This is a genomic window from Paenibacillus sp. FSL M8-0212, assembly GCF_038004645.1.
Taxonomy (GTDB): domain Bacteria; phylum Bacillota; class Bacilli; order Paenibacillales; family Paenibacillaceae; genus Paenibacillus.
This window is the reverse complement of record NZ_JBBORP010000001.1, coordinates 576715-634385: the sequence shown is the minus strand read 5'-3', so window position 1 is coordinate 634385 and position 57671 is coordinate 576715. Positions and strand designations below refer to the sequence as shown.

General features: G+C 45.9%; 64 protein-coding genes and 1 riboswitch (2 of these 65 only partly in view). Of the genes, 60 read left to right on the top strand and 4 right to left on the bottom strand.

All coding sequences use genetic code 11. The annotated features are described in order from the left end of the window. The 21 genes from MKX68_RS02840 to MKX68_RS02740 all read left to right on the top strand — a co-directional run. A protein-coding gene (locus MKX68_RS02840; RefSeq protein WP_091033118.1) for a nucleoside deaminase crosses the window boundary here: on the top strand, positions 1–195 show its 3' portion. It extends 321 nt beyond the left edge of the window; 195 of the gene's 516 nt are visible here — the last part of the coding sequence; its start codon lies beyond the left edge, outside the window; its stop codon occupies positions 193–195. Positions 196–222: 27 nt separating this feature from the next. After that, positions 223–765, top strand: a complete 543-nt coding sequence (locus MKX68_RS02835; protein WP_340908908.1) for a GNAT family N-acetyltransferase — start codon at positions 223–225, stop codon at positions 763–765. A gap of 20 nt (positions 766–785) precedes the next feature. Then, positions 786–1451: a Type 1 glutamine amidotransferase-like domain-containing protein gene (locus tag MKX68_RS02830; RefSeq protein ID WP_340908905.1), complete on the top strand. Its 666-nt coding sequence runs from the start codon at positions 786–788 to the stop codon at positions 1449–1451. After that, a complete protein-coding gene (locus tag MKX68_RS02825) occupies positions 1444–2337 on the top strand; it encodes a PhzF family phenazine biosynthesis protein (protein WP_340908904.1) in 894 nt (297 codons plus the stop codon). The genes MKX68_RS02830 and MKX68_RS02825 overlap by 8 nt, the downstream gene beginning before the upstream one ends. A gap of 174 nt (positions 2338–2511) precedes the next feature. Next, a complete protein-coding gene (locus MKX68_RS02820) occupies positions 2512–3351 on the top strand; it encodes a GNAT family N-acetyltransferase (protein ID WP_340908902.1) in 840 nt (279 codons plus the stop codon). 30 nt (positions 3352–3381) lie between these two features. Continuing rightward, the gene (locus tag MKX68_RS02815; RefSeq protein WP_340908900.1) at positions 3382–3972 is read left to right on the top strand and encodes an HD domain-containing protein; all 591 of its coding nucleotides are present in this window, start codon (positions 3382–3384) and stop codon (positions 3970–3972) included. 57 nt (positions 3973–4029) lie between these two features. Beyond that, positions 4030–4470, top strand: coding sequence for an NUDIX hydrolase (locus MKX68_RS02810; protein WP_340908898.1), 441 nt, complete (start codon positions 4030–4032; stop codon positions 4468–4470). 20 nt (positions 4471–4490) lie between these two features. Beyond that, positions 4491–4820, top strand: a complete 330-nt coding sequence (locus MKX68_RS02805; RefSeq protein WP_340908896.1) for an HIT domain-containing protein — start codon at positions 4491–4493, stop codon at positions 4818–4820. A 178-nt stretch (positions 4821–4998) separates the two neighbouring features. Next, on the top strand, positions 4999–5157 hold the full coding sequence (locus MKX68_RS02800; protein ID WP_162158967.1) for a hypothetical protein: 159 nt from the start codon (positions 4999–5001) through the stop codon (positions 5155–5157). A 107-nt stretch (positions 5158–5264) separates the two neighbouring features. Then, positions 5265–6044, top strand: a complete 780-nt coding sequence (locus tag MKX68_RS02795) for a hypothetical protein (RefSeq protein WP_340908894.1) — start codon at positions 5265–5267, stop codon at positions 6042–6044. A gap of 134 nt (positions 6045–6178) precedes the next feature. Further along, positions 6179–6868, top strand: a complete 690-nt coding sequence (locus tag MKX68_RS02790) for a zinc dependent phospholipase C family protein (protein ID WP_340908892.1) — start codon at positions 6179–6181, stop codon at positions 6866–6868. An 89-nt stretch (positions 6869–6957) separates the two neighbouring features. Next, positions 6958–7380, top strand: a complete 423-nt coding sequence (locus MKX68_RS02785; RefSeq protein ID WP_340908889.1) for a hypothetical protein — start codon at positions 6958–6960, stop codon at positions 7378–7380. 27 nt (positions 7381–7407) lie between these two features. Next, on the top strand, positions 7408–7968 hold the full coding sequence (locus MKX68_RS02780; RefSeq protein ID WP_340908887.1) for a GNAT family N-acetyltransferase: 561 nt from the start codon (positions 7408–7410) through the stop codon (positions 7966–7968). Positions 7969–8100: 132 nt separating this feature from the next. Beyond that, complete coding sequence (locus MKX68_RS02775; protein WP_340908885.1) at positions 8101–8598, top strand: PH domain-containing protein; 498 nt, start codon at positions 8101–8103, stop codon at positions 8596–8598. Continuing rightward, on the top strand, positions 8595–10157 hold the full coding sequence (locus MKX68_RS02770; protein WP_338592653.1) for a PH domain-containing protein: 1563 nt from the start codon (positions 8595–8597) through the stop codon (positions 10155–10157). Before MKX68_RS02775 ends, MKX68_RS02770 begins: the two co-directional genes overlap by 4 nt. An 82-nt stretch (positions 10158–10239) precedes the next feature. Beyond that, positions 10240–11016 (top strand): Cof-type HAD-IIB family hydrolase, encoded by a 777-nt coding sequence (locus MKX68_RS02765; protein ID WP_338592656.1) that lies wholly within the window; start codon positions 10240–10242, stop codon positions 11014–11016. 109 nt (positions 11017–11125) lie between these two features. Continuing rightward, positions 11126–11296: a YHYH domain-containing protein gene (locus tag MKX68_RS02760; RefSeq protein WP_094030640.1), complete on the top strand. Its 171-nt coding sequence runs from the start codon at positions 11126–11128 to the stop codon at positions 11294–11296. A gap of 95 nt (positions 11297–11391) precedes the next feature. Then, positions 11392–11853: a GNAT family N-acetyltransferase gene (locus tag MKX68_RS02755; protein WP_338592666.1), complete on the top strand. Its 462-nt coding sequence runs from the start codon at positions 11392–11394 to the stop codon at positions 11851–11853. Further along, on the top strand, positions 11840–12502 hold the full coding sequence (locus MKX68_RS02750) for an HAD family hydrolase (RefSeq protein ID WP_340908882.1): 663 nt from the start codon (positions 11840–11842) through the stop codon (positions 12500–12502). The genes MKX68_RS02755 and MKX68_RS02750 overlap by 14 nt, the downstream gene beginning before the upstream one ends. A gap of 295 nt (positions 12503–12797) precedes the next feature. Next, a complete protein-coding gene (locus MKX68_RS02745) occupies positions 12798–13310 on the top strand; it encodes an NUDIX domain-containing protein (RefSeq protein WP_340908881.1) in 513 nt (170 codons plus the stop codon). After that, complete coding sequence (locus MKX68_RS02740) at positions 13310–13981, top strand: DUF3298 and DUF4163 domain-containing protein (RefSeq protein WP_340908879.1); 672 nt, start codon at positions 13310–13312, stop codon at positions 13979–13981. The genes MKX68_RS02745 and MKX68_RS02740 overlap by 1 nt, the downstream gene beginning before the upstream one ends. A gap of 278 nt (positions 13982–14259) precedes the next feature. On the opposite strand, the gene MKX68_RS02735 is transcribed toward MKX68_RS02740, so the two are convergent. Beyond that, a complete protein-coding gene (locus MKX68_RS02735; RefSeq protein ID WP_340908876.1) occupies positions 14260–15417 on the bottom strand; it encodes a glycosyltransferase family 4 protein in 1158 nt (385 codons plus the stop codon). Between the two features lie 213 nt (positions 15418–15630). Here MKX68_RS02735 and MKX68_RS02730 point away from each other — a divergent pair, with 213 nt between their 5' ends. The 7 genes from MKX68_RS02730 (at position 15631) to MKX68_RS02700 (ending at position 23644) form a co-directional block, all read left to right on the top strand. Beyond that, positions 15631–16200 (top strand): DMP19 family protein, encoded by a 570-nt coding sequence (locus tag MKX68_RS02730; RefSeq protein ID WP_338592678.1) that lies wholly within the window; start codon positions 15631–15633, stop codon positions 16198–16200. 63 nt (positions 16201–16263) lie between these two features. Next, a complete protein-coding gene (locus tag MKX68_RS02725) occupies positions 16264–16548 on the top strand; it encodes a hypothetical protein (protein ID WP_315936843.1) in 285 nt (94 codons plus the stop codon). 227 nt (positions 16549–16775) lie between these two features. Continuing rightward, a complete protein-coding gene (locus MKX68_RS02720; protein WP_076209284.1) occupies positions 16776–17231 on the top strand; it encodes a PTS sugar transporter subunit IIA in 456 nt (151 codons plus the stop codon). Beyond that, a complete protein-coding gene (locus MKX68_RS02715; protein ID WP_017689749.1) occupies positions 17231–17548 on the top strand; it encodes a PTS fructose transporter subunit IIB in 318 nt (105 codons plus the stop codon). The genes MKX68_RS02720 and MKX68_RS02715 overlap by 1 nt, the downstream gene beginning before the upstream one ends. A gap of 29 nt (positions 17549–17577) precedes the next feature. Continuing rightward, positions 17578–18696: a PTS fructose transporter subunit IIC gene (locus MKX68_RS02710; RefSeq protein ID WP_036610325.1), complete on the top strand. Its 1119-nt coding sequence runs from the start codon at positions 17578–17580 to the stop codon at positions 18694–18696. A gap of 249 nt (positions 18697–18945) precedes the next feature. Further along, the gene (gene mngB / locus MKX68_RS02705) at positions 18946–21624 is read left to right on the top strand and encodes a mannosylglycerate hydrolase (protein ID WP_338592688.1); all 2679 of its coding nucleotides are present in this window, start codon (positions 18946–18948) and stop codon (positions 21622–21624) included. A 52-nt stretch (positions 21625–21676) separates the two neighbouring features. After that, entirely contained in the window at positions 21677–23644 is a 1968-nt protein-coding gene (locus MKX68_RS02700; RefSeq protein ID WP_340908870.1) for a BglG family transcription antiterminator, read from the top strand. Between the two features lie 159 nt (positions 23645–23803). Here MKX68_RS02700 and MKX68_RS02695 read toward each other — a convergent pair whose 3' ends face one another. After that, positions 23804–24577 (bottom strand): sporulation protein, encoded by a 774-nt coding sequence (locus tag MKX68_RS02695; RefSeq protein ID WP_338592693.1) that lies wholly within the window; start codon positions 24575–24577, stop codon positions 23804–23806. 185 nt (positions 24578–24762) lie between these two features. On the opposite strand from MKX68_RS02695, the gene MKX68_RS02690 reads away from it, so the two are divergent. From MKX68_RS02690 to MKX68_RS02595, 20 genes are all read left to right on the top strand, one after another. Next, on the top strand, positions 24763–25203 hold the full coding sequence (locus MKX68_RS02690; RefSeq protein ID WP_338592695.1) for a hypothetical protein: 441 nt from the start codon (positions 24763–24765) through the stop codon (positions 25201–25203). Positions 25204–25224: 21 nt separating this feature from the next. Then, a complete protein-coding gene (locus MKX68_RS02685) occupies positions 25225–25764 on the top strand; it encodes a hypothetical protein (RefSeq protein WP_338592697.1) in 540 nt (179 codons plus the stop codon). Positions 25765–25772: 8 nt separating this feature from the next. Beyond that, entirely contained in the window at positions 25773–26312 is a 540-nt protein-coding gene (locus tag MKX68_RS02680; RefSeq protein WP_340915255.1) for a GNAT family N-acetyltransferase, read from the top strand. Between the two features lie 48 nt (positions 26313–26360). Further along, on the top strand, positions 26361–26885 hold the full coding sequence (locus tag MKX68_RS02675; protein WP_340908866.1) for a YfiT family bacillithiol transferase: 525 nt from the start codon (positions 26361–26363) through the stop codon (positions 26883–26885). Positions 26886–26919: 34 nt separating this feature from the next. Continuing rightward, positions 26920–27435: a GNAT family N-acetyltransferase gene (locus tag MKX68_RS02670; RefSeq protein WP_338592702.1), complete on the top strand. Its 516-nt coding sequence runs from the start codon at positions 26920–26922 to the stop codon at positions 27433–27435. A 53-nt stretch (positions 27436–27488) separates the two neighbouring features. Beyond that, positions 27489–27570: riboswitch (ZMP/ZTP riboswitch) on the top strand. 340 nt (positions 27571–27910) lie between these two features. Continuing rightward, on the top strand, positions 27911–28384 hold the full coding sequence (locus MKX68_RS02665) for a GNAT family N-acetyltransferase (protein WP_338592705.1): 474 nt from the start codon (positions 27911–27913) through the stop codon (positions 28382–28384). 175 nt (positions 28385–28559) lie between these two features. Next, on the top strand, positions 28560–28943 hold the full coding sequence (locus MKX68_RS02660) for a VOC family protein (RefSeq protein WP_315936834.1): 384 nt from the start codon (positions 28560–28562) through the stop codon (positions 28941–28943). A gap of 259 nt (positions 28944–29202) precedes the next feature. After that, entirely contained in the window at positions 29203–29883 is a 681-nt protein-coding gene (locus MKX68_RS02655) for a class I SAM-dependent methyltransferase (RefSeq protein ID WP_445259533.1), read from the top strand. 49 nt (positions 29884–29932) lie between these two features. Further along, the gene (locus MKX68_RS02650) at positions 29933–30697 is read left to right on the top strand and encodes an SDR family NAD(P)-dependent oxidoreductase (protein WP_338592710.1); all 765 of its coding nucleotides are present in this window, start codon (positions 29933–29935) and stop codon (positions 30695–30697) included. A gap of 185 nt (positions 30698–30882) precedes the next feature. After that, positions 30883–31572: a response regulator transcription factor gene (locus tag MKX68_RS02645; RefSeq protein WP_036610298.1), complete on the top strand. Its 690-nt coding sequence runs from the start codon at positions 30883–30885 to the stop codon at positions 31570–31572. After that, positions 31569–32573: a sensor histidine kinase gene (locus MKX68_RS02640; RefSeq protein ID WP_338592713.1), complete on the top strand. Its 1005-nt coding sequence runs from the start codon at positions 31569–31571 to the stop codon at positions 32571–32573. The genes MKX68_RS02645 and MKX68_RS02640 overlap by 4 nt, the downstream gene beginning before the upstream one ends. Before the next feature lie 116 nt (positions 32574–32689). After that, positions 32690–33445: an ABC transporter ATP-binding protein gene (locus tag MKX68_RS02635; RefSeq protein WP_338592716.1), complete on the top strand. Its 756-nt coding sequence runs from the start codon at positions 32690–32692 to the stop codon at positions 33443–33445. After that, positions 33442–35367: an ABC transporter permease gene (locus MKX68_RS02630; protein WP_340908861.1), complete on the top strand. Its 1926-nt coding sequence runs from the start codon at positions 33442–33444 to the stop codon at positions 35365–35367. The genes MKX68_RS02635 and MKX68_RS02630 overlap by 4 nt, the downstream gene beginning before the upstream one ends. Before the next feature lie 198 nt (positions 35368–35565). Next, entirely contained in the window at positions 35566–36111 is a 546-nt protein-coding gene (locus MKX68_RS02625; RefSeq protein ID WP_340908859.1) for a ClbS/DfsB family four-helix bundle protein, read from the top strand. Then, a complete protein-coding gene (pgsA, locus tag MKX68_RS02620; RefSeq protein WP_340908857.1) occupies positions 36111–36641 on the top strand; it encodes a CDP-diacylglycerol--glycerol-3-phosphate 3-phosphatidyltransferase in 531 nt (176 codons plus the stop codon). The genes MKX68_RS02625 and pgsA overlap by 1 nt, the downstream gene beginning before the upstream one ends. A gap of 16 nt (positions 36642–36657) precedes the next feature. Beyond that, positions 36658–37083: a GNAT family N-acetyltransferase gene (locus MKX68_RS02615; RefSeq protein ID WP_340908854.1), complete on the top strand. Its 426-nt coding sequence runs from the start codon at positions 36658–36660 to the stop codon at positions 37081–37083. A gap of 39 nt (positions 37084–37122) precedes the next feature. Then, the gene (locus tag MKX68_RS02610) at positions 37123–37557 is read left to right on the top strand and encodes a GNAT family N-acetyltransferase (protein ID WP_340908851.1); all 435 of its coding nucleotides are present in this window, start codon (positions 37123–37125) and stop codon (positions 37555–37557) included. Between the two features lie 108 nt (positions 37558–37665). Next, positions 37666–38088, top strand: a complete 423-nt coding sequence (locus MKX68_RS02605) for a hypothetical protein (RefSeq protein ID WP_264930265.1) — start codon at positions 37666–37668, stop codon at positions 38086–38088. A 177-nt stretch (positions 38089–38265) separates the two neighbouring features. After that, a complete protein-coding gene (locus MKX68_RS02600; RefSeq protein WP_340908847.1) occupies positions 38266–39486 on the top strand; it encodes an RtcB family protein in 1221 nt (406 codons plus the stop codon). Between the two features lie 23 nt (positions 39487–39509). Beyond that, complete coding sequence (locus MKX68_RS02595) at positions 39510–40688, top strand: DUF4272 domain-containing protein (protein WP_340908844.1); 1179 nt, start codon at positions 39510–39512, stop codon at positions 40686–40688. A 162-nt stretch (positions 40689–40850) separates the two neighbouring features. On the opposite strand, the gene MKX68_RS02590 is transcribed toward MKX68_RS02595, so the two are convergent. Then, positions 40851–41888, bottom strand: coding sequence for a LacI family DNA-binding transcriptional regulator (locus tag MKX68_RS02590; RefSeq protein WP_340908842.1), 1038 nt, complete (start codon positions 41886–41888; stop codon positions 40851–40853). Positions 41889–42416: 528 nt separating this feature from the next. Here MKX68_RS02590 and MKX68_RS02585 point away from each other — a divergent pair. The 10 genes from MKX68_RS02585 (at position 42417) to MKX68_RS02540 (ending at position 56307) form a co-directional block, all read left to right on the top strand. Then, a complete protein-coding gene (locus MKX68_RS02585) occupies positions 42417–43799 on the top strand; it encodes an ABC transporter substrate-binding protein (RefSeq protein WP_445671060.1) in 1383 nt (460 codons plus the stop codon). A 122-nt stretch (positions 43800–43921) separates the two neighbouring features. Next, positions 43922–46849, top strand: a complete 2928-nt coding sequence (locus MKX68_RS02580; RefSeq protein ID WP_340908841.1) for an extracellular solute-binding protein — start codon at positions 43922–43924, stop codon at positions 46847–46849. A 75-nt stretch (positions 46850–46924) separates the two neighbouring features. Then, positions 46925–47836, top strand: coding sequence for a carbohydrate ABC transporter permease (locus tag MKX68_RS02575; protein WP_133385912.1), 912 nt, complete (start codon positions 46925–46927; stop codon positions 47834–47836). A gap of 2 nt (positions 47837–47838) precedes the next feature. Beyond that, positions 47839–48702 carry a carbohydrate ABC transporter permease gene (locus MKX68_RS02570; protein WP_017689719.1) on the top strand — a complete coding sequence of 288 codons (864 nt, stop codon included), beginning with the start codon at positions 47839–47841 and terminating at the stop codon, positions 48700–48702. Between the two features lie 11 nt (positions 48703–48713). Further along, complete coding sequence (locus MKX68_RS02565) at positions 48714–50180, top strand: NHL repeat-containing protein (protein WP_289391781.1); 1467 nt, start codon at positions 48714–48716, stop codon at positions 50178–50180. Continuing rightward, the gene (locus tag MKX68_RS02560; RefSeq protein WP_289391783.1) at positions 50161–50781 is read left to right on the top strand and encodes a YIP1 family protein; all 621 of its coding nucleotides are present in this window, start codon (positions 50161–50163) and stop codon (positions 50779–50781) included. The genes MKX68_RS02565 and MKX68_RS02560 overlap by 20 nt, the downstream gene beginning before the upstream one ends. A 14-nt stretch (positions 50782–50795) precedes the next feature. Continuing rightward, complete coding sequence (locus tag MKX68_RS02555) at positions 50796–53381, top strand: DUF5696 domain-containing protein (RefSeq protein ID WP_340908838.1); 2586 nt, start codon at positions 50796–50798, stop codon at positions 53379–53381. Then, entirely contained in the window at positions 53378–54277 is a 900-nt protein-coding gene (locus MKX68_RS02550) for a carbohydrate ABC transporter permease (protein ID WP_091032970.1), read from the top strand. The genes MKX68_RS02555 and MKX68_RS02550 overlap by 4 nt, the downstream gene beginning before the upstream one ends. Before the next feature lie 28 nt (positions 54278–54305). Further along, entirely contained in the window at positions 54306–55316 is a 1011-nt protein-coding gene (locus MKX68_RS02545) for a carbohydrate ABC transporter permease (RefSeq protein WP_190945116.1), read from the top strand. Between the two features lie 28 nt (positions 55317–55344). Beyond that, positions 55345–56307 (top strand): glycosyl hydrolase, encoded by a 963-nt coding sequence (locus MKX68_RS02540; RefSeq protein WP_445671059.1) that lies wholly within the window; start codon positions 55345–55347, stop codon positions 56305–56307. 147 nt (positions 56308–56454) lie between these two features. On the opposite strand, the gene MKX68_RS02535 is transcribed toward MKX68_RS02540, so the two are convergent. Beyond that, a complete protein-coding gene (locus MKX68_RS02535; RefSeq protein ID WP_340908831.1) occupies positions 56455–56721 on the bottom strand; it encodes a SunI/YnzG family protein in 267 nt (88 codons plus the stop codon). A gap of 157 nt (positions 56722–56878) precedes the next feature. Between MKX68_RS02535 and MKX68_RS02530 the strand changes: the two genes are divergently transcribed. Both MKX68_RS02530 and MKX68_RS02525 read left to right on the top strand, forming a co-directional pair. Further along, on the top strand, positions 56879–57421 hold the full coding sequence (locus tag MKX68_RS02530) for a hypothetical protein (protein WP_340908828.1): 543 nt from the start codon (positions 56879–56881) through the stop codon (positions 57419–57421). 177 nt (positions 57422–57598) lie between these two features. Continuing rightward, on the top strand, positions 57599–57671 hold the start of the coding sequence (locus tag MKX68_RS02525; protein ID WP_340908826.1) for a DUF1349 domain-containing protein. 536 nt of this gene lie beyond the right edge of the window; 73 of the gene's 609 nt are visible here — the first part of the coding sequence; the start codon lies at positions 57599–57601; the stop codon falls past the right edge of the window.

The following is a 57671-nucleotide window of genomic DNA, read 5'->3' as shown; positions in this document are numbered from 1 at the left end:
TGGGCAGCAGATGATGAAGAATATGGCGGGCTTCGACGTTTCAAGGAAGGGCCTCATTTTATCCATATGTTCGACACGCTATCCTGTGTTGCAGCACCATACCTTGATCTGGAAAATAAACAGAGAGCATTGCTCGCCAAATGGAATATTGGTAGAGGTTTGCTTAATACAGAGTGGGAGATTCCGAAGCAATGATCTTTTTTATAAAGGGGATGAATACACATGGAATTCGTGGGAGAGAAGGTAAGAATAACAACGGTCACAGAGCAGGACCTCGACTTCATATGTCAACTTGAATGTGACGCAAACATATGGAGCTTTGAGGAAACTGTTGAAACGGATGATGAAAAGGTCCGTGAGAAATATCGAAGTCATTTTGCTGTCGCAGATGATAAACCGTATGCCTATGATTTTGTTATACGCCGCTTGAATGATCCGGAAGATACACCCATTGGTATCGTTCAGATGTGGAGTTATGTGGATTACCGAAAAAGCTGGGAGCTTGGATACGGTGTGCTTTCAGAATACGCAGGCAACGGATATGGGAGCGAGGCTACACGTCTTTTGTTACAATTTGCGTTTCAAGAGTTACAAGCTCATAAGGTCGTCGGCATGTGTAATTCACAAAACGTTCGCTCAGCAGCACTGATGCAGCATTTGGGTATGACACGGGAGGCCGTCTACCAGGAAGAACTATGGTGGAACAATCAGTGGACAGACCAGTATTTTTTCTCGATTTTGGATAGAGAGTTTAAGCAAGTCTAATAGGTACGGGAGGAAGTCAGATGACTACGTTGGTTCTGTTAAGTGATTTGCTCTTCGAGTCTAATGATAAATTGAATCAGAGAATACGAAGCTTATTCAACAGTGAACAGCCTTCCATCGGATATATCCCTTCGTGCTCTGACCCGGAGCGGAAATATTATGAACATACTAAACGTTATTATAATCAAATAGGAATAGATAACCTGCAATATTATGATCTTGATCTGGAGTATGAGGAGAGCACATTTGGCTCTATTTTCGAATGTGATGCGATTCATCTATCCGGCGGAAATACGTTTTATTTTCTAAGTTTATTACAGAAGAGAAATGTGCTTGGTTTGCTGCGTTCCTATGTGAAGAGTGGCGGCATTCTGATCGGGGTCAGCGCAGGAAGTATTCTGACTACACCTACCATAGATATAGCGGGATATGGGGAAGATGCTGATGAAAACAATGTAGATCTGAAAGATATGCAAGCACTGGGACTCGTTGATTTTGAGTTTGCACCGCATTGGGACGGTTCGGAAGATACCCTGAATTCATTAAGAGAGTATACCCGTGTTAATCGTACGGCTGTTTATGTGTGCCAAGATGGTGGCGGGCTTGTAATTGATGGTGAAAGCGTAGAGTTATATGGAAATGTGAGTCTCGTAGATTACAGAGAGAGTGGGTCTGTTGATGAGTAATATTACGGTCTATCATTATGATGCTTTCTCTACCGTTCCCGGTCAAGGTAACCCGGCGGGAGTGGTTTTTGATGCTGATCATTTCAGTGAGACGGAGATGCAGCAGATCGCTTATAAGGTTGGTTTTAATGAGACAGTATTTGTGTTGAATTCTGAAGTAGCTGACGTCAGATTACGTTATTTTACGCCGGGCCATGAGATTAATCTGTGTGGTCATGCCACAATGGCATCACTGTATGGTTTGAAGACGCGTGGGATGTTGAGTGACAAAGAGCTAATCACGATTGAAACCAATGTAGGTACATTACCCATACGATTTGAGTGCAATGCCGACACCATTTACATGGAAATGAAACAGGATCAGCCGCAGTTTATACCATTCCAGGGGGATATCGAGAAGCTGGTAAGCGCCATAAACCTAACTCTGGATGATGTCGACCTTTCTACGCCAATCGTTTATGGAAGTACAGGAGCCTGGACGTTATTAATCCCGATTCGTGAACTGAACTCCTTTATGAAAATGAAACCGGATTCTTCCCTGTTCCCAGGAATTTTAATTGAGAATCCCAAAGCTTCCCTGCATCCCTTTTGTTTCGAAACCCGTGATTTCGATGCGATGATGCATGTCAGACATTTTTCATCACCATACTCTGGTACGACGGAAGATCCAGTGACTGGAACAGCCTCCGGGGTGATGGGTGCTTATTATTTAACTTATGTGAAACCGGAGATCGATGAGGTACAGTTTGTGATAGAACAAGGGCATGAGATGGGAAGAGATGGAAAGGTTCAAGTGAGTGTGATTCGGGATGGTGAGGATATGGATGTCAGAATCAAGGGAACAGCTGTTTTTGTGCGTGAACTGAACGTTGAATTGGACAGCTGAACATATACGAAAGCAAAAAGCGTGAAGGGAGATTAACATGTTGCAAATTTTTGATATTCGGCAGAAGCTGGACGTGCTGTAAGAGGCAGTAAAATATTTCTGGAAACAATGGGGTTCGGAATCAAGCTTCCACACACTTTAGAGCTTTGTTTTGAATTCGGGAGGAATGAACCTATGATTACCGAGATTAATAAGCATGATTTCCACAAAGTAAAACATCTCACGGACTCGTGTCAGAATATTGAAGTCAAGGCGGTGGCGTCTGGCTTGAATCCGGGACGGATCTATGTCGATGATGAAGAGAATATCACTGCAGCACTAATTTGGATACATGGACAATCTGGTTTTCAGTTGATCGGAGACGCTCGAAGTGAACCCTTTCTGCATGAATTGAAAGAGTTCATGCGGGAAAGTATTGAACCTGAGTTATTGAACTTACATATGCATGCCGTTGAAATTGGTGTGGTGGACGAGTCCTGGGAAGATATTCTTCAGCACATCTCAGGGAAAAGAGAGATATCCAGTGACATTCAGCATGTACTCAAATTGAATCCAGATCCGATAAGTCATCAAGTTCCTATCGACAGATGTGCTTCTCAGGACGAGGAAGTCAGAATTCTCAGGATAGATGAAGTACTATCAGGAGAGAAAAGATATAACAATTTTCCTTTTCTGAAGGAAAAAATCACACATTTCTGGACAACAATAGATGATTTTTTACAGCATGGCTTTGGCTATATTGCAGTGCAAAACGATGATATCGCGAGTGTTTGCTTGTCGGCATTTATTGCGAATCAGACACATGCGGTTGATATTGAAACGGTTGAACTCTACCGAAGAAGAAATTATGGTGCGATGGTGGCAAAAGCTTTTGTAGAAGAATGCGGTCGTGTAGGTATACATCCGTATTGGGATTGTTCACCGGACAATGCGGGCTCAATTCGTCTGGCACAGGGTGTTGGCATGTCACTGGATTTTAACTATAGAGTTTACTGGTATGATCTATCCACGTAGATAGGTATGGGATATGAAGGAGGATGTGCAGTGAGCGAATCATTAGAGGATCAGATTCAATTTCTCATTGAGATTGATAAACTCAAAACGATTGAACGAAAGACGAGAATTATGCACGGTGAGAGACTTGAAAATGATGCGGAGCATTCTTGGCATCTGGCGATGATGGCCTTGGTTTTGCAGAGTCATGCCAACAAGAATGTGGATATCCTCAAAGTCATTAAGATGCTTCTCGTTCATGATCTGGTCGAGATTGATGCCGGAGATACGTTCGCTTATGATACGGTGGGACACACGGATAAATATGATCGTGAACTCAAAGCAGCTTATCGACTGTTTGGTATATTGCCTAAGGAACAGGCGGAAGAACTACTCCAGTTATGGTTAGAGTTTGAAGCAAAGCAGACGCCTGAAGCACAATTTGCCTCATCTCTCGATCGGTTGCAGCCTCTTATCCACAATCATCAGAATGAGGGAGATACGTGGCAGAAATATAACATTACAAGTGAACAGGTGTTAAACAGAAACCGTGAAATTGCAAACGGTTCCGAAACATTGTGGGAGTATGCGCAGCAGCTTATTCAGAAATCCGTGGATCAGGGAATCTTGACCAAATCATAAGGGTACGTTTCACGTATGCACTTTGAAGATGGGGGAGAAGCATGGATGGGATATATCATGGAGCTAAGAAAACTGGTGGGCCCGCGTCCTCTAATTATGGCGGGCTCATGTGTACTCGTTTTCAACGAGGAAGGTCACCTGTTGCTACAAAAACGTACAGATAGCTTGGATTGGGGGACACTTGGGGGATCAATGGAACCCGGGGAGTCTTTGGAGGAAACAGCTGCGCGGGAATTGTATGAAGAGGCCGGACTGAGAGCGGAATCGTATAAACTCATTAGCATTTTTTCAGGTGAGGACATGTACTATCAGTATCCACATGGTGATGAAGTTTACAACGTCATGGCTGTTTATGAAGCTGCAGGTATCAAGGGCAGCCCAACCATTATGGATGATGAAGGGCTGGAACTCCAATATTTTGATCTGAATCAGCCGATCCCTGAGATCAATCCGTTTACGGAATATGTGTTGAAGAAGGCAGGATATATCAGAACTTAATAGTAAGAAGGAGGAGTATTATGACACAGGACTTCTATTGTGATGAGGTACTGAGTGGTAAAACGCAAGTCAAAGTTGTCATGGAAACAAATAACGTTATGGCTTATCATCACACTCGGCCATACTACAAGCATCACATTGTTGTAATTCCCAAGATTCATATTCAATCCTTCATTTCAGAAGAGGAAGAGAATAATGATGAGCTGCTCTTAGAAATGATGCAGGTCATTAAAAAAGTAGTTGCTGACTTGTTAGCTCAGACAGGCTCATCGAAGATTGTAACTAACTTGGGCAGTTATCAAGACTCGAAGCATCAGCATTGGCATATAGTCAGTGGTGAACGAACTTAGGAAACTGTATACCGGATTAACAAACTTCCACCGTTCACATACGGATGTGGAAGTTTTTTTGTTTTGAACCACTAAGCACACCGAATGACTTTTACATCCACCAAAAAAGTTAACTAAGGGAAAATATGCTAGAATAGGGAGTGATATTTTAATAGGTTCATTAGGAGGAAGAATAATAATGATGGTTGGTTCTATAGTTACGATATTTGCAATGTTAATTAATGTGCTGTTATACGGACTGGGTGTGTATGCACTGATCCTGTTTATTAAGCTGGCCCGGCGTGGGATTCAGGCACTGGATATCTACCTGTATGAGAAACGCGGAGAGCGGTTCTAACGTTCACCAGATCACATTCGAACAGGATTATCATTTTTCTCTCAGTGTTTTATCTTTACTAATCTAGTATGATTAACGCATCATTCCAGTAAAGAGAGGTTCATGACATGGATGCTTTTTTAGAGCAAATTAACGAGTTAAACGAGCTTCAGAAAGACTTGGTCAGCCTACATCCTTTGTTTGCAGAACATTATCCAGTGGTTGTAGCCTATGAAGCTTTATTATATATCTATGATTATTCGTCCAAAACGCGGCAATATGAGTGGGTGAAAACGGTTCCGGACGATTTATATATTCCAGATGAATGCCTTGCCGCTATGCCGGTGCATCATATGAACGGACGAATGTGTGCGATCGTAACGGATACAGCGTTCAAAGATCTGGAGCAGAAAGTTTATCTGTTCCACGAATATGTTCATTGTTATGTATATGAGAAATATGATGAACGGATCGTCAACCGTCTCAAGATTAAGCATAAAATGGACGAACTGAAGCGCGTGACATGGGAACTGGATTATGAATTTCCGTATGAAGATGAAATTGTTGTGGAGCGGATTAACTCATTGTTGACTGCTTTGAAGAGTAAAGACCTGACACTAGTACACACGGCTAGAAAGGCGTTGTTCACTTCATTAAATGAAGAGCAAGCCGAGTACTGGAGCTGGTTGGAGTGGAACGAGGGTTACGCGCGTTATATTGAGAATCTGATTCGGGCAAAATTTGGACAGGAAAGCAATCATTTTGGAGATACAGCTCCGTTTAATCGTCTGGTATTCTATGAGTGTGGGTCGGAATACATTAGTCTGCTTGTGAAGGAGCACCCGGAGTACCATATGGATCTGGAGCAGCTGTTTGACCGAATGCAATTGGAGAGAACACAGGGTTAATTACGCAATTACGATGAAAAAGGACTAGCATAACGGAGTCTCACTATTTAAGCGATCTGTACGTTGCAGCAGTAGGTTATATCATTTTTTCTAAGTATGGTAGAATACTTGCCGACAAAAAGGAGATCAACTCTATGCCGTTACCTATGGTTCATCTCAATATCGCTAATCGAATTGCAGACTCGCTGCAAATGCAGGCTGCACAAGGTTCATTCTATCTGGGGAACATCGCCCCGGATTCCATACATATGCGTGAAGGCACAACTAGAGAGGATAAGGAATACACCCATTTTAACCCAAAAGATAATGGAGATTACGTTGGTGAACTGAAGGATCTTTATTCATTCTATATGCAACAACTTACCGATGAAGGATGGAAGTGGTTTGTGCGAGGATACTTTATGCATGTGCTGACAGACTATTACTGGTTCCGGAGTGTGCATCCTGAATTCGTCGAACGGGTCAACAAGGTAGATCAACATACAGGCATTAGTAGATCGAAGGATGAACTGTCGCGTTTATATTACCAGGAGACGGACCAGATCGATTTTAATCTCTATCAAGGCTCAAGTTGGAGTGAAGAAGTGTGGCAGGTGCTTAACGGTTCATCAGGCTATGACATGGCGGATCGTTTAACTGCGGATGAGATTGTTCGCTGGCGGGATCACACGTTTTCTTTTCTTAATGGGGAAGAACCGGGAATTACTCCTGAGTTCATTACGGGTGAGAGAGTTCAGTTATTTGTGGAAGAGACCGTAGAGCGACTGATCGCTTTGTTGTCTTCATGGGATCCGGAGTTAGTAACTGGATATGACTACAGATAGTTTAGTGCAGTTGAGTCATTAGAAACTGTATCTATTACTTCTCTGTTCATTACTTGTCTATTTAACACGAAGTCAGGGGGGCACGCAGTATGGTGAGATATGCAGGAGTGTTGTTAATAGTCGTCATTGCCACGTTCATTGCAGGGTGCAACAAACCGAATGAATCGAACGCGAAAGAAGGGCTTCCTGTACTGATCACCTTAACGTGTAATCCAAACCTCACTTTGGAACCATGCCAAGATGTTAAGTTTGATCGATCTGACGAGATTCGGATCATGATGGAGGCCATACATAAGGCTGTGCGTTTGCCGGGCATTCTTGATTATGGTACAGAGTACGTCATGAGCATAACAAATGCGGACAGCTCGATAACACGGTATGATTTTTCATTAGGAATGGATCCCAAGATGCAAGGCCTGTTGGTAAACCAGGAAGACTCGCATACTGGATATAGCATTCCTCTTGAGGATTCGAATCAACTAAGAAGACTGATTCAGCGACGTACAGATTAAGAAGGTATATGGAACGGAGAAGAACCTGTGGATGACAAAATTACCATTGAACCTTTGACATGGTCAGATGTAGATGGAGTGTATCAGGTGTTCGAAACAACCATTCCCGCAGCATTTGATCAGGAGGGAATAGGCTCGCTTCTGGATGATATTCAGGATGAAATAACACACAAAGAAGCGATGATTCACAAGGCATTGCAAGCAAAAAACAACATCAAAGCAAGTGTATTTTTCCTTGTCGCCAAAATGGGAGATGTTATTGTAGGCACAATCTCGTATGGACCGTGTGGTGAGGAGATTCGAGAATGTACAGAGGGCCGGCTGAACGATATCGGAGAACTGGGTAGCCTTTACGTGTTGCCCGATGCTCAAGGTCAGGGGATTGGTTCGGCGCTCATTCTTGCACTGGTTACTGAACTGCAACGGCTGGGAATTCAGCAATTCTGCCTGGATAGCGGTTACCAGATCGCACAGAAGAAGTGGCAACGCAAATTCGGTGAACCCTATGTCGTGGCAAAGAACTACTGGGGCGAAGGAACTGACCATATGGTTTGGCTGTGTGAAGTACAGGATTTTATAGTAAAATGAAACGTACAAAAGAGATGACGACCTGTATTGTATAGGGGTCATCTCTTTATCTTTTTGCATCGATCGTGAACGATTGTTCGTACAGTGTACCATGTGTGTTTTTATGTACCCGAGGAAAAAAGGAGTGAACATATGTCAATCCAGTGGAATACACCCGAGCAACGGCTGTCCCCTCATGCGGTAAACTTGTGGAGAATTAGCGCCATCATATGGAATGTGATAGGCTTTCTAATTCTTGCCGTACTGTTAATACTCGACTCCATCTATGGATGGAAGACGTGGATTGGTTGGATTTTGTGGGGCGTCACGGCCATATCTGTACTATATGCGGTGTGGGATATTTTCATCCAGCCGTCATGGTTATACAAGCATTGGTACTATGATGTGAATGAGGAGTTCCTGCAATTGAAGCGTGGGGCGCTAACCAAGGTACACCAGATCATCCCCATGGCGAAAGTGCAATCGGTTACAACAAATCAGGGACCTTTGATGCGAAAATATGGACTCTATTCCGTATCGGTTGGCACGATGGGTTCATCACATGAAATCGCCGCCTTGCCAGAGGAAGTTGCGCTTGCACTTCGTCATCAGATTGCGTCCTATGCGCGGATTAATGAGGTGGATGAATGATCGATATGAAGCGACATCATCCATTAACCATGCTGTGGAGTCTGTGGAAACTGGTGAAGAATTCGTTCGCCATCATCCTGTTTTTGTTTGTCTTCCGTCAGGGCTCAGAGTCCCAATGGCTCTTCTATGGAAGAATCGCCTTTTATGCAGGGATTTCCATCGGCATCGTGTCGATCATCTGGAAGTGGTTCACTTCTCGTTATACAGCAGACGATAAGGCCTTTCACATCTACAGTGGTGTGTTCAACCGTACTCGAAGAACGATACCGTATACCAAGGTCCAGAACGTGAACCGACATACGACGCTGTTTCATCGGTTGTTCCGCGTGACGTCGATTCGATTCGAGACCGGAATCAAGGGAGAAGATGCTACCTTCCAGTTACACGTTGTTTCATTTTCCGAAGCGGAGCAGTTGGAGAAGATTGTAGCGGGTTATCTGGCAGAAGATGCAGAAACAGTAGGAGCAACAGAGGAACGTGATACGTTGGATGCAGTTCAGGATATGGAAGAGGGAGAGACGCAATCCGCCCCTGTTATAACTGATGAAGCCATGTCTCTACCTGCAAAAGAAAAACAGGAACGGATTGTTCATTATCATTCTACCCGCAAGGACATATTCAAAGCATCCTTTACCTCGCTTAGTTTTCTCGTACTGATTCCGGTCCTGGCTACGCTCTATTCCTGGGTGAAGGATTTCTTCCCCGATGAAGAAGTAACGGAAAGTATATTATTAACCTGGCTTGATTCCTGGTGGATTGCCAGTTTGATGATTTTGGTTTTGTTGATCATATCTATTGCTCTGGGCATAGTCAGAACCTTCGTAAAGTATGGCAATTTCCAGATCACCTCGGATGCCAAGCGGATCTATATCTCGAAGGGCATGATGGAGCAAACGTCATTTTCAATCCTGAAAGAGCGCGTTCAGGCCGTGAAAATCACTCAGTCACCGATGAAAAGGCTGCTTGGACTGGCGGAAGTAGAACTGACCACTGCAGGTAGTCTGGGAGAATCCGAGCAGGAGGTGAACTCGCTCTATCCCTTCTTGCCTGTGAAGCAAGCCTATACCCTGATTGAGGAGATCCTGCCATCCTATCGGGTTACGCAAGAGATGGAAAAACTTCCACGAATATCACTATGGCTGCGCCTGCTCAAACCAAGCTGGGGATGGATCATGATCACGGGTTTATTGTGGTATTTCAAACCAGTGGTGTTTGGGCAGAAACATGCCTGGTTGATGATTTCCGCGATTCTGCTTGTGTGGATTGCAACATGCAGAGTGATGGACTTTTTCCATACCCGATACATTCTGCATCAGAATTTCATCCAACTTCGAACCGGTGCACTTACTTCAACACTCTTCATCTCCAAACGTGAGAAAGTCATCGAAGTGCAGATCACTCGTAATGTGTTACAACGTTGGTTCGGTGTGGCTTCCATTCATACCGTAAACCGCGCCAAACCAGTACTGCATCATTGGGCACATGACATTTCCCTGGATACGGCGAAATCATTTCAATTATGGTACATGGGACGTACCCAAGATGTTCAGACCCGTTAATTGTAAGAGCAAGTGCAGGAAGACCAAACAAGGTTATTCTGTACTTGCTCTTTTTAATTGAAGACAGAGGAGGAAGAATAATTTGATTAAAGCTGTGTTCTTTGATGTGGACGGTACATTGCTGAGCGAAATAGATCGGAGTTTATCACCGCGTACAGCTGAGTCGATCCGGGAGTTGATTCGTAAAGGCGTTCAAGTCGTACTCGTCACAGGCAGGCCCTATAATTTATGCGAAGAATTCAGAAATCTCGGAATCGATACGATCATTTGGGCTAATGGGGCATTGATCAAAGCAGGTGATGAAGTGATACATAAGTCTGTACTTTCAGCACAGATGGTTAGAGCATTCAGTGAGTTTGCCGAGTTGCATGGGCACAGTATTTCATATTTTACAGAGTCATTTGAGACGAACGGGTTGTGTACAGCAGATGGTCGTGTTACTGAAGCCTTAAGTGATACGCTTGGACTCATGGATTTCCCGCAGAAAATCAGCACGTTGGAACAGGACGTATATTGCATTTGTTTATATGCGGATGAGGCGGAAACGGAGAAGTTCCAATCCAGATTTCCTTCTTTACGATTCGTGAGATTCCATCCGTATGTAGTAAATGTGCTGGAAGCGAGCGAAGTCAGCAAATCCATAGTCGCAGAGAGAGTTCTCGACTACCTGAAGATATCCAGAGAGGATACAATGGCCTTTGGTGATGGGGAGAATGATGTGGATCTGCTAGAGTATGCGGGAATCGGAATTGCGATGGGAAATGGCGGAGAACGAATTAAAAAAAGCGCCGATTATGTCACCCTGCGGGCAAGTGAAGATGGAGTCACCCATGCATTGAAGCAATTTAAGATTTTATGAGGATGGATCGGCTAAAAAGATGAATTATATCCAAATTGTGGATTTTCGTGTAGAATGAGATAGCACGTATTAAGCCCTAAAGCATAGGGTGTTGATCGAAGGGTGACTTATGAAAAAGGTTGTTATCGTAATCCTGTCTCTTGTTGTACTTGTTGGTGTATCCTCTTCCGCTTATGCTCATCCAGGCAGACTGGACAAGAACGGTGGACATAACTGTTCAGCCAAATCCAAGCAAAAGGGTCTGTGCACGGGTTATCACTATCACAAAAAGAAAAAATGAGAATGAGCTTTTACAAGATAAACCCAGCCAACGTTCAATGTATGGTTGGGTTTGCATGTGTACCATTGATTTAACATGTTGGAGGCGGTTACACCATGCGGATTCAGGAGATATCGGTATGGAATCATGACGAATTAGTGCCGATGCTGGCTGAAAGCTCCAGTGAGGGGTTCAGACATATCGAGCGATTAATCCATGAATATGAGAGAGGAATCAATACATTTGAGCAAGAAGGTGAAGCGCTTTTTGAATGCAGAATGCACGATAAGGTTGTTGGGATCTGCGGTCTGAACAGAGATCCTTATTCTAAAATGACGGATACCGGAAGAATTCGCAGGCTTTATGTGATGAGAGAATTTCGAAGACATGGGGTTGGGCGCAGGCTGATGGATGCGGTTATTCAAAAAGCGGAAAATCATTACGCTCGACTGGTTCTGTACACGGATCAACCGGTTGCTGGATCTTTTTATCACAACTTGGGATTTAGAGAAGTGACGAGTATGGAAAAGATAACGCATGTACTGGAATTGGGGGAGAAGGAAGATGGATCATATTAAAGCGGTTATTTTTGATTTGGATAATACGATTCTGAACAGAACGATGACCTTTGACGGCTTCACGCAGCGTTTAATCAAGACCTATTTTGGTCACCTTGAGTCAACTGAAGATATAAGTAAACGAATTATTGAACTCGACCAGGATGGTTATAAGGACAAACCCTTTCTGTTCAACGAGTTGCTGCATGAACTGCCTTGGGCAGAGCATCCGCCACATGCAGAACTGATGGAGTTCTATGGCAGAGAGTATGTGCGAAGTTCAGTTCTGATGGAACAGGCGCGAGAAGTGGTTCAGCATCTGCGGGGGAAATATCGAACCGGGTTAATTACCAATGGACAGACCGATATTCAGTATGGGAAAATCGATCAACTCGGTATCCGGGAGGATTACGACCATATTATTGTTTCAGAAGAGGCTGGAGTCAAAAAGCCCGACCCACGCATATTTCAGCTTGCGCTTGATCATTTCGGTCTAAGCCCAGAGCAATGCATCTACATTGGCGATCATCCCGTGAACGATATTGAAGGAGCAGCAAGCGTAGGCATGAGCACCATCTGGATGAAGGTCAACCAGCCGTGGCAAGACAGCATTACGTCGGGTCCTTTACATACGATTAAACATCTAAGTGAGCTAAAGGAATTGCTGTAGAAGGCAGTTATATAAATTGAATATAACATTTACACAAAACGTAGAGGACAGAAATAACCTAAAGAAGCGGAGCTAAAAGCTTTCTGAAAGAAAGCTACTTCGGAAGCATACACCTCGCCTTTATCCCCGGATTTTTCCCCTTAGGAAAGGAATCAAAAAATCTGGGGATAACAGCGATCGGAAGGTTGTTCTGTCAACGGAGTGGCTAGTGTAAATATTCTTTAGTTCAGTTTAAATAGATAAAGACTACTACAATCCCAGTTTGGAAAGCGAGGAACATATGGAGATTAGACAGATGGCTACAGCGTTTTTGAGCAATGGCTCAGACATGCTGATGATGAAGAAGGCGGGCAGCAGACTATTTGATTTTGAATTTTGGGGTGGCATTGGCGGGCATCTGGAACAAGGGGAACTGAACACACCCATGACCGCCAGCTATCGGGAGATTGAAGAAGAGACCGGGTTCAAGCAAGAGGATGTCGAACACTTTCGGCTTCGATATATTCTGTTGGAAGTTAACGGTGGTGAGATTTGGCAGCAGTTTGTATATTTCGGAGAGACCACGCATCGACATTTTGTGCCCTCGGATGAAGGCGAGTTATTCTGGATACCGCTGGATGAGGTGCTGGACTTACATTCGTCTATTCTGATCAAAGCAACGCTCAGGCACTATTTACAACACCCGGGAGCAGAAGACATCTGGATTGGCAACGTTCAGAGCGGAACAGACCTAAAGAACACTCCACAGGTAATATGGAACAGAATGCAGGAAACGGTATCATTTGAGCCAAAGGGGGTTAATCGATAATGTTGAAATATAGAATCGAAAGAAAAAAATTGAGATGGATAAATTACCTGTTGATCACTGTACTGATTGCTATCATTCTTCCGAGTAGTCATGTAGAGGCAGGCAGCACGATTACAGTGAAAACGAAGGTCCAATATTACAAAGGACAGCCATACATACATCTAACAGGTGGTAATAAATCTGTGACGGATAAACTGAACAAGACATTTAAAATCCACGCAGTGAAAGCGGCTCGCCTGGACAAAGAAGAAAAGAAATCAAACAAAAATTATTTCTACATTACCATGGCCAGTGTAAAATACAATGCAAAAGAAAAGTTATCTGTGGTATATGAAGATCATGTGTACACTGGCGGAGCACATGGAATGGATGCGACAAAATCATATAACTATGATTTAAGAACGGGGAAAGAACTGAAGCTAAGCGAGTATGTCAAAGACGATACTCAGATGGAGAAGGTAGAGAAATCAATCTCCAACAGTCTATTAGCTATGTATAATGCAGGAGTTTCTATTTTTGAAGAAAATATTTATGATTTTCAGCTTGATCAAACATCTGAATTCTTTTTATATGACAAAGGTATCATCATCCGATTCCACCCTTATGAGGTTGCACCCTACGCTAAAGGGTTTGTAGATATCAAAGTCCCATTCAGTAAATTCAACCAATAGAGTTTTTGCAATAAAAGGCATGATCCAGTTCAATGAGGTTATGTCTTTTTCTATTTATACAATCATTTGAAATAAATCCAACAATATCTGACATTTTCCCTGCATCAGAATGGTACTCTGATTTCCGGGATCACACCTTAACGCTCAGCGTATCCTTTATTCAGGCTGACCGTAGCAGAGTGTAAATGCTATGGCAGCCTGAACGAGCGAACCGGTTTAATTTTGCATAGGACAGTGGCGGTTGTTATGGGTTGTTGGCATAACCTCAAGACATCTGACTACGCTGTAATAATTCGATCTTTCGTTTGTCTATTCCGATGTTCTATAGCCTCCTCATAATCCCCGATTAGTGTGTCAAAAATATGCTCCCACGACCGCTGCTCAGCCAGCTTTCTGCCTTCCAGTCCCATCATCCTCAATTGGTTCACGTGATTTCCCCAGAGACATATCTCCCGAATCAGTGCATCAGCCTGACCTGGCTCGAATAATACACCATTGCGGTGGTGGGATACCAGATCTTTTACACCTCCGGCATTGGCCGCCACTACAGGAAGTCCTGAAGCCATCGCTTCCAGCACCACATTGCCAAATGTCTCCGTAGAGGAAGGAAACACAAACAGATCTGCCGAAGCATACATAACAGCAAGTTCTTCCCCATGCATATATCCTGTAAAGGTGACATTTGGTGGGGATTGCAGACGCATTTTCGGGAGGGATGGGCCGTCGCCAACGATGATCCAGTGTACACGGGACTGCATTTCCTGTGGCAACTGCTGCATGGTAGTCGTGAGTGTAGCGATATCTTTTTCCGGGGCAATGCGTCCAACGTAGAGTAGAATAAGGGGAGCAGTGATGTGGTATCTTTTACGGATATCCGAGCTGCGTTTATCAGGGGAGTACAGATTACAATCAATCCCGCGAGACCAAAGTTTCAGACGCTGAATGCCTTGGGCTTGCAAGGTGTTTAACGTTTCCTGCGATGGAGTTAGGGTTGCATCACAGGCACGGTGGAACCATTGGATATATTTCCAGTAGAGAGGAATCATACTTTTCAACCGGTAGTATTCGAGATAACGATCGAAGTGGGTATGGTAGGAGACAACATGCGGAAGATGGTGTTTGAGCGCATACCTCAGACCAAGCAGCCCCATATTAAAAGGCGTGGCGATATGCAGCAGATCGGGCTGAAAGGTGTGTAGCTGCTTGTGTGTGTCTGCTCTTTTGGGTAGAGCAATGCGGCATTCGGGATACAGAAAAAAAGGGATGTTGGCAACCGATCGGACTTGAGTCTCATGGCTTCCTTCAATGACGGAGTTCGGCGTAAACAGCAGATGTTCAATTCTTCTGCGGTTCAGATGGTTACTCAAGCGGTGGAGCGTGCCAGCAACACCATTGGTTTCCGGAAGATAGGTGTCTGTGAACAAGGCCAGTCGCATCATTACCCCTCCCAAGACTCGTGATGTCAAGATCATAACAGCGGAACATTTTCCAGAGGTCAAGTGCACGTTAACTTGACGATATTCCCTGTAAATTTGTTAAAGGATATACTATACCAACTTCCATAAGTTCAACTTATATAGCGTATTCTGATATGATGTAATAACGTGTCGGCGTATAGATAGACAGAGAGATACAGGAGGCAGAGAAAGATGAACAAGTTACAAGAAGAATTGCAGGAGTTGTTACCACTCGATCAGCTTGAGGAGATGTCAGGTGAAGAAGTGGTGGGTAGTGTTGCCATGGACCTTTATCGGGCTGAATTTGCGACAATTCGAGAAAGTGGGCAGGAACTTCCGCAAGTATTGCGAGATATCATTCTGATCATCGATCTGGATACCGAGCTGTCCATGAACGGGATGACCGGTTTCCTTGAGAATGCCAGCGGACAGTATCTGGGTGAGACGATAACAGCTATGGAGCGGATCGGCAATGATGCAGATGCCGTGATCTTGAAGAAGATAGAGCAGATGTTGTCCGAAAGCGGCGTAACGCACGGGCAATTACGAGATAATGTGAATGGCCTGTCCGAAGACGACATCACGACAAGCCTGCAAACACACGGGGAACAGATTCATGAGGTATTGCAGCAGATTGAACTGGAAGCCGCGAATTTGAGCATGCAATCGGATAATGAAGAAAGCTTCGACATGCTGTATCAGTATGTGGACGAAAATAAAGATCGTTTGAAACAGGAGATGCAGCACATCTTGTCCAATTAAATGGAAAGAGACTTCGTATAAAGGCATCCTTCCTAACTATAATTGAGGAGGTAAATGACAAGTATGAACAAACGATTAGCGACGGAATCCGTTCTGGTTACCCTGTTATTCATCATCGGTTTTGCAGCTTGGAATGTCATTCAAGGCATGATCATGACCATGAATTACGTACCTGATCTGATGAACACCGCTTCTTCTGGTACCCCATTGCAATCCAAGGTTGCTTTTGGAACTATGGTTCGGTGGGATATAACATCCATGATCATGGCTGTTGCCGGATTCGTTTTGCTCGCCGCAGCATATTATGGTCTTCGATCAGGAATGCAGCGCTGGACACAGCGTTCCTGAAGTATTGTCCAAGTAGGATACATGTTCCTTACGCTGCCTTTGCAGCACATGAATTAAAACTCAATGACAACGGCCCTGAGTCTATTAGACTCAGGGTTTTTGCTATGGCTAATGTTTTTCCGCTTCGAAGGGGAAATTTTCTAGATCCAAGGTCAAGGCAGAATCCGTTACAATGATCTTGTAAGCGCTTATCGTTTTGGATAGAGAGAGGAGGAGAGACAGAGATCATGATTACAACCAATCAGATTTATCTCGATCAGACATTGCATAGCAAAGAGGACGTATTTGATTTTATATCTGCGGAGGCAGAGCGTTACAGCATCACTACAAACCGTGCACAACTTGCGGCTGATCTGTGGGAGCGCGAACGTGTCTACTCCACCGGACTTCAGGATCACTTTGCGATTCCCCATACCCAGAGTGAAGTTGTAACACGTCCGGCAGTGATGGTCATTCGATTACGGGAGCCCATTGATTGGGAATCTCATGACGGCAAGCCGGTAAAATATATTTTTGCCATCCTTGTGCCTAAAGGTCATGTAGACGTATCCCATCTGCAAATCATCTCTTCACTTGCCACCTTATTGCTGGAAGATTCATTCAAAGAGGCCATCGCAGAAGCGGTGCAGCCGGAAGATGTATATACGTTGCTTCATCAATATACGGAAGGACTGGTGTCATAATGAAAATCGTAGGTGTAACGTCATGTATCGCAGGTCTCGCCCATACTCCGATGGCCGCCAAAGCATTGGAGAAAGCAGCTCAGCAACTGGGATATGAGATCAAAGTGGAACAGCAGGGAGCTATGGGACAAGTCAATAAGCTGACGGAAGAAGATATTGCTGCAGCGAATTTTGTCCTGATTGCAGCGGATCAAACGGTGAAGGACATGGATCGGTTTGGCGATAAAAAAGTCGTACGTGTCAAAATCGGTCATGCCGTAAGTCAGGCAGAAGCGGTATTAACCAAAGCTGTTGAGGCTGTGAACGCACAAGCTTAACCCCACCTTCCACATGAGGAGAGAGTACGATGAGAAAATGGTTTGGTGAAGCAAAAACACATCTAATGACAGGTATCTCCTATCTGCTGCCGGTCATTATCGCGGGTTCCCTGGTCGTTGCCATCTGTAAAATTATCGCACTATCAATGGGCATTACTGATCTTGATCCGTACAAAGATGGAAGCGGATTCTTGCATATTTTATATCTCGTGCAAAATGTAGGATGGAGCGGCATCGGACTATTGACGATTGTCCTGTCCGGTTACATTGCGTACTCCATTGCCGACAAACCTGCGCTGGCCGCAGGTCTGATCGGCGGGGTGCTGGCACAGCAGACCAACGCCGGTTTCTTGGGCGCGTTGATCTCCGGTTTTTTTGCCGGATACATCACCTTGTGGGTTAAAAACAAAGTTAAAATTACAGGTCCGGCCGCTGGCTCGGTACCGTTAATCATTTTACCGCTGATTACCGTTGGTTTAACCGGATTTCTGATGGCGGTCATTCTGGGTGGTCCACTGGGCGCACTGAATGAGTATCTCATTGCTTGGGTTCAAAACATGAGCCAGAGCGGAACCAATACCGTTGTGCTTGCGATTATTCTGGGAGCGATGATCGGATTTGATCTCGGCGGACCCGTCAACAAAGCGGCATGGATGGCAGGCAACGCCCTGTTCCTGTCCGGTGTATATCTGCCGAATATTTTCATTAATATTGCCATCTGCATCCCGCCGCTTGGTTATGGCTTGGCGACATTGCTGATGAAGAAACGTTTTTCCAAAACCTATCAGGAAGCGGGCAAAGGTGCAGTGATTATGGGCGTGATCGGTATCACGGAAGGTGCTATTCCGTTCACACTGCGTAACCCTGCCAAGATGATTCTGGTCAACATGTTTGCCTGTGCAACGGGCGCTGCCCTGACTGCATTGCTGGGAGCACATATCATCATGCCACCAATTGGCGGCTTATATGGAGCTGTGTCAGTAGGTACCCCAATCGCCTACCTTGCCGGAGGCATCGTCGGCGCACTGATCGTGGCGGGAGGCACCATGCTGGTGAACTTCCGTGATGAAGAAGAGAAACAACCTGCCAAGACTCAGGAAGCTTCAGTGAAGAAAAACGGGGAAGAAATCGAACTCGTTTTTGACTAAAAGTACATGTTCAAAAAGATCGTTTTTCAGTATCGAGAAGATGGGATGAAGGTAGAAATGGAGTAGCGGAGCGTAGGGAAAACTACGTGAGCAACTACAATGTTTCCGAAGGAAACATACTTCGTAAGCATCCACTTATTTCGGCTGAATTCCATATTCGATGCTGATGATGCCAACAGGCATCCCTCGTAATCAAAAGCGGACTTTTTTGAACAACCTTTAAAAAGGCATCTGGAGGGATATAGAGATATGAGTGAGAGAAATCGTACCAAAGTACATGTGATTCCACATACACACTGGGACCGGGAATGGTATTTTACGACCTCCCGTTCCAAAGTGTATCTTGTCAAACACGTCAAGGAAGTATTGAACGCACTGGAGAATATCGAAGGATTTCATTATTACCTGCTGGATGCACAGGGCTCACTGCTGGATGATTACATCCGCTGGTGTCCAGAAGATGAGGAACGTATCCGCCAACTGGTTTCAGCCAAACGACTGATGACGGGACCCTGGTATACACAGACGGATCAATTGGTGATTTCCAGTGAATCCATGGTCCGAAACCTGTATTATGGTATGAAAACGGCACAAAAGTACGGACATGCGATGAAGGTTGGTTACGTCCCGGATGCGTTTGGACAATCGGCACAGATGCCGCAGATTTATCGGGAGTTCGGCATCGAACGTTTCCTGTTCTGGAGAGGCGTATCAGATAATACGAATCCACATACCGAGTTTACGTGGGAAGGATCGGACGGTAGTCGTGTATTTGCTGTGCAGATGCCGTTCGGGTATTACTACGGCGGTAACATTCCAGAGAATGAGGAAGATCTGATCCCTTATCTGGAGAAACAGATTGGTGCGCTTGAACGGAAAGCCTCGACCAAGCATATCTATTTCCCTAATGGGTTTGATCAGGCACCTGTCCGGTTGAACCTGCCTGAGTTGATTGAACGGTTCAATGCGCTGGATACAAAACGCGAATATGTGATGAATGAACCGGAACGTTTTCTGGCGGAGATCGAAGCAGATAGTCAATATTTGCCTGTACTTCGGGGTGAATTAATGGAAGCCAAGCACATGCGTATTCACAAGTCCATTTTTTCCACCCGTGCCGATCTTAAACAACAGAATAACCGGATTGAGAATCTGATCGCTAACACGCTAGAACCTGTGCTTGCCATTAGCCATTCTCTCGGGCATGATTACCCGCATCGCATTGTGGAGGACATCTGGAAGCTATTGTTTGAGAATGCGGCACATGACAGCATCGGCGGTTGTAACAGCGATACAACGAATCAGGACGTTGCGTTCCGTTACAAACAGGCCTACGATATCGCACTGAATTTGCTCGACCTCCATATGCGGATGATTGCTTCAACGATTCAGCAGGAGGAGACATTTGCGTTCACCCTGTTCAACACGCTACCGTATGTGCGAGGCGGGGTTACCGAGATTGAAGCTTATATTCCGGAAGAATCTTTTGTCATTCGGGATACGAAGGGACGCGAGCTTGCCTACACCATTGTGGAAAAAGCAGATCAGACCGATTATGTGCTTGGACAACACATTGACCTGAATCCAAGTCGCAAAGTGCATCTGCCGGAACGCGTATATCGCGCGAAGCTGCTGGTGGCATTGCAAGAAGTCCCGGCAATGGGTTACACCCAGATTGTGTTTGATTTCAGTCAGGGAACTGCACCTGTCATGGAGCGGCGTAACGGGGAAACGATTGAAAATGAACATTTCACCATTGCACTGCAAGCAAACGGTACCTTGCAAATTACAGACAAGCGATCTGGGCAGGTGTATGCGGATCAAATGGTCTTTGAAGATAACGGGGATGACGGAGATTCCTACAACTATTCTCCACCTGAGCGGGATCTGATTGTTTCTTCGGCAGGCAGTCAGATGAGTGCGACTACTACCCAAACGTCCGTATCTCAGACACTATCCCTGCGTTTCACGCTGGATGTTCCCTACGATCTGGAAGAGCGCGCCGCAGGCATCACGTCGGGAGCATTGCCAATGCAGGTGCAGATATCTCTTCGCAAAGGAGAGAAGCTGATCCGCTTCCAGGTTCAGGTGCAGAATGAGGTGTTCAGCCACCGTCTGCGTGTTCTTTTTGATACAGGAATTGCTTCCGCCCTATCCATTGCAGATCAGCCTTTCGGTGTGATTGCTCGTCCAACCTCATTGCCAGAAGTGGAGGTATGGGAGCGCGAACAATGGCAGGAGAAACCAATCACCATTGAAGCGATGCAGAGTTATGCCGGGTTGAACAACGGTTCGCATGGTATGGCTGTGATGACGGAAGGTGTACGTGAGTACGAGATTATTGGTGAGCAAATGGATACCATTGCCCTGACCTTGTTCCGCACATTCGGTTTCATGGGTAAGGAAAACCTGTTGTATCGTCCTGGCCGGGCCTCCGGTGAGAAAATTGTAGCAACACCTGACGCGCAATTGCTCGGCGAGCTCTCCTTTACCTTTGGCCTGCATATCCAGACTTCTGGATTCGACGAAGCAAATGTAGCCCGTGCTGCACGTGAATATCTGACACCGATCAGCAGTTATCAGCTATGCGACTTTCTGAATGGACGACTGATCTTTGCTTTCCGCGATGAGGAACGTGTTCTTGATACAGACTACAGCCTGATGTCGTTCAGCGACGATTCCAACGTGGTGTTAAGCAGCTTCAAGAAAGCAGAGCAGAGTGACGGATACATTGTACGTGTCTTCAATCCGTATCTGTCACAGTCTGCTAACGTGAACATGCACTTCAATCAGGCTGTACATGCAGAGCGTGTATCCCTTGCGGAACAACCATTGGAGCATCAGCAGAAGTTAACCGATGGAGAAGAGGTCGTTCGTTTGCCGGAGCTTGCACATTGCAAATTGATGACTGTACTTGTATCGATATAAAGTAAGCTTTAGTTATACACAATCCTGATCAGAAGGGAGGTCGGATATCGGTATGATTTTTCCAACAAAACGGTTGAAAAAGCTGTTCCAACTCATTCATGGTGAAGGACAGGAACAGGCTTGGACGAGCCAAGCACTTGCAGACAAGCTGGAGGTAACCGTGCGTACCATTCGGGATGATCTGAAAAAGTTGGATCATATCCTAGAGGGGCATGGCGGGAGCCTGGAGTCCAAGCGTGGACGGGGATATTCCATTCGTGTGCATGATGCAAAGCGGTATGATGAGCTGTTGGAGGAACGACAGGATGATCGGCAAAAAGGTGCGCCCGTACCTGGGTCACCGGATGAGCGTATCCGTTATGAATTGTTCAAGCTGCTTGGTGAACCGGGTCATATCAAGATGGAAGACCTCGCTGATCAGCTGTTTATAAGCCGTGCAACGATGAACAATGATCTGAAAATCATTCGTCAGATTCTGGAAACCTACCAGCTTCAGCTTAAGATCAAGCCAGGACATGGTGTGAAGGTTGTTGGAGACGAGCAAAGGTTCCGTTATTGCCTTGCCGAGTACGCCGATACGCGAGATGAAGAACTGGGTCCTGAAGGAATGACCATTGCACAGGAACGTTTGTTGTATCCAATTGAACCAGCGCACATCCGCGAGATTGTCATTCGCCATGTAGGCCAACAGGATGTTCGTATTGCAGATGTGGCACTGAAAGATCTGATTACGCATCTTGCGGTTATGGTATTGCGTATTAAGCAGGGACATGAACTGAAGCAATTCGAGAAAGTGGAGGCGAATGCTCAGGATCAGCAGCTTGCGCAGCAGATTATTCAGGATCTGGAGTCGTTATATTCCATTCATTGTCCAGTTGGAGAACGAGATTATCTGCTGCTGCACATTGTTAGCAAAAAAATGACCGCTACCGATTGGAATGGACTTCGAAGTGACCCGTTATATGTTGCTGTACAGCAGATGCTGGGACATATCTATGATCGCTACACCTATGATCTGCGGGATGATGAACGCTTGCCGAATGATCTGTATGCCCATCTGAAGCCCATGATTACTAGGTTGGAACATGGTATGAATATGCGGAATCCACTGCTCGGACATATACGTAAATATTATCCACTGGCCTATGAGATTACGATCAGTGCAGTGAAACAGCTACAGACATACGTACCTCATGAGATCAATGACAGTGAGATTGGTTACCTGGCGCTTCATATTGGTGCAGCATTGGAACGTAAATACCAGATTCCTCATCGCAAACGGAAATCCGTATTACTCGTCTGTGGGTCAGGATACGGCACAGCCCGTATTCTTGAATCCAGATTACGCTCTTTGTTTGCCGAGCTGGAGGTCTCTCGTGTAGTTTCGCTAAGAGAGTATGAGGAGATGGGGAATGTGCCCGAAGACTTGGTCATTTCCACGATCCGGTTACGCGAGTCCAAAGGCAAACCGTCGGCTGTCATTGCTGCGATTCCATCGGAACGCGACATGGCAACGATCACGCATCTGGTGCGAACTAGTGATGAGCAGGAGGAAATGACGCTGCTGCGTTACTTTGATCCAGCGTTGTTCATGTTTCGGTCGGATCAGCCTGACAAAATGACACTTATGGCTGAGATGAGCGGGGCGCTGTTGGAGAAGGGAATTGTAACCGAGCAATTCTGGCCCGCTGTGCAGGAACGGGAAAAGATGGCTTCAACCGCGCTTGGAAGAGGCATGGCGATTCCGCATCCCATGGAGCTGAGTTCAACCCGTACGACCGTATCCGTATGTCTGCTCGAGAAGCCGATTCCGTGGGATGAGGAGAATGAAGTGCATGCGGTATTTATGTTGTCCATCTGCAAAGAGGATTACGAACAGGCGATGGGTATCTATGATCTGTTTGTAGAGTTGATTCGGCAGGAGGAACAGCTGGAAAGCCTGCGATCCTGCGGCAGCTTCGATGCCTTTGCCCAACTTGTATGCGAAACGTTGAGTCTGAAAAGTACCGAAGTGTATTAATATATAAGGATAATTCCACTGACACTCCGATGACAGAATAACCTTCCGATCGCTGTTATCCCCAGATTTTTTGATTGCTCATATTAAAAAGGGAAAAACCGTCCTTCATCAGATTTGTCTGATAGAGGACGGTTTTTATTCGTTTACACAAACTATAGATTAGATATGTTTGGAAATGACTTCTTCCAGTCCTTGAGCGACAGAATGCGCACCCCGCGCCAGATGTCTTTCATAAAGATGCAGGCGCACAAAACTTTCATCCGTGCCCATCGCTTCCGAGAATATTCCACTGAGCCCACGAGCGCGGCGATCGATCTGTAATAGCAGCTCAAGCGAATCGCCCATCGGATAGAACAGCACTTCCAACTCATCCAGATGCCCACGGAACTTGTTTGTTGGTACAAATTCAAATTCCTGTACAAATGGCAGATTGCCGCCCAGCTTTGGTGCGTAGTCATTGGTTACTTCACGCAGTTTGAAACCAAGGATATCAATTGCATCGAGCACGGTATTCATGTCTTTGCTAGGAACAACATGCAGTCTGTCCCGATCTGAGGGGTCCACGGCGCTTGAGATATCGAGGCCTGTTTCTACCCATACTTCTGCACGATGCAGTGTAATCGGCAGATTTTCTGGGAGGTCAAATGAGAAGTCTTTCTCCAATTTGGCACCAGGCTGTAAGGTAAATCCTTCGGTGAGCAAATATTTGGCTATAACAGCTGTTTCTTTTACTTTGCGATCATCGCGCTCCCGTATGTAATGGGTTTTGATTGAAAGATAGATTCGATCTACATTCTGTTCCACATCCCCACCTTCAATGTACACAACTCCCGAGATGATTCCTCCAGGTGTGACCTCTGGTGTATGCAATTCCGTATTTACTTTGGCTGCTCCAACACCTACACTGGCTAACATTTTCTTAAAAAATGACATGCGCTCAACCTCCAGATCAGATGGTTTTATTATAGGGGATACATACGACTTCGACCTTAATACGGAAGCCGGAAGAGAAGCGTTTCAAATTTTAGCAAAGATATATCGCATACCCAAACAGGAGATTCGCCTAGCCGATGTCGAATGTTAGAATAAAGGGATTTTTTGTCAGGAGATGAAGGCGATTGAACACAGAATTTTCAGAACAGAAATATGGTGAGACTGGTGTCAAAACCAGCTTCGAGCAGATGGCGAACGGGGAACAGAAATATAAAATGATCGCAGAAGATGGCAGTTATTATTGCAGAACCGTTGCTTCATCCCAGGGAGCTTGGCAAAACAGTCATGTACATATCAATCTAACGGAGTTTTATGTGGTGCAAACCGGATGGATTGCGTATGCCAGTTATGGAGACGATCAGATGTTTTCGATTCGAGTGATGCGTGCAGGAGAGCACATCATTGTCCAACCTGGAATCCACCATAATATATACATGTCTGCACATAGCGCGATCCATACCATCAAACATGGATTGAATACCTCCAGTGATTGGACGGCTTCACCCGAGTTGGATAGGTTAACGCAATCTTTAACAGAGAAGGAGCTGCTCCGGAAGTATGATTAACCAGACGGGAGGATCAGACCAATGCGTAAAAGTACAATATTTTGGCTTACGGGAATAGCGATAATTCTCTTGGTGACTCTGCTCATATACAGCTATGTAATTCCAAGTGTGAGTGCACAGGATGTTGTGATGGCAGGCACAATCAGGCAGATTGATACGGATGCAGTTGAGATAGAGTTAGAGATAACGCGAAAAAGAGAAGACAAGGATCAACATATGGTGTATCCCGTTGTCCCGGGATGGGAAGGGGTCACATTCACTGAGGAACAAGATGATGCGTGGTACATGCCTTCGTCTGTTGGCAGCTCCTATTTGGATCAAGTCATTCTGGAAAAGTATCTGAAGGCGCAGGGGAAAACCATGAAATCAGCTGATACTCTGATGGGATTTGCGATACCTGATGAGATAGGGAGTTACAAGTTGCGGTTAACGCTTAGATCTTTGGGTGGAACGACTCAGCCGCTTGAGAATCCCATGGTGTATTATGTTCACAACGAGCATTTGTTAGGGAAGGATCTGAGTTGGGTTACGGGTGAGAATCTGGAGATCAATAAGGAGTAATCAGAATGATGAATGTATATGAATCGAATGAAATCACCGTACGTTTCTTGGAAACAGAAGATGAACGACATCTGGTGAAGTGGCTGTCAGACCAGGAAGTTCTTCAGTACTATGAAGGGCGTGATCGGCCGCATGATTTGGAGCAAGTGAAAGAACATTTTTACAATCAGAAAGATGATGCTACTCGTTGTATCGTTGAGTATGGAGGACATCCGATTGGATACATTCAGTTCTATGAGCTTGAGGAAGAAGAGCGAACGGAGTATGGTTATGGAGACACGGATGAGATCATCTATGGAACAGATCAGTTTATTGGTGAGGTAGACTACTGGAATAAAGGCATGGGTACACAGTTGATGCAATCCATGCTGGCTTATCTGATTAATGAAAAACAAGCCCGTAAAGTGGTGATGGACCCTCAATCCTGGAACTTGCGAGCGATATCCTGTTACGAGAAATGTGGTTTCCAAAAGATTAAACTGTTGGAGAAACATGAGCAGCATGAAGGACAGATGAGAGACTGTTGGCTTATGGAATATGCTCCTTAGATAATGTTAAAAGTTATTTTGAATCATAGAAACAAGGAGGAATAATGGATGAATGAAAGATTTCCGATAGGACCTTTTGTACACACGGGTGAAGTTACTTTGGCACAGCGGGAGAAGTGGATTCAGGACATTGCTGAGTTGCCTGAACGCGCACGTGAAGCGGTAAAGGGACTAAGTGAAGAGCAATTAAGTCTGCCGTATCGAGAAGGTGGATGGATGCTCAAACAGGTCATTCACCACATGGCAGACAGCCATATGAACAGTATGATTCGTTTCAAGTTGGCACTGACAGAGGATACACCAACGATTCGGCCTTATTATGAAGAGCGCTGGGCTGAATTGAGTGATTCAAGAGACCTGGATGTTGAATTCTCGCTTCAGATTCTGGATGCGCTCCATCGTCGTTGGGTGTTTCTGTTAAACGCGTTGACAGATGCAGATTATGCCAAACAATTTTATCATCCCTCATCGGAAGAAACGACAAGACTGGATTATAATCTGGGCATGTATGCTTGGCATGGCAAACACCATGTTGCTCACATCACATCGCTTCGGGATAGACTGGGAATATAGCAAGAAGAAATATCTTTTTAAGGAGGATTCATCATTGAGTGTACATATCAGACTATTAAATGAGAGCGATCCTGTAATTATATCAAAGGCGTTTCAGGAGCAGGGTTGGGGGAGATTCGCTGAGCAGTATCTTCGTTACTTGGCTGAACAACAGAATGGGGAGCGCGTAACCTTGGTAGCCGAGTTAAATGGAGAATTTGCCGGATACGTGAATGTATTGTGGTATTCCAGCTACCCGTCTTTCAGGGAACAAGGCATTCCCGAAATTAACGATTTTAATGTGCTGATGAAGTTCCAGCGCCAAGGTATTGGTTCACGGTTGATGGACCGAGCAGAGGAAGTTATTCTGGAACGAACGGATGTAGCAGGCATTGGTGTAGGCGTATTTTCTGATTATGGCAAAGCGCAAGTTCTATATGCCCATCGCGGGTACATACCAGACGGTCACGGTGTACACAAGCATGATCATTACATTCAGCCGGGTGAAGAAACAATTATGGACGACGATGTTGTACTTTATCTTACGAAGAAGTTAAAAGCCACGCATTAATTTCATAATATATACAATGATGAAAAGATGTCATGTATACTAGTTGTTAAATATCTGTTATGTGTGACTGGCGTAAACGTGGAGTGAACCACGAGGAAGCACATATATTATATGCCGTACGCCTGGGCAAAGTGTTTGATCTTTTGATCAAACACTTTATTTATTATTCAGGGAATGAAAGGACAGGTGGCGGCAGCAGGTTTCCTGAATGGAAAAAGGCTACTACCAACTCATCTGCTTATGATTTATTGACTCCTTATTGTGCAGAAGTAATTTCAGCGCGTGTAGTGCGTGATAGTAATACAGTAACTGGCGCGGGGGTTACGGCTTCCATTGACCTGGGTCTATACTTGGTCGAAATGTTAACGTCTACGGAGATCGTCCTTCAAGTTCAGCAAAAACTAGAGTATCCATATTATGAAGCTGGTAACTTAAAAGATGTCTACATGTACACTAAGAGGTAGGGGATAAAAAGATGACTATTCGCCTTTTTCAAGCGATTGATCAGCCAGCCGTGCTGAAAATGATGACGGATCATGAATTTCAATTTCCTTCGTTTATACGCGATCAGTATCCTGCGCGCTGGGATTCGTTTTTAAAAATGACGGATGAACGTATCAGTGCTTATTATGTCATGGTTGACGAAGCAGATGTTGTCATAGGTCATGCTGGTTATATCTTTCAGCCTACTGTTAACCGGTATGAAATCGTTGGCGTTGTTACAAGCAAATCACACCTTCGACAGGGAGTAGCACGTACACTGATTACAAAAATATGTTTAAAAATAGCTGAATTTGGATGTAGTGATGTCATGCTTTACACACTTGATCATAAAGAAAATGAAGCAGCGCTTGTATTTTATGAACGAATGAATTTTCAAAAGGAAAGTATCGATATGAATTATTATACCTCGGGGTTTCATAGACTTTCACTTGTTAAAACCTTATAAGGGGACTTCAAAAAACTAATTGTAGTGGAAGCATAAAAGTGTACTTCAGTTTAAGTTGCATGTACTTGCAAAGAAAGATGATAAAAAAGCTGTCCCGCATGTTATACTCTATTGGAATTTGAGGAATGATAAGCAGGATGTTAAGAGATTAGATGATCAGAGGAGTGATTGATCCATGTTTAGCAAAGTCGGACAGGTTATGTTGTATGTCAACAATCAGGATGAATCACTGGCATTTTGGACGGAAGTTGCAGGATTCCACATTGTGGATGAAGTAAACCTTGACGAGGGTATGAGATGGATTGAGATTGCGCCTACCCCAAATTCGCAGACAAGCATTATTCTTCATGACAAGGAGTTTGTGGAGCGGATGTCGGCGGGTGTAAATCTGGGCACACCTTCGTTAATGTTCTTCACCGAAAACCTGGATCAGTTATATGCCGACTTGTCTGGTAAACATGTAACGGTTGGAGAGATTGTTGAGATGCCCACCGGGCGTGTCTTCAACTTTGCTGATAATGAAGGGAATTACTTTGCAGTCTTGGAACGGGCGAAGTAAGTTACAACACAAAACCCCAACGATTGTAAGCGATCGACATTCATGTCGGTCGTTTTTTTGTTGGGAAAAAGCTTCTGTTTTTTAAGTAGAAAACACAAGAAAAATAGAGAACTACTGGGTAAAAATGTTATAATAGAGTGTGGCTGATTTATTGAAAATGATGAGGAATGAATAGTCAGAAATGAAGGTTTGGATGGAGCATTGAAGGAGGAATGTGGTTGTGGAAAAGACGATTAAAAGTGTACAGGATCTGTATGATATGCTCGATGCGGACTTCAGATCTGCCAAGCAATTTTGGGAGCCATTCTATGAGGATCGGAACAGACCAATCCCCTTTTTCCCAAACAAACCGGATGAGAATCTGGTAACGCATGTGAATGCAGGTCTGCTGACAGGTGGCAAGGCATTGGAACTGGGTTGTGGCCCGGGCAGAAATGCGTTGTATTTAACCCACCAAGGCTATCAGGTAGATGCTTATGATCTTTCGGAGACAGCGATTGCCTGGGCTAAGGAGAGGGCGGCAGAGGAGCAACTGGACGTGCATTTTGAATGTCGCTCCGTGTTCGAACTGACCCCAGAGCAAGAATATGATCTTGTCTACGACTCGGGTTGTCTGCATCATCTGTTACCACATCAGCGTATCCCCTACATAGAGATGATCCACAATGCACTCCGGCCTGGAGGATACTTTGGAATGACTTGTTTTGCTCCTGGTTTTGGAGATATTGGTGGACCTGAGATCGTTATGAATGATTGGCAGGTGTATCAAGAGAAGTCGATGCGAGGTGGTCTTGCGTTCACGGAGGAGAAGCTTCGCTACATGCTGGAAGATGGCTTTGAATGTTTGGAGTTCCGTGCAATGAAGGCGATGGAGCAGCATGAACCATGTTTTGGTGTACCTTTTCTGTGGGCCACGTTGTGGAGAAAGAAAAACTCGTAAGAATAGTGGAATTAACATGCATTGAAAATAGAGGAGGAGTGTTATCGAAATGGGAACAGAAACAGGAAGAAGACACTTTATCATTACAGGCACATCCAAAGGGATCGGTTTACAACTTGCAGAGTTATTATTGGCTAAGGGGGATTACGTTTACGGTATTTCACGAGGGAGTTCGGATCTGTTGGAATCAGGCGAGGAATGGAGGGGGCGTTACCGCCATGTTCAGTACGATTTATCCGATCTGACGGGGCTTGATGATTTGGTTACACGTGTATTGGACGAAATTCCGTCTCAGGAAGCTGAATTCATTGGACTCATTAATAATGCAGCGATGCTGGAGCCTCTAAAACCTATCAATCAGTGCAGTGCGGCAGAGATAAGTCAAAGTCTCAACATCAGCCTCGCAGCGCCAATGATATTGAGTTCATCTTTTATTCAACAAACAAATCACCTGTCCGCCAGACGTAAAATTGTTAATCTCTCATCGGGTTCGGGCAGTTATCCCGCGCCTTCAATGGCAGTGTACTGTACATCCAAGGCAGGCATGAACATGTTCACCCAATGCGTATCTTTGGAACAAACGGGCCAACAGAACCCTGTTGAGATTATTGCTTTTGATCCGGGGATGGTCGATACGGAATTGCAGGCTGTTGCACGAGGCAAAAGTGCAGAGGAATTCGCCCTTGCAGGTATGTTCAATCAAGTATATGAAGCAGGACAATTAAGATCGCCACGAGACGTAGCGATGCAGTTGATCGAGCGGATGGACGAAAACAGTGATGCAAGCCATGTTATACACACCATGGAGAGCTAATATGATATATGTATTTCGGATCGTTTTCTTCACAAAGCATGGATACCTTTTGATATAAGCCCAACTTCCCTGTACACTGGAATCAACGATCGGAAGAACGATTCGTAACGGTAAAGGTGATCCTGCAACAACGGAGTCTAATTACCTTTTTCAACCTTAGAAGATCAGAAACGTGGTGAAGTCTCTTGTTTAAAATTATGCTCATTGAAGACGACGAATCGTTATTCAGTGAAATCAAGGAACGTTTGTCCCAATGGTCGTATGACGTGTATGGTGTGCAGGACTTTGGCAAGGTATTGCAGGAGTACAGTGTAATTCAGCCGCAACTGGTCATTATTGATATTCAGTTACCCCAATATGACGGGTTCCATTGGTGTCGGATAATCCGTTCGCACTCCAATGTGCCGATAATCTTTTTGTCCTCACGGGATCATCCTGCGGACATGGTTATGTCCATGCATTTGGGGGCAGACGATTTTATCCAGAAGCCTTTTCATTTCGATGTATTGATTGCCAAGATCCAAGCGACTTTGCGGAGGGTGTATAACTATAATACAGAGCATATTGAACTTCGAACCTGGCGCGGTGCCACTATTGAGTATGTGAAAAATACACTGACCTGCGGGGATGAATCTGTCCTGTTAACGAAAAATGAGATGTTTATCCTTAAAGTGCTGGTGGAGCACAAAAATCAGATTGTTACCCGTGAGGACCTCATACGGAGCTTGTGGGATCATGAGCATTTCGTGAGTGACAATACGCTGACGGTTAACGTTAATCGGTTACGGAAGAAGCTTGAACCCATCGGCTTGGAGCGTTACATTGAAACCAAAGTAGGTCAGGGGTACATGGCAACGGAAGAGGCAGAAGCATGATCGGAAAGTACATACGAGAAAGGGCTAGTTGGTTATGGCTACTGGTAAGCATGCAACTTATTATTTTATTGGTGGCCTACCTGGACTCGTCCATTCCATTCCAATCTGTGGCGTATATCGTAGGACTGAATGTGGTGGTATGTCTTGTTTTTATCTGGGCGAGATACCTGAAAGAAACCCGTTTCTATAAAAAATTGAGCACCTGGGATCATACCTATGATCTGGGAGAACTCGACATCGCCGAAAGTCCATATGAGCAGATTGTACATGAGGCCGTCAGTTCCCAGACACAGCGGTATCGTAAGGAGTCTTCACATCATTTTATCGCTCTGGAACAGGAGAAGGACGAGATGTTGTCCTGGATTCATGAGGTGAAGACCCCACTGACTGCGTTGCAACTGATGATCGAGCGCTTGCCAGATGACAAGTTACAGAGCCAAATGACATATGAATGGTTACGAATTCATCAGTTGCTGGATCAGCAGCTTCATCAGAAGCGTATTCCGTTTATGCATAATGATCTGTTCATCGAAGAGACGGAACTTGAACCAGTATTGAATAGCGAGATACGAGCGTTGAAATCGTGGTGCATTTCCAAAGGCATTGGCTTTGATATGTCTTTAATGGTATCGCGCGTGCTCACAGACAGCAAATGGTTAGGCTTCATCCTCCGCCAATTGTTGAGTAATGCGGTGAAATATAGTGATTCATCGGATATCCTCATTGAAAGTCGGGAACAGGATGGACACATCATACTCATGATTCAGGATCACGGGCGAGGGATTGAGACTCAAGATCTGCCGCGTATATTTGATAAAGGATTTACGTCCACCCGAGGCAGAATGGATGGGGCGGCTACCGGGATGGGACTATATTTGGTTCTTCAGGTTGTCCAGACGCTTCATATGAACATTCATGTAGAATCTTCTCTTGGCGAGGGCACAATCGTCACACTTACTTTTCCGCGAAAAAACGACATGGTGCATCTTGCAGGCGTGTGACAACAATGTCACATGCTTTTTGGTTTTGTTCGGTGAATCACACGATAACACTGCACATTCCGCCTATGATATAGACATGAGCATTTTGCAGAAGATCTAAGAGGAGTGAGTGGGATATGTGGATACTGGAAGCCAAAAAAATTCATAAAGTCTATGGGAATAAACTGAATAAACAGGAAGTGCTGAAGGGGATTGATCTTGGGGTAAGTAAGGGAGAGTTTGTTGGTATTATGGGGCCTTCGGGTTCGGGTAAAACGACGCTGCTTAATGTACTTTCCTCCATTGATCGGGTGAGTCAGGGCACGATTGATATTGAGGGCAAGGAATTCACCGGAATGAAGGAGAAACAGCTGGCTGAGTTCCGCAAACATCATCTGGGCTTTATTTTTCAGGAATACAATCTGCTGGATACCCTTACGGTGAAGGAAAATGTATTATTGCCGCTCTCGATCACGAGCATTCCAAAACAGGAGGCACACCGGAAGTTTGAACAGATTGCCCGTGAACTGGGAATCTACGAATTAAAAGATAAGTATCCATCTGAGATTTCGGGTGGGCAGAAACAGCGAACGTCCGCAGCACGGGCATTTGTCCACGATCCGAGTATCATTTTTGCGGATGAGCCGACAGGAGCGTTGGATTCCAAGTCCGCTTCGGATCTGCTCGGCAAGTTAAGTGATATGAACAGCGCACGAAAGGCGACCATCATTATGGTTACCCATGATCCGGTTGCCGCAAGTTATTGTAGCAGAGTGATCTTCATTCGAGACGGTCAGATCTACACCCAGCTGAATAAAGGAGACGAGTCACGGCAATCGTTCTTCAACGATATTATCAAAACCCAAGGCGTATTGGGTGGTGTACAGCAATGAGCTTGAATTATATTATCTTCCGCAATCTCAGGAAAAATCTAAAGAATTATTATCTCTATGTATTTGCGCTTGTGTTCAGTGTGGCCTTATATTTTTCCTTTGTGACGTTACAGTATGATCCTTCCATGGATGAGGTGGCTGCTTCAACGAAAGGTGCGGCGGCTATAGGCGCTTCTTCGGTACTGTTAATCGTCATTGTCGGCATCTTTTTGCTCTATGCCAATACGATCTTTATCAAGCGGCGTAGCAAAGAAATTGGATTATTTCAATTGATCGGACTGACGAAAGGCAGAATTTTTGGTATTTTGAGTGCGGAGAACAGTATTCTTTATTTTGGCTCCATGGCTATTGGTGTGTTAATTGGGTTTCTTGCGTCCAAGCTGGTATTGATGATATTGTTCAAAATTCTCGGTGTGGATGCGATTACGAAATTGTATTTCTCTCCGATGGCACTGATGCAAACGGTGATTGTTTTTACGATAATGTATTTGCTTATCATGCTGATGAACTACACTTTTATCAAGAGACAGAGTATTCTCTCGCTCTTTCGGGTGTCGGTGACTACGGAGCAGCAGGTGCAGAAGATGTCTGTCGGACAGATGATTATCGGCGTCTTGGGTATTGCTCTGATTGTGTATGGATACTACATGTCTGCACGGCTGTTCAGCGGTGAGGCAATGGATATGCAGCAGTTGATGTATACGATGATCCTGATTCTGTTCTCGGTCATACTGGGGACATACCTGTTCTATAAGGGTTCGGTAAGTTTTATTTTTAATTTGGTTCGCAAAAGCAAAAACGGCTACCTATCCATTCATGAGGTGTTATCGTTATCTTCAATCATGTTCCGCATGAAATCCAATGCATTGCTGCTCACGATTATTACAACCGTGTCGGCACTTGCTATTGGCATGCTGTCACTCAGTTACATTTCGTATTATTCGGCAGAGGCTCAGGCGAAGGAAAGCTTGCCGGAGGATTTCTCTTTTGCTCAGGTAAATGTGAAAGATCGCTTTGTAGCCGAGTTGAAACACAAACAGATACCATATGAAGAGAAGCACAGAGAGCCTGTTTATATTGAAATTGATGCTCACGAAGTGATGGATGAGTCCGTGACGGAACAGTACCTGTTCAGTAGTGTGTTGAGTGACAACATGGTAGATAACATTGATTTGCAAGCGGGTGAAGTGGTCTTCATGGGATATGGAAATGCCCTTCAGCAGTTAATTTCCATTCAGGAGAAAGGTCCAATCGTCTTGAGCGGGTTGAAACATACGCTGGCACAACAACTGATCGGAACAACCAAACTTGGAGTTCTTCCCACGTATTATACTGGGGGCACGCCTGTAGCGGTGGTAGATGAGACGGTATACCAGCAGCTGCGGCAGGATCTCAATCCCAAGCTGCAAAAATCCGAGTGGGCTGATTACTATGGTGTACGTATTCTGAACGAGGGGCAGGCTGAAGAGGCATATGCCGTATATAAGGAGCTGCAGTTGGAAGCACCGAGCTTCTCCCAGATTGAGTTCAGAAATAACCAACGTAATAATATGGGACTGATTATGTTCATTGTTGGTTTCTTGGGTTTGACGTTCTTGATCACATCGGGATGTATCCTGTACTTTAAACAAATGAACGAGAGCGAAGAGGAGAAGGGTAATTATACCATTCTGCGAAAACTCGGCTTTACGCAAGGCAATCTGTTGCGTGGAATTCAGATCAAGCAGTTGTTTAACTTCGGTATTCCACTCATCGTGGGATTGAGCCATAGTTACTTTGCCGTGAAATCAGGCTGGTTCTTCTTTGGTACGGAGCTGGCGACACCTACGGTCATTGTCATGATTGTCTATACATTGTTATATTCGATTTTTGGTCTGTTGTCTGTGTGGTACTATAAACGGGTGATTAAGGAAGCTTTATAGAATTGGGATCTGGAGTATGCTGATATAGCAAAATAGGTTGAGTAAAGGGCGGCTGTAATGATTACAGACTGCTCTTTTTTCTTTTTCTAAGTATAATGCCTCATGAAAAAAAGGATGATAATGGAATTAAGTCGAAATGATGATAGAGTCCATGCTTCTGATTCATGTATAACGGTGAAACGAGGGGAGTGAAGTAACGTGCCTGGAGTTCTCTATTCATCGAAGAAAGAGTTAAGTGAGACGATTCGGCGCACCTATGTATTGTTTGAGGGTGAATTCGAGGACATCCATAACAGCGACAAAGATAAGTGGGTTGAAGATGTGGATAAGACCCCTGCCCAGATGATCGCCTACCAGTTAGGATGGATGAACCTGGTGATGGATTGGGAACGAAATGAGCAGTTGGGAAATGAATGTCATATGCCTGCACCAGGGTATAAATGGAACCAATTGGGGCCGTTAAATGAATCATTTTACGTAAAATATTCAGATTATACGCTGGAGGAGCTGCGCTCTTTGTTTCGGGAGACAGAGCAACAGTTGCAGAACTGGATTGACTCACTGAGTGAAGAAGAGTTATTTGTACAGGGGATGAGACAGTGGACGGGTACCAAGCCCGGATGGGCTATGGTGAAGTGGATCCAGATTAATTCGGTAGCCCCTTTTAAATCTTTTCGGACCCGATTACGTAAATGGAAAAAAGGTCACTTAGCCAACATGGATGAAGGGAGAATAGATGTATAATGAATCTGGCAAATAAAATTACGTTGGCTAGAATCGCGTTGATTCCATTGTTTATGATCTGTTTTCTCAATCAGCAAAGCGTGATGATTGCACTAATTATATTTGCAGTAGCTGCAGGTACGGATAAATTGGATGGATATGTGGCGAGGAAATATAACCAAATCACGAATCTGGGAAAGTTGCTTGATCCACTGGCGGATAAACTGTTGATTGCGGTAGCGCTGGTCATGATGGTTCAGGAGAATATGATCAGTTCATGGATTGCTGTAATCATTATAGGACGTGAAATTGTCATTACTGCATTACGAATGGTAGCCACAGAGCAGGGCATTGCTCTTGCAGCCGATCGATATGGCAAGATCAAAATGGTGCTTCAGGTGGCAGCGATCATTGCCATTTTGTTGAATAATGTTCCGTTTAGTTTGCTGACTGATATCAGAGTGGATGTGGCATTACTATGGGGTGCAACAGTCGTTACTCTCTTATCGGGAATGAATTACATTATCGTAAATTATAAACTGTTGAGATAAAAGGAGTGATTAGGAGATGTCTAAAGGAAATATAACCCCAAGTACCGAGCAAGATTCAGAGTATGTTCGCCAGCAATTAGTCGCATACAATGCGACCCATGTGAGCGAGGAATTAAGGCATCGGTACGAAGAACTGAATTTCAATATCAAAAATGAGACCGGCGAGATTGTTGCAGGTGTGCTTAGTACACTTTGCTGGAACTGGCTGGAGATTGATATTCTTTGGGTGGATTCTGAACAACGGCATCGGGGATATGGTTCCCAGTTGTTGCTTGAAGTTGAGCGAATTGCGCGAGAGAAATCTTGTGATTTTGTCATGTTGAATACTTTCTCCTATCAAGCACCGGAATTTTACAAGAAACATGGCTACCAATTAATCACAACGATCGAGAATGCACCGACTGGACACAGTCATTATTATTTTAAAAAGGACCTCATGTAAGACAAAGCGTGCGAAATAGGCAAAATCAGGAGGGTTATCATGGTTACCATTAAAGGAATCGAACTTGAAGATTTACCGGCACTAAGCCAGCTATACCATGAGTTGATGGGAATGTCTACCAATGAACAGCAGATGAAAAAGATGTTTCATTACATACAGCAGAATGGTCATTATCATGTGCTTGGAGCATTTTACAATGGCAAACTGGTTGGGTCCGTTATGGGTGTTGAGTGTATGGATCTGGTGGGGCCATGCAAACCGTTCATGGTTGTGGAAAATGTGATTGTATCGGATCAGGTACGCAGGCAGGGCATTGGGCAGAGATTAATGCTGCAGATTGAGCGGATTGCAAAAGATCTGGGTTGTGATTACATGATTCTGGTGTCTGGCGATCAGCGTAAGGAAGCACATATATTTTATGAGAAGTTAGGTTTCAAGGATGAGAAGGTTCAGGGTTACCGGAAGCATCTTTAACATGCACTTCATGAGAAAATTTCTTACACAAGTGGAAGGATTACTTAAGGAACACGGCGAATAAGGCATAGTCTTAACAAAAGAAACGAATAAGAGGGAGGCACTCTTGTGTTCAAAAAATGGGCTAATGTTTTCATGATTCTGAGCCTGGTATTCGCCGTATGTTCCCCAACCTCCTATGCTGCCGCCAAAACGGTTAAGGTAACCGTGACGCTGGTGAGCGCAGAACTTGTCGAGAATAACTCTGTCGGTAATGAGTGGGCCATCGGAGCAAGTGTGAACGGCAAAGATCTGGAGGAGGGTTCGTCAGTCACTTTAAACCTGAAATCCACGGGTACATTGAAACTGGAGGCCATTGCCGAAGAACAGGACAAGATTCCCGATTACGGGAGTAAAAGCACCAACGTCAAACTATCTTCGTTCTCCAAATCAACCAACAAGACACTTTCCGTGGTGGTGACCGAGAACAGAGGCCGATATTCTGGTAACACAGCGACTTGGGCGTTCAAGTTTAAGATTAGCAAGAAGTGAATAGGAACCAACCGTGAGAAAAGGGAGCTGAGCTCTCTTTTTTTATGCGTAAATAATTGGTGATCTAAAGTAAGGCGACGTTTCGACCCACGCTAATCTTTGTTAAACTAATGAGAACAACAGTATAGAAATAAAAGATGTATTTTCAAAAAAAGTACATAGGAGGTTAACACAATCATGCGGATCGTGGATAACATTAAAGTCTGGGGGGAGCCGCTGGAGAACGCCGTAAGTCAGGCGGTGACTTGCTCGCAATATGGAGATGTATTGGGTGTGGCTCTGATGGCCGACCATCACAAAGGATACTCGCAACCCATCGGTGGTGTTGTCGCTTATCGGAATATGATCAGTCCGTCAGGTGTCGGATATGATATCGCCTGTGGCAACAAGGCTGTGCGCACCAATCTGATGTGGGATGATATTCGGAATCAGATTGTAACGATTATGGATGACATCAATTCGACCATATCTTTCGGCGTGGGTCGCAACAATCCAACACCCGTGGATCATGAACTGTTCGACGACGCGAGCTGGAAGCTGTTTGATACCATTGAGCCGGGATTACAACATAAGCTGAAGACACTCGCACGCAACCAACTTGGAACCGTAGGTAGTGGTAATCATTTCGTGGATATTTTTGTAGAAGAGGCAACGGGAAAAGTGTGGATCGCAAATCATTTTGGCAGCCGCGGGTTTGGTCACAAAGTGGCGAGTGGGTTCCTTAACCTTGCCGCAGGGCGTCAGTTCAGTGGCAAAGCGCCGGGCGAATCGATGGATCAACCGCCTACGTTGTTTGACCTGAACAGCGAAATGGGTGATATGTATTGGGATGGAATGACTTTGGCGGGCAGATACGCCTATGCAGGACGTGATTATGTCATTGAACAGGTGCTTGGAATTCTTGGGGCAAGTGCTGAATACGCCGTTCATAATCATCACAACTTTGCCTGGAAAGAAAAACATATGGGTGAAGAGGTAGTTGTGGTCCGCAAAGGTGCAACGCCATTGGCACCCGGGCAACTCGGTTTTGTCGGAGGCAGTATGGGGGATATCTCGGTAATCGTGGAAGGGATCCACAGCGAGGAGAATACCGAGTCATTCCGCAGCACCGTACATGGGGCAGGGCGCACGATGAGCCGGACCCAGGCGGCTGGCAAAATGAATTACAAGCTGCGCACACGCATGGGCGGCGAGATTAGCGAAGCACAGATGCATGAGGCGATTCGTGCCTATGGTGTCGAGCTGCGGGGAGCGGGCACAGACGAAAGTCCGTTTGTGTATAAGAAACTGCAAGACGTACTGAATGCACATGCGAATACGCTGAAAATCAACCATGTGCTGCGCCCAGTAGGCGTGGCCATGGCCGGAGGTAATGAATTCGATCCATATAAGGATTAGTCAGAGAGAAGAGGGTGAACTTCATGAGAAATTGTGCGATATATAGCTCTCAGTTTGACCTGGATCAGCTGTTTGAAGTGATTCAATCCATTTATCCTGAGGGGACGATTAAACGCCGGGAAGACAAGACCCATATTCAAGTGACTCAGAAGAAATGGCTCAATAAGAAAACCAAAGGCTTTAATATCATGACCAGCCAGACACATCCTGAGGAATTTACGACAATGATTCAGGGGATGCTTGGATTTTTGAGTCAGATTAAAGGGCGCAATGCTTCGCTTCAGGAAAAGGTATTGATCAAATGTTCCACGCTTAATATGGTGATTGGTATTGAGACGGAAGAGGATATTTCGGAAGAATTCTTCGGCGAGTTATTGCGATTGGCTGATGCTCTGGATGCTGTTATCTTCTGGGGAGGTGGATCTCTGCTGAACGCACAAGGCCAGCTATTGCTGGATGTGAATGGAGAATCTGAGGTGGAGGATTACACGGTGACAGCACACACCAGTTTCCTTGACGGTAACAGACCCCAGTCGGAGTCTGGCATTCAACGTAAAGCGCGTTCAGAGCAACGGTTGACTGAACAAGGCATTCCGTATAATGCAAACTTGCCTGCAAGGGCCGGAGACGAGCACACCACGATTCGGAGTAAAGAGGAAGTCGCGCGCCGTGCGGTTGCCCTATGTCTTGCCGCGCTTAAGGGAGAGTGTCTGGGAGCAGGCGAAAGTGCGGACGATACCGCAACTCTAGTTCAGGAAGTGATCGACAAGTATGAGGCTGAATCCTTTTTCTCACCCGTAGAGAAGAGGTTTATCGAACAGCACGGAGCAGAGCAGCAGGAGATCATCTCCTTTTCCTGGGGATATGAAGCTTACCACGTGATGTTGTGGGCCCTTGGTTATGTGAAGGAACTGGGTGCACCAACGGAGTTGTGTAACGTAGGGAAGGATGTCGGTTATTTGCAACAGAAGGATAGCTTTACCGACTTTCTCTCCGATGCATCTCTGCGTAACAAGAGCGAGATTCTGGATGAAGCAGATCTAATCTACCGTTATAACTGGGTGTGTGTCGATAGTCGTGTGAATGACAAAACACCTCCCGCTGGACTGAATGGTGGAGTGGCTTATGAACGTCACCGTGCATTGAACTGGCTGATCTGTTATTTGGATCAGGCGTGGGATGATGTGCGTACAGACACGTAGAACTGGATGATGTTACGGCCTAATGTAGTAAACAATAAACAATAAACAATAAACATTACACAACATACAACAATGCAAATACCCCTATAGCCGCACGAATACGGTTAAAGGGGTGTTTGGCGTGCTGTTCTGTGTGGACATAAGCTTTATCCATATATGCTTTTATCCACTATGCCTACCGAACTGTTCACGAATAACGACGTCAGCAAGAATCAACTTTTTCTCGACGTTACTTTCTGGATTCGCAATGCGCCATAACATCTGATCCACTGCACGTGCACCGAGCAATTCCTTGTTCACATTGACTGTAGCCAGTAATGGGATATTGTCGTATAGATTATCAAATCCCGTGACAACACACTGATCGGGTACACGAATACCCATACTCTCAAGGGCTTCTATGGTGTATAGCCCATAGAAATCATTCGCACATACAAACACTTCAGGCAGGTTATCCTCATTGATCACCGAAGTGAACGTCTGGCGGAACTCATCCAATGCCTGATTACTTAGCTCAGGAATCTGATGTATTTCCATCCCATGGCCCATAAGCACAGAAGTGTATGCAATCCAGCGTTCATAGAAGCTATGAGCATCCCCGATATTGCCAACAAACTGGAATGTTTTGAAGCCCTTGCGGAGCAAATAGAGCATGATCTCCCGCATGGATGCAAAGTTATCGGTGAATATGCTGTCACTGTGAAAAACAGGGTCCAGGTGATCCACCATCACAACCGGAATACTGAGACGTTTGATTTCAAGCAGAATCGGGGTCGAAATAGAGCCAACGGTAATGATTCCACGAATGGCATCCGGGTTGAGCAGGGTAAATAGCTGGTCTGCTGAGGGTTCCGTCAAGGTCAGAATATTAATCCCTTTTTGGTTCAGCTTGGAAGAGATCCCGTTAAAGACGGGTCCCCAGTATACGGAGTCTTGATTTTGGTACCGAACATTGGGAAACAAAATCAAGATCGTTCCGCTTGAACGTGTGTTCTTTGGTTCCTGAGATTCATTGTTGTTATACAGTTCACCAGACAACATGCTGTTATCTTTGAAATATCCAAGCTTGCCAGCGGCCTTGAGAATGACATCCCTCGTTTGATCGCTAACTCCCGATTTTCCAGACAAAGCTCGTGACACCGCGAATTTCGACAAACCCGTAAAATGTGCAATCTCCTGAATTGTTACCTTTGTCTTCATCATACCATCCTTACACTCGTAGTTCTGCCGTATTCCTTATTTGGAGCGATATCCAACTGTTCCTAGTATAACATGATGTATTTCTCTTAATCTAATAACGGACAGAGAATTCAAAATGTTAGTGATGCACAGTATTTTAGGATGAACGTTCAACGTGACGGTAAGCATATTTTCAGATAGAATGACGAATTTTGTCTGTTAAATTATTATTTTGTTATTTTATAAAAATAACAAAATAAACAAAGTTATAATCATGTTTTAATAAGTTTGTACTTAGAATCCAGGAGATTGAATAAGCTGTGATACAGATAAATTACAGCTTTATCAGCATTTTATCAGAATAATTAGAAAATGTTAACAACAAAAATGTTGACGCTTACATTTTGCTGTGTTAAATTTTGTTTGTCAAAAACAAACAAGAAAATAACAAATGGTGGTGGTTGTTTATTTTCGATTGGTTGGTGAATGGGGTTAACGATTTAGGGTGAACCATGATTGGTATACACATTCGGGGAGGTTGTTAAAATCATGATGAGAAGATGGAATGTTCTACCTCTGATGTTATTGGCCGTGATGCTTTTTGTATCCGCTTGCAGTGGTGGGGGGGCAGCGCAGACGGGGACCGAAGCAGAGGGAACAACGAACTCAGGTAACAGCACCGAAGTCGCTGAGACAGAGAAAGAGGGCGGAGCGGAAGAAGCTGTGGTTAATGTGCCTGATCTGGGTGGGCGTGTCATTAAGATTGCGGCCTGGTGGGACTTGAAACCAGCGGGAGAGACGGCCTCCGATAAAGCCAGACTCGATAAAATTGCAGAGGTCGAGAAGAAATACAACGTGAAACTGGAGTTTGTTAACGTACCTTTCGAAGAATACATGAACAAATTCACAACGTCTGCACTGGCTGGCGAACCGTTCGCCGACATCGTTCAGATGGAGTACAAATCCGCACTACCTGCCATCCTCAAAGGGCAACTATTGCCCATCTCCGAATTCACTACACCTGAGAATAACATCAACCAAGAGGCTAACCTGATTGCAAAATTTCCTGCCATTGCAGGCAACGAATACGCCTTCGAATCTCCAACCAGCATTGGTCTGGGACTTCACTATAACCGTGACTTGTTCAAAAAATTATCTTTGCCTGATCCTCAAGAATTGTATAACCAAGGCAAATGGGATTGGGATAAATTCATGGAACTTGCCAAACAGGCAACCAAAGATACCAATAACGACGGCAAAACTGACGTATACGGATTTTCTGGCTGGGCGCTTGATGTCGTTCGTCATTTTACCGCAGCCAATGGTGGAACGATCGTGGATGATACCAATAGCAAAGAAGGATTGTCCGATCCGAAAACGATTGAAGCTGCCGAATTCGTCAAACGCCTGTATAACGTGGAAAATGTCGTGAAGGTCAAAACCGGCGACAAAACCAATTGGGAGGAAAGCAATACGTTCAAAGATGGAGATGTAGCTCTGTTCACCGCTGCTGAATGGCAGTTGGGCGATCTCACCTTTGCAGTTGGTGTTGTGCCGATTCCGAACGGGCCACAGGGTAGCAAAGAGGTAACGTATGCAAACAACGCGGCATCGGCAAAGTTCATTCCAAAAGGTGTGGAGGATCCAAAGATCGTCTACCAAATTTATGAAGAGACCTTCGACATCCCGCAGATTGAAGAGTATCCAGGTCAGGATTATCTGGAGAGTCGTTATACCGATGAGAAGGATATTGCGATCATTCGCGAGCACATCGCCGGAACGGGCCGTATCTTGCTGGATGATGCCTACACAGGATACCCTTTTGGGGATTATGTGAACGATATCATCAAAAACAATGCTTCCGTGACGGCAACAGCCGAGAAATACAAAGCACAGGCACAAGCTGCCATTGATAAACTCGGTAAACAATAAGAACTTAACACCAGCAAGCGATTCAGGCAGGGGCTCGTGTCGGCAATGTTGCACGGAGCCCCTTTTCCTGAACCACCAAATCGGCATTGCTGGCATCAGCCTTGATGAGGAGGACTCGTAGGATGGCTGGAATTCTACAACGTAAGACATGGGTATTGTCCACAGTAATCATCGTGGCGGCAGCCTGCATCATTCTATATGTAACTTCCGGCGCTGATGGGAAGAGTGCAGACATTCCACCTGGCAGTCTGCCTGCCATTGAAGTGGATGCAATCTTGCAGCAGACCCGGCAGAAAAAGGGATACGAACAGTATCGATCCGGAACAGATCAGGCTACACAGCCGAATGTGGACATCACCATTGAAGCAGGAGATTACATAAAAGCCGAAGGTGAAGACGTCCGTAAACTGACTAATTATGAGGGAATGGACGGAGTATCTCTCCATACCGGAGAGACCGGGCAAGTCGATTGGACCATTAATGTGCCGGAGACTGGGCTGTATAACCTGTCCACGATCTATTTTCCCGTTGAAGGCAAGAGTTCGGCCATTGAGCGTGCATTGTACATTGATGGTGAACTTCCTTTTGCAGAAGCCGCCTATTTGCAGTTTGACCGGGTGTGGGCCAATGAGAAAGATGTTGTGGAGCAGGACAATCAAGGCAATGACCTACGCCCGAGACAAGTGGAGCAACCACGCTGGATGGAAGAAACGTTTCAGGACTCCGACGGGTACGAACAGGCTCCATTCAAGTTTTATTTGGAAAAAGGAGAGCACACGCTAACGCTAAAATCATCGCGTGAACCCATGGTGATCCGGTCCATTCGCCTTTTCAATGAGGAGACAGCCGTTCCTTACGCGGAGACTGCGGGGGCACAACAATCGGATTCCTCCGGGCAGCCAAAGGATGTACTTATTCGGGTTGAAGGAGAAGCCGCTGTTGCCAAATCTTCACCTACGTTATACCCGACGAGCGAAAGGTCAAGTTCTGCTGTATCTCCCTATAGCGCTTCCCAGGTACGCATTAATACGATTGGCGGCTTTAACTGGCGTCTGCCAGGGCAGTGGATCGAATGGGAAGTGGATGTGCCGGAGAGTGGACTTTATCATATCGGTTTTACCGCACAGCAGAATTTTGTCAAAGGCATCTATTCTACACGTAAACTGACCATTGACGGTGAAGTTCCGTTTGCAGAGATGACCAAAGCACCTTTCCGTTATCAAAGCGACTATCGCATTGACGTCATGGGCGGCAAGGAAGCATACAAGTTTCAATTGGACAAAGGAAAACATGTGCTACGGCTGGAGAACAGCCTCGGTGACTTTGCACCGCTTATCCGCAATGTGGAGGACAGTTTGTACAACTTGAACTCCATGTACCGACGCATTCTGATGATCACAGGTACGAAGCCTGATGAATTCCGGGATTATCGGGTGGAAAAGCAGATCCCGAACCTGCTGGAAGTGTTCAGCGGGGAAAGTAAACGACTCAAAGACGTGGCTGCACAGCTTCGTCTACTGTCAGGACAGTCCAGTGATCAGGAAGCGCTGATCAATACGATGGCGCTGCAACTAGACGAGATGATCGACAAGCCGGATACCATTCCAAGACGGCTTGCGGCTTATAAAACCAACACAGGCGGTCTCGGCACATGGGTGCAACAGGCACGAGAGCAGCCTCTTGAGATTGACGCACTGTACGTCACTTCGATTGACCAAGATATTCCCGGAACAGGTATGGGGCCACTTGCCAAGCTTGGTCATGAAGCGAAGATATTCTATCATTCGTTCTTCATTGATTATAACCAGATCGGCAATGTAGCCACATCGGAAGATAAGCGTACGGTAACCGTCTGGATTGGTAGCGGACGTGACCAGGCGAATACGATGAAAGCGATGATTGACAAGACCTTCACACCAGACAGTGGCATTAACGTGAATCTGAAGCTGGTCAACATGGGAACCTTGCTACCAGCGACGTTGTCCGGTGAAGGACCCGATGTTGCCATGCAGATCGGCAATGATCTGCCGGTGAACTTTGCGATGCGGAACTCGGCTGTAGATCTTACGCAATTCAGTGATTATAGCACCGTGGAACAGGAGTTCAGGGAAAGCGCGATCGTGCCGTATGCCTATGATTCAGGTGTATATGCCCTGCCGGAAACACAGACCTTTAACATGCTGTTTTATCGTAAAGACGTGCTCGAAGAACTCGGACTTGAAGTGCCTCAGAACTGGGAGGATGTCGAGGCTCTACTCGCGATTCTGAGCAAAAATCATATGGAATTTGGCATGCCGATCGTGACTCAGGCGAATATGCAGGGTGTCAATATTCCGCCGAATTCACAGTATGCCACGATGCTGCTCCAGAACGGTGGCGCCTTCTATCGGAATGATGACAAGGAATCGGATCTGGATTCCCGGATTGGAATCGAGACGTTCAAGCAGTGGACGGAGTTTTATACCGATTACAAGCTGGAGCGGGAATATGATTTTGCCAACCGTTTCCGGACAGGACAGATGCCTATTGGACTAACGGATTACACCATGTACAACCAGTTGTCCGTATTTGCACCGGAGATTCGGGGACTATGGGGCTTCGTTCCTGTCCCGGGAACCGTTCAGGCGGATGGAACCTTGAATCGGGACGTACCGGGTGGAGGCAGCGCAGTCATGATGCTGGAGGGTGCCAAGGATCAGGATGCGGCGTGGGAGTTCATGAAGTGGTGGACCAGTACACCGATTCAGGCTGAATTTGGACGGGAGATGGAAGGACTGATGGGTGCCGCTGCCCGTTATCCAACGGCCAACATCAAGGCGCTGGATTCCCTGCCGTGGCCTGCGGAGGATTACGCCAATCTCAAGGCACAATTCGAAACGGTGAAGGGCATTCCTGAAGTACCCGGTGGTTATTTTACAGGCCGCCATCTGTTCAATGCATTTTACAAAACCGTTGTTGGCCAAGTGGAAGCCAGGGAATCCATTATGGATTATACCCAATATATTCAGGACGAGATTCGCGTCAAACGTAATGAATTTGGTCTTCCGTAAGCAGAGGGAGGGTTAATCGTGCCACAAATATCACTCCGAGACGGACAAAACAGTCCTCCTGAGAAAGCGTCAAGGATGGGCATGAAATCGTGGTGGAGCTGGAAGCTCCAGGAAATGAAGGCCAGCAAACATTCCTATGTTCTGCTTGCACCTTATATGCTCCTGTTCCTCATGTTTACCGTGATTCCGGTTGTCATCTCGATCATACTCAGCTTCACCTACTTTAACATGCTGGAATTTCCACGTTTTATTGGCTGGCAGAACTATACTCGTCTGTTTCTGGAGGATGATGTATTCCTGATTGCAATCAAGAATACGCTGCTGTTTGCCATTATTACCGGACCGATCAGTTATATTGCCTGTTTTGTCTTCGCGTGGATCATTAATGAGTTAACACCGAAATGGAGAGCGTTCATGACGCTGATCTTCTACGCGCCCTCCATCTCGGGCAATGTGTATTTTATCTGGCTAATGATTTTTTCGGGAGATCGTTATGGTATTGCCAATGGGCTGTTGATCAAATGGGGTTTTCTGCTGGAGCCGATCCAATGGCTGAAGACAGAAGCTTATATTATGCCTATTCTCATTCTCGTGCAGCTATGGCTGAGTCTCGGAACTGGATTTCTGGCGTTTATCGCCGGTTTGCAGACGGTGGACCGGACATTGTACGAAGCGGGAGCGGTGGATGGCATCAAGAATCGCTGGCAGGAACTATGGTACATTACCCTGCCTTCGATGCGTCCACAGTTGATGTTCGGCGCAGTCATTCAGCTGACAACCTCGTTTGCCGTGGCCGATGTGTCGATCGCACTGGCCGGGTTCCCAAGCGTGAACTATGCGGCAGAGACGGTGGTCACCCACTTGATCGACTTCGGTACAACACGGTTTGAGATGGGCTACGCATCGGCGATTGCCACCATACTGTTCATGATTATGGTGGGCACCAACTTGCTGGTACAGAAACTGCTTCGAAGGGTGGGAGAATAGCTATGGCTGCAATTGCGACAGGCAAAAAGCGGGTGAATCGCTCGCTATCGGGAAGTCTCTCCCTGTTTGCCCTTCTGCTCGTATTTGGTGCCTTCATGGTGCTGCCGCTGATCTATGCAATCAACAATGCATTCAAACCATTGGATGAGATTTTCACCTTTCCACCAACGCTGTTTGTCAAAAATCCGACGTTCAGCAACTTTACAGATCTGCTGAACCTGCTGAGTGACTCGTGGGTGCCGTTCTCACGTTATATATTCAACACGGTGTTTATAACCGGCATCGGTATCGTAGGCCATGTGCTGCTAGCTTCCGCAGCGGCTTACCCGCTTGCCAAACACAAGTTTCCGGGCAAAGTATTCATGTTCCAAGTGGTCGTACTGTCACTGATGTTCACACCTGCGGTGACGGCAATTCCGAACTATATGATCATGTCATGGCTCGGATGGATCGACACCTACTGGGCCGTTATTATTCCGGCATTTGCCTATTCACTCGGGTTATATCTGATGAAGCAGTTCATGGAGCAGATCCCGGATGCGCTGCTGGAAGCGGCCAAAATTGATGGTGCCAGTGAATACCGGATCTTCTGGTCCATTGTTATGCCCAATGTGAAGCCAGCCTGGCTTACATTGATCATTCTACTGTTCCAGATGTTATGGGGCAGTGATGGCAATGGATACATCTACAGCGAGCAGCTCAAGACCCTGCATTATGCTGCAGGTCAGATTATTCAGGGCGGAATATCCCGGGCAGGAGCGGGTGCTGCGGTAGCACTGATTTTGATGAGTGTGCCGATCACGCTATTTATTTTCTCTCAGAGCCGAATCATTGAGACGATGGCGAGTTCGGGCATGAAGGATTAAGGGGGAACGATATGGCACGCACAGTGAAAAGATGGCTTGTTCTCCTGGCGGCAGTATCTCTGCTGCTGGTGAATGCCGTGCCTGCGGCGGCCTCCCCGGCGCCGTATGAGAGTTATAACTACAACTACTGGAAAGAGGCTGTACCTTCACCGGATGCCTATCTGCCCGAGCGTACTCTATCAGGCCGTGACCTCGGCATTAGTGAGTTCAAAGACCCCGGTGATGTGAACGTTTCACCCTCCGGGTTGATCTATATTTTGGATAGCGGCAACAATCGAATCATCGTATTGGAACCAGACTTTAAGCTGCTGCGCGTCATCGATGGATTCATGATGGATGGTGGCAAGGAGACCTTTAACCTTCCAGGTGGATTGTTTGTAGATGAAGAAGAACGCATATACATCGCCGATACGGGTAACAGTCGTGTGGTTGTCCTGGATGGAGAGGGGACGCTGATTCAAACCATTACAAAGCCTGAGTCGGATATCCTATCGACCCAATTCCAGTTTCAGCCTTTGAAACTGACGGTGGACCATGTAGGCCGAGTTTACGTTGTGGCACAGGGGGTCTACGAAGGCATTATGCAGTTTGACGAGAGTGGGAAATTTATCGGATACGTCGGTACGAACAAAGTGGAGCGGGACTATGGCGAATATATCTGGCGCATGTTATCAACCAAAGCCCAGCGCGCACAGATGGTCCTGTTTGTCCCGACGGAGTTCTCCAATGCGGATATCGACCACAAAGGATTCGTGTATGCAACGAATATTGATCCTGGCTCAAATGAACCGATCAAACGCCTTAACCCGTCTGGCGAAGATGTACTTAAGCGGTTTGGTTATTACGACGTCAAAGGCGATATCCGGTTCCGTAACAATCCGGGTCCATCCAAGCTGATTGATGTCAAAGTGCTTGGCAATGGCATGTACAGTGTATTGGATGCGACACAGAACCGGGTGTTCACGTATGACGATGAAGGTCATCTGCTCTACATATACGGTGGCAAGGGAAATCAGGTAGGCACGCTCAAAACACCTGTCGCGATTGAACAATCGGGTGAGCATCACTTGGTTCTGGATCGAGGCAAGAACAACCTTGTCGTCTATGAGCCAACCCGTTTTGGTGCCCGTGTGAATGAAGCGGTGGCACTCCACTATCGGGGCGAGGACACAGAGGCCGTGAATATATGGAGAGAAGTGCTGAAGCTGAATGCCAACTATGACATCGCTTATATCGGTATCGGCAAGTCCTTATTAATGGAGAAGAAAAACGAGGAAGCGCTAGGTTACTTCGAACTTGGAATGGATCGCAAGAGTTATTCTGTGGCGTTCAAGAGGCATCGGCGGGAGATGATGAAGGAACATTTTGGTACATTCCTGACCGCTGCAATCGCGCTGATTGTCATTCTGATCCTGACCCGGGTGGCGGTTAAATGGAGACGGAGGAGGCAGGTTGATCGTGAAGCAGGATTTCATTAAGTTTCCGCTGCATCTCATTTTTCACCCCATTGATGCATTCTGGGACCTCAAGTCGGATAACCGGGGACGGCTGCTTGTTGCTTTTGCAGCATTGGCGCTTACCATTGTCATGATGATTTTGCAAAAGCAGTACGCAGGATTTCTCGTCAATTACATCGATCCTCGTACGATTAACAGCATCATCGAGATCGCCACGGTTGCAGTACCTTTCTTTCTATGGTGCATGGCCAACTGGGCAGTAACGACTTTGATGGAAGGGGAAGGCAAGTTCAGGGAAATCGTTCTGGCGACAGGTTACTCGCTCATTCCGGTTATTCTGATCTATGCCCCAATGATCGTGATCAGCCGGTTCATGGTGCAGGAGGAGACTGCTTTTTATTATCTGTTCAATAGCATCGCGTTTTTCTGGTTTATACTGCTTCTGTTCATTGGCATGATGACGGTACACCAGTACACGGTGATTAGAACGATCATTACGATGGTGCTGACACTCATTGTGATGGGCATTATTGTATTCCTTGGCGCACTGGTCTTTAGCATGCTGCAACAGCTGTACGAATTCGGTTATAACATTTACCGCGAGTTGATTTTTCGGACCTAAAGGAGGCGGCATCCGTGAACAAAAGGCAACGATTATATACGGTGCTGGCTGGTGGTACAGCTGTGATCATGATTGCAGCCGGGCTGCTGTATATAAACAACAGGGGGGTTCCTGCCGTAGAAGCCGCGGCTTATCTGGATACGACAACCAGAGCCATGCCCGTCACGGAGGACCCGTTGCAGTTCCTTAGCGACTCTTCGCAGGGTGTACCTGGTATGCAGTTGGTCGCCGAGGATCAGGGGTTGGCCCTGTACTATAACGAGGAGACAACGGAAATTGCAGTACGGGATGGGAAAAGTGGAGAGATTTGGTACAGCAATCCGAAAGAACGGGCTGAGGACAGTCTCGCTTCTGCATATGAAAAAGATGTGCTGTCCTCCCAGTTGAACGTGTCTTTCCGGGATTCGATGGGCACACTGGAGAACTTTCCAAACTTCAGTTCGAGTATTAGCAACAAACAATTCACAGTGGGTCAGATCGATCAAGGAATTCGGGTTAACTATACACTTGGTGATACGTCACTTGGCATTGACGCGCTGCCTAAACTGATTAGCAAACAGCGTCTGGATGAGAAAGTGCTTTCCAAGCTAGATGCTACTGTCGCAAGGTACACATCTGCCCGTTATTATCCAACCAAGAACAATCCGGATATTCTGGAACGGCTGGATGGACAGATTTCGAAGCAGCTTGTGCTGAACAAGATGCTGGGAGCCTTTGAGACGGCGGGTTACACGGCGGACGATCTGGCTTTTGACAATCAGGAGAACGGGGTCGAAGGCGGAGCTGTATCGGATAAGCCCAGCTTTGTCATTTCTGTGGAATATCGACTTGAGCAGGGGGCACTCGTTGTGACCGTGCCTCTGAGCCAGGTAGAGGAAAATGGGCAATACCGCATTCGGAACATTGATTTGCTCGCTTATTTTGGTGCTGCGGATACAAAGGACGAGGGTTATATACTCGTACCTGACGGTTCCGGCAGCCTGATCCACCTGAACAATGGGAAAACCCAGGAAGAGCAGTATGTACAGCGCGTATACGGAGCAGACCCCAATGATAATTCGCTCAGTCGTCCTCAGGTGAGTGAATCCGCGTATATGCCTGTGTTTGGTCTGAAGAACGGGGAAAATGCCTGGTTTGCAGTCATTGAAAAAGGGGATGGCATTGCCAGTATCTCCGCGGATATTGGAGGCAGACAGAATAGCTACAACCATGTACACGCGACCTTCTCCCTGCGGGGGGAGGATGAGCTGGAGATGTACACCTCGCAGAAAATGCAGGAGATCCAGCTGCTTAGCGAAGAACCTTTCCGTGGAGACATTCAGGTCCGTTATCATTTCCTTCATGGAGAAGATGCCAGTTACTCGGGCATGGCCCGCCTGTATCAGCAGCAGTTGATCAAGCAGGATGTACTGAAGCCACTCGCAGAACAGACGGAGTTGCCGTTCTATGTGGATGTGCTTGGTGCAGTGGACAAAAAGGCTTCGTTCCTAAGCGTGCCCTATCGGACCACCTTAGCCATGACGACGTACGAACAGGCCACCGAAATGGCGGCGAAGTTACAGCAAGAAGGTGTGAACCGCGTTCAAATGCGCTATCAGGGATGGTTCGGCGGTGGCATCAGTCATCATACGCCAACCCGGGTGAAGTTGGACAGTGAAGTAGGCAGTCGTTCTCAGCTACAAGCGTTGTCCGCCAAGCTGGAGCAGTCGGGTGGAGCTCTGTTCCCGGATGTGGCTTTCCAGCACATTTATCACGATGATATGCGTTTTGCTCCTTCCTCGGATGCGGCGCGGTTTGTCACAAAGGAGACAGCAGAACTGTATCCATACAATCCTGCGCTTAATCGCATGGATCAGAGTAGGGACAGCTATTATTTGCTCTCAGCGGCCAAGCTTCCTTATGTGGTGAGTGAGTTTGCAGACAAATTCAATAAACTGGGCCTTGGTGGATTATCCCTTCGTGATCTCGGGCAGGTCCTGACTTCCGATTACCGAGATAGTCGGGTGATTCATCGGGAGACGGCGAAAAACATTGTGAAGGAGCAACTTGGCAAGTTGGCACAGTCCTATCCGAACCTGATGATATCTGCCGCAAATAGCTACGCTTGGGGTAGTGCACAACATGTTGTGAATGTACCCGCAGGGTCGAGTCGGTTCAATATTACCGATGAAGAAGTTCCGTTTTATGCGATGGTCATTCATGGATACATGAACTATGCGGCATCTCCGATGAACACATCGGGGGATCAGGATCTCCGCAAACAGTTACTGCGCAGCCTGGAGCTTGGGGCAGCTCCATTTTTTCAATGGACCTATGAACCATCATCCAGGCTGAAGCTGACGAATTATGATTTGGCATACGCAACGGAGTACAGCTATTGGGTGGATGAAGCCGTTGCCTTGTATAAGCAGGCCAATGAAGTGCTGGGAAATCTGGCGAACGAGCAGATTCTCAAGCATGAACGCATTCAGGATGGCGTGGTCCGGATCATCTATACTGGCGGTACATCTATCCTTGTGAATTACAATGCGGATGCAGTTACCGTGGATGGAACAACAGTTGGCGGGACGGATTATGTGGTGGAAGGAGTGAGCCGATGAGAACCATTCGATTATCGCTGAAGTCACGGAGAGCTTTGCTTGGACTTGCATTTATATCGCCGTGGTTGGTCGGCTTCATCTTCCTCTTTGCCACACCGCTCCTGCAATCGATTCGGTTCAGTCTGAGTAATCTGTCCGTTGCTCCAGGCGGGTACGTTCTGGACTATGTCGGATTTAAAAATTTCAAGGATGCGCTTCTGGTTGATGCTACATTCAACCGAATTCTGGTCGATTCGGTTGGAGCGATGGTACTTAACGTGCCGATGATTCTGTTCTTCAGTCTGTTCACGGCGACACTGCTTAACCAGAAGTTCAGAGGCAGAACGATGGCACGTGCGATCTTTTTCCTGCCGGTTATTCTGGCTTCCAGTGCAGTTGCAGCAGCTGAGTCTGCGGGATTAATCAATCTGATGGGGGATGCAAGTGCGGTGGATGCATCAGCCGATGGCGGTGCTTCGTTCAATGTGGTGTCCATTGTACGGATGCTGGCGGATGTGGGATTGCCGATGGCCTATGTGGATTACATTGTAGAAGCCATCATGCGGATCTATGAGATTATTAGCAGCTCTGGCGTCCAGATTCTGATCTTCCTCGCTGCGTTGCAATCGGTACCGGGATCGATGTATGAGGTTGCGAAGATCGAAGGGGCGACAGCTTATGAATCATTCTGGAAAATTACATTTCCCATGGTCAGTCCGTTGATTCTGACAAATGTCATCTATACGATCATTGATTCATTTGCCGGGAGTCCAGTCACACAGGCTATCTACCAAACTGCATTCAAAACCCAGAACTTTGGCTTAAGCTCGGCGATGTCTTGGCTGTATACACTGGTGATTGGCCTTGTACTGATCGTAGTGGGCTGGGTCTTGTCACGGCGGGTTCACTACAACTGACGGTTAACATTAAGGGAGGCTTCAGATTATGGCTGCATCAGGGACAGATCGCATGGTGGTAGTTCCGAAGCAGAATTATCACATGCATCGGGTGCGAAACAAAACATCGGACCTTCTCTATTCCATATTCAGATATGCACTGGTCATCGGTATTTCATTTATTATTTTGTATCCGTTATTTCTCAAAGTGTCAGTTGCGTTCAAAGATAAGCAGGATATTTACAATCCGACGATTTATATGATTCCTCAGCATTTTACATTGGATAATATTCGGCTTGCGGCGCAAGTGATGGATTACCTGCCTCTGCTGGCGAACACGTTATTGTTCGTTACCATCACAACGCTTCTGACAGCGATATCCTGTGCACTTGCCGGATATGGCTTCGCCCGGTTTTCGTTTCCGGGTAGTAATGTGCTCTTTGTGCTGGTGATTCTCACAATTCTGGTACCGACAAGCACGCTTATGGTGCCAATGTATCTGCATTTCCGCAGCTTTGACTTTATGGGCATTATCCAGTTGTTCACGGGAAAGAATGGCATCAATCTGCTGAATACGTATTGGCCTTCTATGATTACGGCCGCTACAGCGGGAGGGCTGAAGGCGGGATTGTTCATCTATATTTTCCGTCAGTTCTTCAAGGGAATGCCGAAGGAAATCGAGGAGGCTGCACTGATTGACGGCGCAGGCGGATTCAAAACGTTTGCCCGAATCATGTTGCCCAATGCAATCTCACCGTTGATTACGGTCATTCTGTTCTCGTTTGTATGGCAGTACAACGATACGTTCTACTCCGCGTTATTCATGAGTGAAAGTCCACTGATCTCACTGAAGGTAGCTTCCTTGCCTGCACAGGCGAACCAGTTGATTCCGCAACTGATGGGCTTTGGTTCGAACTCGGGTATCAAGGCTGATCCGAATTACGTGGCCATGATCGTGGATACAGGCATCTTGCTGGCAATTGCACCGCTGATTATTTTGTATCTGTTTGTGCAACGTTATTTTGTTGAGAGTATTGAGCGCTCCGGGGTTGTAGGTTAGCATGGTAAATCCAGTTGGAGGTGTAGAGATGACAGTGCGTGAGATCAGCAGTGTTCCGGTGAATGAAGCAGCGACACCTGAAGCGAGAGAACTAATGACGTTTCTGGTTAAGCGTTATGGAAAAGGGATGTTGTCAGGTCAGCAGGACTACAGCAATCTGAACTGGATTAATGAAAATACAGGCCGAAAGCCAGCTGTGATTGGCTTTGATCTCATGGAATATTCGCCATCAAGAACAGAGCGTGGTGCGGTCTCCCAGGAGATTCGGGATGCGATAGACTGGCACAAACAAGGCGGGATCGTGACGCTATGCTGGCACTGGAACGCACCAACGGATCTGATCGATGAACCAGGTAAAGAGTGGTGGCGGGGGTTCTATACGGATGCGACAACCTATGATATTGCCTCCGCGCTAGCTGATACTGAATCGGAAGCATATCGGTTATTGATTCGGGATATCGATGCGATTGCAGCCCACTTGCAAGAGTTGAAGGATGCGGGTGTACCTGTATTATTCCGACCACTTCATGAAGCAGAAGGTGGCTGGTTCTGGTGGGGAGCAAAAGGTCCTGAACCTGCCAAACAGTTATATCGTTTGTTGTATGATCGATTGGTTCAAGAACATCAGCTGCACAATCTTATCTGGGTCTGGAACTCGGAAAAACCGGAATGGTATCCCGGTGATGATGTCGTGGATATTGTCAGTGTGGATGTATACCCTGAAGCAGGAGATCACAGCCCGTTGGCTGCGCGTTACACCAACCTGAGTGAGCTTGTGAAGGATAGCAAAATCATTGCTCTGGCCGAGAACGGCTCCATCCCGGACCCTAAGTTGATGAAGGAGCAGGATGTACACTGGAGTTGGTTCTGTACCTGGACAGGTGGATTCCTGAGAGACGGGACGCATAATGATGTGGCATTTTTGAAGGAAGTGTACCATAGCGCAGAGGTTATTACGCTCGATCAGTTACCGAAGTGGAGTTGGCTATAAGCATCTCGCTTCCAACTTGAATTGGAATCAATGAAGCGTTAGTATTCGCTGTAAGAATTCATGCGAATATTAACGCTTCATTTGTTGGTAGCGCACATATGTCAATGGAACGCCTCATCCCTGAAACATGAGAAGTTGAACAACAATCTAGTTTGACGGGTGCAACATAGCTTGGATATTGGTATGTAAAGTCACGCTGGAAGTGAATAAAATATACGATTGATTAACCGTGCGGATCAGAATCCTTTCGCTTATGCCATTGACTGGACCGATCCGAATGGCGGATGGTTCGCTGCCACCGTAAGTATCATCCAGGGTGACCGATGTGATATGTGCGATAGGAATTTCAATTTTGGAAAACTGCCACCGGATGACCAGTTGATCTTCTATTTTTTTCACGTTAACACCAAACATAAGATGACCTCCTGTTGTGATTCATATCATTGAAGTAATATCGTATGTCCAGTTTATCATATTTTGGATAAAATTACCTTATTAATAATAAAGAGTGACGATCTCTATCAACTGATTTCGAAAGTCCAAATCTATCTTGTGCAAAGGAGGAGAATGTATGAACAACTGGAATGCCTATCATTATTTTGAACAAAGTCTTGGTCCCTTCAGAAATCTCTCCAGCCTGTCTGCGGATGAAGCAGAAACAGTTACCCAGAAGATCCGTCTTCAGGGACGGATCTTTGCAAGTCGGCGACCCGCAGATTACATGACAATTCGCAAAACACTTGAACAAAGGGCTTATGAGCAGTTTGTTGCCAAAGGTGGGAAGCCGGTACAATCATATCCCCATTATCTGACGCTCGGTGCATGCGAATGGCTGTTGTCCTGGTATTCAGAACCCGATCATGTAATTATTCCATGGGGTGACCTTCCAGTTGAAGTTGTGAGTTTTACCTACGGGGACTTGTTTCCAACAATGAGGTTTGACGATGCTAAACCTTATCGTAAGCAGATCTACACCAAGGATGAAATCATGGAAGTTATTCAGTTCTATGGTTGGCCTCAGGAATGGAACCGTAAAGGTGATAAGGGGCCGGAACGATATATTGAGGTACAGGTCTGGGACGAACGTATTATCCAATCGTGCACACGTGACTGAGCCCGTTATGAAGAAATTTGATTTTATCATCGATCGCAAGAAGTGATCATCGGAGATATCAGTGTACGATATCGAGGGTGGGATATTTGAGTAAAAGCTACAGGATTAACCATGTTATATATCGAATACAAATAGAGAAATTAGAGAACTTATACTCCAACACAAAGGGTGTGCCACATGACGAATCTATTCGAACATTGTTCAGGTCAAACATTATCTGCCAACCTGGGATGGCTGAACGAGCCAACAG

What these genes read in the sequence shown, in the direction of transcription:
- MKX68_RS02835 (WP_340908908.1), top strand. Translation starts at nt 223, where the DNA reads ATGGAATTCGTGGGAGAGAAGGTAAGAATAACAACGGTCACAGAGCAG.
- MKX68_RS02830 (WP_340908905.1), top strand. Translation starts at nt 786, where the DNA reads ATGACTACGTTGGTTCTGTTAAGTGATTTGCTCTTCGAGTCTAATGAT.
- MKX68_RS02825 (WP_340908904.1), top strand. Translation starts at nt 1,444, where the DNA reads ATGAGTAATATTACGGTCTATCATTATGATGCTTTCTCTACCGTTCCC.
- MKX68_RS02820 (WP_340908902.1), top strand. Translation starts at nt 2,512, where the DNA reads ATGATTACCGAGATTAATAAGCATGATTTCCACAAAGTAAAACATCTC.
- MKX68_RS02810 (WP_340908898.1), top strand. Translation starts at nt 4,030, where the DNA reads ATGGAGCTAAGAAAACTGGTGGGCCCGCGTCCTCTAATTATGGCGGGC.
- MKX68_RS02805 (WP_340908896.1), top strand. Translation starts at nt 4,491, where the DNA reads ATGACACAGGACTTCTATTGTGATGAGGTACTGAGTGGTAAAACGCAA.
- MKX68_RS02800 (WP_162158967.1), top strand. Translation starts at nt 4,999, where the DNA reads ATGATGGTTGGTTCTATAGTTACGATATTTGCAATGTTAATTAATGTG.
- MKX68_RS02795 (WP_340908894.1), top strand. Translation starts at nt 5,265, where the DNA reads ATGGATGCTTTTTTAGAGCAAATTAACGAGTTAAACGAGCTTCAGAAA.
- MKX68_RS02790 (WP_340908892.1), top strand. Translation starts at nt 6,179, where the DNA reads ATGCCGTTACCTATGGTTCATCTCAATATCGCTAATCGAATTGCAGAC.
- MKX68_RS02785 (WP_340908889.1), top strand. Translation starts at nt 6,958, where the DNA reads ATGGTGAGATATGCAGGAGTGTTGTTAATAGTCGTCATTGCCACGTTC.
- MKX68_RS02775 (WP_340908885.1), top strand. Translation starts at nt 8,101, where the DNA reads ATGTCAATCCAGTGGAATACACCCGAGCAACGGCTGTCCCCTCATGCG.
- MKX68_RS02770 (WP_338592653.1), top strand. Translation starts at nt 8,595, where the DNA reads ATGATCGATATGAAGCGACATCATCCATTAACCATGCTGTGGAGTCTG.
- MKX68_RS02760 (WP_094030640.1), top strand. Translation starts at nt 11,126, where the DNA reads ATGAAAAAGGTTGTTATCGTAATCCTGTCTCTTGTTGTACTTGTTGGT.
- MKX68_RS02755 (WP_338592666.1), top strand. Translation starts at nt 11,392, where the DNA reads ATGCGGATTCAGGAGATATCGGTATGGAATCATGACGAATTAGTGCCG.
- MKX68_RS02750 (WP_340908882.1), top strand. Translation starts at nt 11,840, where the DNA reads ATGGATCATATTAAAGCGGTTATTTTTGATTTGGATAATACGATTCTG.
- MKX68_RS02745 (WP_340908881.1), top strand. Translation starts at nt 12,798, where the DNA reads ATGGCTACAGCGTTTTTGAGCAATGGCTCAGACATGCTGATGATGAAG.
- MKX68_RS02740 (WP_340908879.1), top strand. Translation starts at nt 13,310, where the DNA reads ATGTTGAAATATAGAATCGAAAGAAAAAAATTGAGATGGATAAATTAC.
- MKX68_RS02735 (WP_340908876.1), bottom strand. Translation starts at nt 15,417, where the DNA reads ATGCGACTGGCCTTGTTCACAGACACCTATCTTCCGGAAACCAATGGT.
- MKX68_RS02730 (WP_338592678.1), top strand. Translation starts at nt 15,631, where the DNA reads ATGAACAAGTTACAAGAAGAATTGCAGGAGTTGTTACCACTCGATCAG.
- MKX68_RS02725 (WP_315936843.1), top strand. Translation starts at nt 16,264, where the DNA reads ATGAACAAACGATTAGCGACGGAATCCGTTCTGGTTACCCTGTTATTC.
- MKX68_RS02720 (WP_076209284.1), top strand. Translation starts at nt 16,776, where the DNA reads ATGATTACAACCAATCAGATTTATCTCGATCAGACATTGCATAGCAAA.
- MKX68_RS02715 (WP_017689749.1), top strand. Translation starts at nt 17,231, where the DNA reads ATGAAAATCGTAGGTGTAACGTCATGTATCGCAGGTCTCGCCCATACT.
- MKX68_RS02710 (WP_036610325.1), top strand. Translation starts at nt 17,578, where the DNA reads ATGAGAAAATGGTTTGGTGAAGCAAAAACACATCTAATGACAGGTATC.
- mngB (WP_338592688.1), top strand. Translation starts at nt 18,946, where the DNA reads ATGAGTGAGAGAAATCGTACCAAAGTACATGTGATTCCACATACACAC.
- MKX68_RS02700 (WP_340908870.1), top strand. Translation starts at nt 21,677, where the DNA reads ATGATTTTTCCAACAAAACGGTTGAAAAAGCTGTTCCAACTCATTCAT.
- MKX68_RS02695 (WP_338592693.1), bottom strand. Translation starts at nt 24,577, where the DNA reads ATGTCATTTTTTAAGAAAATGTTAGCCAGTGTAGGTGTTGGAGCAGCC.
- MKX68_RS02685 (WP_338592697.1), top strand. Translation starts at nt 25,225, where the DNA reads ATGCGTAAAAGTACAATATTTTGGCTTACGGGAATAGCGATAATTCTC.
- MKX68_RS02680 (WP_340915255.1), top strand. Translation starts at nt 25,773, where the DNA reads ATGAATGTATATGAATCGAATGAAATCACCGTACGTTTCTTGGAAACA.
- MKX68_RS02675 (WP_340908866.1), top strand. Translation starts at nt 26,361, where the DNA reads ATGAATGAAAGATTTCCGATAGGACCTTTTGTACACACGGGTGAAGTT.
- MKX68_RS02665 (WP_338592705.1), top strand. Translation starts at nt 27,911, where the DNA reads ATGACTATTCGCCTTTTTCAAGCGATTGATCAGCCAGCCGTGCTGAAA.
- MKX68_RS02660 (WP_315936834.1), top strand. Translation starts at nt 28,560, where the DNA reads ATGTTTAGCAAAGTCGGACAGGTTATGTTGTATGTCAACAATCAGGAT.
- MKX68_RS02655 (WP_445259533.1), top strand. Translation starts at nt 29,203, where the DNA reads ATGCTCGATGCGGACTTCAGATCTGCCAAGCAATTTTGGGAGCCATTC.
- MKX68_RS02650 (WP_338592710.1), top strand. Translation starts at nt 29,933, where the DNA reads ATGGGAACAGAAACAGGAAGAAGACACTTTATCATTACAGGCACATCC.
- MKX68_RS02640 (WP_338592713.1), top strand. Translation starts at nt 31,569, where the DNA reads ATGATCGGAAAGTACATACGAGAAAGGGCTAGTTGGTTATGGCTACTG.
- MKX68_RS02635 (WP_338592716.1), top strand. Translation starts at nt 32,690, where the DNA reads ATGTGGATACTGGAAGCCAAAAAAATTCATAAAGTCTATGGGAATAAA.
- MKX68_RS02630 (WP_340908861.1), top strand. Translation starts at nt 33,442, where the DNA reads ATGAGCTTGAATTATATTATCTTCCGCAATCTCAGGAAAAATCTAAAG.
- pgsA (WP_340908857.1), top strand. Translation starts at nt 36,111, where the DNA reads ATGAATCTGGCAAATAAAATTACGTTGGCTAGAATCGCGTTGATTCCA.
- MKX68_RS02615 (WP_340908854.1), top strand. Translation starts at nt 36,658, where the DNA reads ATGTCTAAAGGAAATATAACCCCAAGTACCGAGCAAGATTCAGAGTAT.
- MKX68_RS02610 (WP_340908851.1), top strand. Translation starts at nt 37,123, where the DNA reads ATGGTTACCATTAAAGGAATCGAACTTGAAGATTTACCGGCACTAAGC.
- MKX68_RS02600 (WP_340908847.1), top strand. Translation starts at nt 38,266, where the DNA reads ATGCGGATCGTGGATAACATTAAAGTCTGGGGGGAGCCGCTGGAGAAC.
- MKX68_RS02595 (WP_340908844.1), top strand. Translation starts at nt 39,510, where the DNA reads ATGAGAAATTGTGCGATATATAGCTCTCAGTTTGACCTGGATCAGCTG.
- MKX68_RS02590 (WP_340908842.1), bottom strand. Translation starts at nt 41,888, where the DNA reads ATGAAGACAAAGGTAACAATTCAGGAGATTGCACATTTTACGGGTTTG.
- MKX68_RS02585 (WP_445671060.1), top strand. Translation starts at nt 42,417, where the DNA reads ATGATGAGAAGATGGAATGTTCTACCTCTGATGTTATTGGCCGTGATG.
- MKX68_RS02580 (WP_340908841.1), top strand. Translation starts at nt 43,922, where the DNA reads ATGGCTGGAATTCTACAACGTAAGACATGGGTATTGTCCACAGTAATC.
- MKX68_RS02575 (WP_133385912.1), top strand. Translation starts at nt 46,925, where the DNA reads ATGGGCATGAAATCGTGGTGGAGCTGGAAGCTCCAGGAAATGAAGGCC.
- MKX68_RS02570 (WP_017689719.1), top strand. Translation starts at nt 47,839, where the DNA reads ATGGCTGCAATTGCGACAGGCAAAAAGCGGGTGAATCGCTCGCTATCG.
- MKX68_RS02565 (WP_289391781.1), top strand. Translation starts at nt 48,714, where the DNA reads ATGGCACGCACAGTGAAAAGATGGCTTGTTCTCCTGGCGGCAGTATCT.
- MKX68_RS02550 (WP_091032970.1), top strand. Translation starts at nt 53,378, where the DNA reads ATGAGAACCATTCGATTATCGCTGAAGTCACGGAGAGCTTTGCTTGGA.
- MKX68_RS02545 (WP_190945116.1), top strand. Translation starts at nt 54,306, where the DNA reads ATGGCTGCATCAGGGACAGATCGCATGGTGGTAGTTCCGAAGCAGAAT.
- MKX68_RS02540 (WP_445671059.1), top strand. Translation starts at nt 55,345, where the DNA reads ATGACAGTGCGTGAGATCAGCAGTGTTCCGGTGAATGAAGCAGCGACA.
- MKX68_RS02535 (WP_340908831.1), bottom strand. Translation starts at nt 56,721, where the DNA reads ATGTTTGGTGTTAACGTGAAAAAAATAGAAGATCAACTGGTCATCCGG.
- MKX68_RS02530 (WP_340908828.1), top strand. Translation starts at nt 56,879, where the DNA reads ATGAACAACTGGAATGCCTATCATTATTTTGAACAAAGTCTTGGTCCC.